At 70.9% G+C, this 53,853-nt stretch carries 56 protein-coding genes and 1 riboswitch (2 of these 57 running past the window's edge); of the genes, 21 read left to right on the top strand and 35 right to left on the bottom strand.

What is annotated here, in order from left to right:
• Positions 1–225, top strand: partial view of a DUF47 domain-containing protein gene (locus SLV14N_RS16660; protein ID WP_026170326.1) — the 3' end only. Its footprint begins 396 nt before the window's first position; only the last 225 of its 621 coding nucleotides appear in the window; the start codon falls outside the window, past its left edge; it ends in the stop codon at positions 223–225.
• A gap of 9 nt (positions 226–234) precedes the next feature.
• Complete coding sequence (locus SLV14N_RS16655; protein WP_208681650.1) at positions 235–1,233, top strand: inorganic phosphate transporter; 999 nt, start codon at positions 235–237, stop codon at positions 1,231–1,233.
• Between the two features lie 211 nt (positions 1,234–1,444).
• On the opposite strand, the gene pstB is transcribed toward SLV14N_RS16655, so the two are convergent.
• From pstB to pstS, 4 genes are all read right to left on the bottom strand, one after another.
• Positions 1,445–2,221, bottom strand: coding sequence for a phosphate ABC transporter ATP-binding protein PstB (pstB, locus tag SLV14N_RS16650; RefSeq protein ID WP_018093401.1), 777 nt, complete (start codon positions 2,219–2,221; stop codon positions 1,445–1,447).
• Positions 2,222–2,254: 33 nt separating this feature from the next.
• Positions 2,255–3,334, bottom strand: coding sequence for a phosphate ABC transporter permease PstA (pstA, locus tag SLV14N_RS16645; RefSeq protein ID WP_208681648.1), 1,080 nt, complete (start codon positions 3,332–3,334; stop codon positions 2,255–2,257).
• Positions 3,331–4,329, bottom strand: coding sequence for a phosphate ABC transporter permease subunit PstC (gene pstC, locus SLV14N_RS16640; RefSeq protein ID WP_263269894.1), 999 nt, complete (start codon positions 4,327–4,329; stop codon positions 3,331–3,333). The genes pstA and pstC overlap by 4 nt, the downstream gene beginning before the upstream one ends.
• Before the next feature lie 137 nt (positions 4,330–4,466).
• Positions 4,467–5,582, bottom strand: a complete 1,116-nt coding sequence (gene pstS / locus SLV14N_RS16635) for a phosphate ABC transporter substrate-binding protein PstS (RefSeq protein ID WP_263269892.1) — start codon at positions 5,580–5,582, stop codon at positions 4,467–4,469.
• Between the two features lie 415 nt (positions 5,583–5,997).
• Here pstS and SLV14N_RS16630 point away from each other — a divergent pair, with 415 nt between their 5' ends.
• The gene (locus SLV14N_RS16630; protein WP_263269890.1) at positions 5,998–7,107 is read left to right on the top strand and encodes a C40 family peptidase; all 1,110 of its coding nucleotides are present in this window, start codon (positions 5,998–6,000) and stop codon (positions 7,105–7,107) included.
• Between the two features lie 297 nt (positions 7,108–7,404).
• The gene (locus SLV14N_RS16625; protein ID WP_263269889.1) at positions 7,405–8,805 is read left to right on the top strand and encodes a PP2C family protein-serine/threonine phosphatase; all 1,401 of its coding nucleotides are present in this window, start codon (positions 7,405–7,407) and stop codon (positions 8,803–8,805) included.
• A gap of 42 nt (positions 8,806–8,847) precedes the next feature.
• On the opposite strand, the gene SLV14N_RS16620 is transcribed toward SLV14N_RS16625, so the two are convergent.
• From SLV14N_RS16620 to SLV14N_RS16595, 6 genes are all read right to left on the bottom strand, one after another.
• Positions 8,848–9,192 (bottom strand): DUF2516 family protein, encoded by a 345-nt coding sequence (locus SLV14N_RS16620; protein ID WP_018093407.1) that lies wholly within the window; start codon positions 9,190–9,192, stop codon positions 8,848–8,850.
• Positions 9,193–9,380: 188 nt separating this feature from the next.
• Positions 9,381–10,031 carry a hypothetical protein gene (locus tag SLV14N_RS16615; protein WP_208681641.1) on the bottom strand — a complete coding sequence of 217 codons (651 nt, stop codon included), beginning with the start codon at positions 10,029–10,031 and terminating at the stop codon, positions 9,381–9,383.
• Positions 10,032–10,064: 33 nt separating this feature from the next.
• Positions 10,065–10,511, bottom strand: a complete 447-nt coding sequence (locus tag SLV14N_RS16610) for a helix-turn-helix domain-containing protein (RefSeq protein ID WP_208681639.1) — start codon at positions 10,509–10,511, stop codon at positions 10,065–10,067.
• Between the two features lie 277 nt (positions 10,512–10,788).
• Positions 10,789–11,688, bottom strand: coding sequence for a GNAT family N-acetyltransferase (locus SLV14N_RS16605; protein ID WP_263269886.1), 900 nt, complete (start codon positions 11,686–11,688; stop codon positions 10,789–10,791).
• Positions 11,675–12,598: a maleylpyruvate isomerase N-terminal domain-containing protein gene (locus SLV14N_RS16600; protein WP_263269876.1), complete on the bottom strand. Its 924-nt coding sequence runs from the start codon at positions 12,596–12,598 to the stop codon at positions 11,675–11,677. Before SLV14N_RS16600 ends, SLV14N_RS16605 begins: the two co-directional genes overlap by 14 nt.
• Before the next feature lie 137 nt (positions 12,599–12,735).
• Positions 12,736–13,656, bottom strand: coding sequence for a putative protein N(5)-glutamine methyltransferase (locus SLV14N_RS16595; RefSeq protein ID WP_263269875.1), 921 nt, complete (start codon positions 13,654–13,656; stop codon positions 12,736–12,738).
• Between the two features lie 553 nt (positions 13,657–14,209).
• Between SLV14N_RS16595 and SLV14N_RS16590 the strand changes: the two genes are divergently transcribed.
• From SLV14N_RS16590 to SLV14N_RS16580, 3 genes are all read left to right on the top strand, one after another.
• Positions 14,210–14,629, top strand: coding sequence for a hypothetical protein (locus SLV14N_RS16590; RefSeq protein ID WP_263269873.1), 420 nt, complete (start codon positions 14,210–14,212; stop codon positions 14,627–14,629).
• Complete coding sequence (locus SLV14N_RS16585; RefSeq protein WP_018093415.1) at positions 14,626–14,952, top strand: transcriptional regulator; 327 nt, start codon at positions 14,626–14,628, stop codon at positions 14,950–14,952. The genes SLV14N_RS16590 and SLV14N_RS16585 overlap by 4 nt, the downstream gene beginning before the upstream one ends.
• Positions 14,953–15,276: 324 nt before the next feature.
• Positions 15,277–16,269 (top strand): aldo/keto reductase, encoded by a 993-nt coding sequence (locus tag SLV14N_RS16580; RefSeq protein ID WP_208681632.1) that lies wholly within the window; start codon positions 15,277–15,279, stop codon positions 16,267–16,269.
• 138 nt (positions 16,270–16,407) lie between these two features.
• Here the strand turns inward: SLV14N_RS16580 and SLV14N_RS16575 are convergent, their stop codons facing one another.
• Both SLV14N_RS16575 and SLV14N_RS16570 read right to left on the bottom strand, forming a co-directional pair.
• On the bottom strand, positions 16,408–16,782 hold the full coding sequence (locus SLV14N_RS16575) for a VOC family protein (protein ID WP_208681630.1): 375 nt from the start codon (positions 16,780–16,782) through the stop codon (positions 16,408–16,410).
• Complete coding sequence (locus tag SLV14N_RS16570; RefSeq protein WP_263273181.1) at positions 16,782–17,363, bottom strand: TetR/AcrR family transcriptional regulator; 582 nt, start codon at positions 17,361–17,363, stop codon at positions 16,782–16,784. Before SLV14N_RS16570 ends, SLV14N_RS16575 begins: the two co-directional genes overlap by 1 nt.
• A 204-nt stretch (positions 17,364–17,567) precedes the next feature.
• On the opposite strand from SLV14N_RS16570, the gene SLV14N_RS16565 reads away from it, so the two are divergent.
• Positions 17,568–17,978 carry a VOC family protein gene (locus tag SLV14N_RS16565; protein ID WP_208681628.1) on the top strand — a complete coding sequence of 137 codons (411 nt, stop codon included), beginning with the start codon at positions 17,568–17,570 and terminating at the stop codon, positions 17,976–17,978.
• A gap of 342 nt (positions 17,979–18,320) precedes the next feature.
• Here SLV14N_RS16565 and SLV14N_RS16560 read toward each other — a convergent pair whose 3' ends face one another.
• Complete coding sequence (locus SLV14N_RS16560; protein WP_208681626.1) at positions 18,321–18,680, bottom strand: helix-turn-helix domain-containing protein; 360 nt, start codon at positions 18,678–18,680, stop codon at positions 18,321–18,323.
• An 86-nt stretch (positions 18,681–18,766) separates the two neighbouring features.
• Positions 18,767–19,180, bottom strand: coding sequence for a VOC family protein (locus SLV14N_RS16555; RefSeq protein ID WP_208681624.1), 414 nt, complete (start codon positions 19,178–19,180; stop codon positions 18,767–18,769).
• Between the two features lie 203 nt (positions 19,181–19,383).
• Here SLV14N_RS16555 and SLV14N_RS16550 point away from each other — a divergent pair, with 203 nt between their 5' ends.
• Positions 19,384–19,968: a TetR/AcrR family transcriptional regulator gene (locus SLV14N_RS16550; RefSeq protein WP_208681623.1), complete on the top strand. Its 585-nt coding sequence runs from the start codon at positions 19,384–19,386 to the stop codon at positions 19,966–19,968.
• A gap of 16 nt (positions 19,969–19,984) precedes the next feature.
• On the opposite strand, the gene SLV14N_RS16545 is transcribed toward SLV14N_RS16550, so the two are convergent.
• From SLV14N_RS16545 to SLV14N_RS16530, 4 genes are all read right to left on the bottom strand, one after another.
• Entirely contained in the window at positions 19,985–20,551 is a 567-nt protein-coding gene (locus tag SLV14N_RS16545; protein WP_208681621.1) for an NADPH-dependent FMN reductase, read from the bottom strand.
• 166 nt (positions 20,552–20,717) lie between these two features.
• On the bottom strand, positions 20,718–21,149 hold the full coding sequence (locus SLV14N_RS16540; protein WP_208681618.1) for an ankyrin repeat domain-containing protein: 432 nt from the start codon (positions 21,147–21,149) through the stop codon (positions 20,718–20,720).
• A gap of 713 nt (positions 21,150–21,862) precedes the next feature.
• A complete protein-coding gene (locus tag SLV14N_RS16535) occupies positions 21,863–22,867 on the bottom strand; it encodes an asparaginase (RefSeq protein WP_263273180.1) in 1,005 nt (334 codons plus the stop codon).
• 93 nt (positions 22,868–22,960) lie between these two features.
• On the bottom strand, positions 22,961–23,701 hold the full coding sequence (locus tag SLV14N_RS16530; RefSeq protein WP_259670361.1) for an ABC transporter substrate-binding protein: 741 nt from the start codon (positions 23,699–23,701) through the stop codon (positions 22,961–22,963).
• Positions 23,702–23,876: 175 nt separating this feature from the next.
• On the opposite strand from SLV14N_RS16530, the gene dtd reads away from it, so the two are divergent.
• Positions 23,877–24,302: a D-aminoacyl-tRNA deacylase gene (gene dtd / locus SLV14N_RS16525; RefSeq protein WP_026169644.1), complete on the top strand. Its 426-nt coding sequence runs from the start codon at positions 23,877–23,879 to the stop codon at positions 24,300–24,302.
• A 34-nt stretch (positions 24,303–24,336) separates the two neighbouring features.
• On the opposite strand, the gene SLV14N_RS16520 is transcribed toward dtd, so the two are convergent.
• The 6 genes from SLV14N_RS16520 to SLV14N_RS16495 form a co-directional block, all read right to left on the bottom strand.
• Entirely contained in the window at positions 24,337–25,317 is a 981-nt protein-coding gene (locus SLV14N_RS16520; RefSeq protein WP_263269869.1) for a folate-binding protein YgfZ, read from the bottom strand.
• A gap of 31 nt (positions 25,318–25,348) precedes the next feature.
• Positions 25,349–25,786 (bottom strand): Fur family transcriptional regulator, encoded by a 438-nt coding sequence (locus SLV14N_RS16515; RefSeq protein ID WP_263269867.1) that lies wholly within the window; start codon positions 25,784–25,786, stop codon positions 25,349–25,351.
• A 47-nt stretch (positions 25,787–25,833) separates the two neighbouring features.
• Positions 25,834–26,865: an ABC transporter substrate-binding protein gene (locus SLV14N_RS16510; protein ID WP_263269865.1), complete on the bottom strand. Its 1,032-nt coding sequence runs from the start codon at positions 26,863–26,865 to the stop codon at positions 25,834–25,836.
• A gap of 8 nt (positions 26,866–26,873) precedes the next feature.
• A complete protein-coding gene (locus SLV14N_RS16505) occupies positions 26,874–27,656 on the bottom strand; it encodes an ABC transporter ATP-binding protein (RefSeq protein ID WP_208681611.1) in 783 nt (260 codons plus the stop codon).
• Positions 27,656–28,750, bottom strand: a complete 1,095-nt coding sequence (locus tag SLV14N_RS16500) for an iron ABC transporter permease (protein ID WP_263269863.1) — start codon at positions 28,748–28,750, stop codon at positions 27,656–27,658. Before SLV14N_RS16500 ends, SLV14N_RS16505 begins: the two co-directional genes overlap by 1 nt.
• A gap of 124 nt (positions 28,751–28,874) precedes the next feature.
• Positions 28,875–28,948: riboswitch (cobalamin riboswitch) on the bottom strand.
• 43 nt (positions 28,949–28,991) lie between these two features.
• A complete protein-coding gene (locus tag SLV14N_RS16495; protein ID WP_018089708.1) occupies positions 28,992–29,579 on the bottom strand; it encodes an FABP family protein in 588 nt (195 codons plus the stop codon).
• A 285-nt stretch (positions 29,580–29,864) separates the two neighbouring features.
• On the opposite strand from SLV14N_RS16495, the gene SLV14N_RS16490 reads away from it, so the two are divergent.
• A complete protein-coding gene (locus tag SLV14N_RS16490) occupies positions 29,865–30,230 on the top strand; it encodes a DsrE family protein (protein WP_006603935.1) in 366 nt (121 codons plus the stop codon).
• Positions 30,231–30,304: 74 nt separating this feature from the next.
• Here SLV14N_RS16490 and SLV14N_RS16485 read toward each other — a convergent pair whose 3' ends face one another.
• The 7 genes from SLV14N_RS16485 to SLV14N_RS16460 form a co-directional block, all read right to left on the bottom strand.
• Positions 30,305–30,592: a DUF3099 domain-containing protein gene (locus tag SLV14N_RS16485; protein WP_078518611.1), complete on the bottom strand. Its 288-nt coding sequence runs from the start codon at positions 30,590–30,592 to the stop codon at positions 30,305–30,307.
• A gap of 190 nt (positions 30,593–30,782) precedes the next feature.
• Entirely contained in the window at positions 30,783–31,070 is a 288-nt protein-coding gene (locus tag SLV14N_RS16480; protein WP_006603933.1) for a DUF1416 domain-containing protein, read from the bottom strand.
• Positions 31,071–31,112: 42 nt separating this feature from the next.
• Complete coding sequence (locus tag SLV14N_RS16475) at positions 31,113–31,958, bottom strand: sulfurtransferase (protein WP_042146970.1); 846 nt, start codon at positions 31,956–31,958, stop codon at positions 31,113–31,115.
• Positions 31,959–32,155: 197 nt separating this feature from the next.
• Entirely contained in the window at positions 32,156–32,263 is a 108-nt protein-coding gene (locus SLV14N_RS38985) for a putative leader peptide (RefSeq protein WP_350252853.1), read from the bottom strand.
• Between the two features lie 226 nt (positions 32,264–32,489).
• Complete coding sequence (locus SLV14N_RS16470; protein ID WP_208681607.1) at positions 32,490–33,191, bottom strand: DUF2993 domain-containing protein; 702 nt, start codon at positions 33,189–33,191, stop codon at positions 32,490–32,492.
• A 186-nt stretch (positions 33,192–33,377) separates the two neighbouring features.
• A complete protein-coding gene (locus SLV14N_RS16465) occupies positions 33,378–34,607 on the bottom strand; it encodes a hypothetical protein (protein ID WP_263269859.1) in 1,230 nt (409 codons plus the stop codon).
• A gap of 10 nt (positions 34,608–34,617) precedes the next feature.
• Positions 34,618–34,863 carry a MoaD/ThiS family protein gene (locus SLV14N_RS16460; protein ID WP_018089808.1) on the bottom strand — a complete coding sequence of 82 codons (246 nt, stop codon included), beginning with the start codon at positions 34,861–34,863 and terminating at the stop codon, positions 34,618–34,620.
• Positions 34,864–35,070: 207 nt separating this feature from the next.
• Here SLV14N_RS16460 and SLV14N_RS16455 point away from each other — a divergent pair, with 207 nt between their 5' ends.
• The 7 genes from SLV14N_RS16455 to SLV14N_RS16425 all read left to right on the top strand — a co-directional run bounded on the left by SLV14N_RS16455 (position 35,071) and on the right by SLV14N_RS16425 (position 45,444).
• On the top strand, positions 35,071–36,804 hold the full coding sequence (locus SLV14N_RS16455; RefSeq protein ID WP_263269856.1) for an ABC transporter ATP-binding protein: 1,734 nt from the start codon (positions 35,071–35,073) through the stop codon (positions 36,802–36,804).
• 113 nt (positions 36,805–36,917) lie between these two features.
• Positions 36,918–38,810 (top strand): ABC transporter ATP-binding protein, encoded by a 1,893-nt coding sequence (locus SLV14N_RS16450; protein WP_263273179.1) that lies wholly within the window; start codon positions 36,918–36,920, stop codon positions 38,808–38,810.
• Between the two features lie 1,179 nt (positions 38,811–39,989).
• Positions 39,990–40,817, top strand: a complete 828-nt coding sequence (locus SLV14N_RS16445) for a response regulator transcription factor (protein WP_208681604.1) — start codon at positions 39,990–39,992, stop codon at positions 40,815–40,817.
• A 24-nt stretch (positions 40,818–40,841) separates the two neighbouring features.
• Complete coding sequence (locus tag SLV14N_RS16440; RefSeq protein WP_026169660.1) at positions 40,842–41,867, top strand: LacI family DNA-binding transcriptional regulator; 1,026 nt, start codon at positions 40,842–40,844, stop codon at positions 41,865–41,867.
• Between the two features lie 117 nt (positions 41,868–41,984).
• Positions 41,985–43,091, top strand: a complete 1,107-nt coding sequence (locus tag SLV14N_RS16435; RefSeq protein WP_263269852.1) for a S1C family serine protease — start codon at positions 41,985–41,987, stop codon at positions 43,089–43,091.
• A gap of 137 nt (positions 43,092–43,228) precedes the next feature.
• Complete coding sequence (locus SLV14N_RS16430) at positions 43,229–43,966, top strand: response regulator transcription factor (protein ID WP_208681602.1); 738 nt, start codon at positions 43,229–43,231, stop codon at positions 43,964–43,966.
• Positions 43,963–45,444 (top strand): HAMP domain-containing sensor histidine kinase, encoded by a 1,482-nt coding sequence (locus SLV14N_RS16425; protein ID WP_259670351.1) that lies wholly within the window; start codon positions 43,963–43,965, stop codon positions 45,442–45,444. The genes SLV14N_RS16430 and SLV14N_RS16425 overlap by 4 nt, the downstream gene beginning before the upstream one ends.
• A gap of 49 nt (positions 45,445–45,493) precedes the next feature.
• Here SLV14N_RS16425 and SLV14N_RS16420 read toward each other — a convergent pair whose 3' ends face one another.
• The gene (locus tag SLV14N_RS16420) at positions 45,494–46,888 is read right to left on the bottom strand and encodes a DUF2993 domain-containing protein (protein WP_208681601.1); all 1,395 of its coding nucleotides are present in this window, start codon (positions 46,886–46,888) and stop codon (positions 45,494–45,496) included.
• 300 nt (positions 46,889–47,188) lie between these two features.
• On the opposite strand from SLV14N_RS16420, the gene SLV14N_RS16415 reads away from it, so the two are divergent.
• Together SLV14N_RS16415 and SLV14N_RS16410 are read left to right on the top strand one after the other, a co-directional pair.
• Positions 47,189–48,046: an SDR family oxidoreductase gene (locus SLV14N_RS16415; protein WP_263269851.1), complete on the top strand. Its 858-nt coding sequence runs from the start codon at positions 47,189–47,191 to the stop codon at positions 48,044–48,046.
• A gap of 171 nt (positions 48,047–48,217) precedes the next feature.
• Positions 48,218–49,144: a phosphotransferase gene (locus tag SLV14N_RS16410; RefSeq protein ID WP_263269850.1), complete on the top strand. Its 927-nt coding sequence runs from the start codon at positions 48,218–48,220 to the stop codon at positions 49,142–49,144.
• A 222-nt stretch (positions 49,145–49,366) separates the two neighbouring features.
• Here SLV14N_RS16410 and SLV14N_RS16405 read toward each other — a convergent pair whose 3' ends face one another.
• Positions 49,367–51,175, bottom strand: coding sequence for a bifunctional UDP-sugar hydrolase/5'-nucleotidase (locus SLV14N_RS16405; RefSeq protein ID WP_208681596.1), 1,809 nt, complete (start codon positions 51,173–51,175; stop codon positions 49,367–49,369).
• Positions 51,176–51,329: 154 nt separating this feature from the next.
• On the opposite strand from SLV14N_RS16405, the gene mshD reads away from it, so the two are divergent.
• On the top strand, positions 51,330–52,268 hold the full coding sequence (mshD, locus tag SLV14N_RS16400; protein ID WP_208681594.1) for a mycothiol synthase: 939 nt from the start codon (positions 51,330–51,332) through the stop codon (positions 52,266–52,268).
• Between the two features lie 256 nt (positions 52,269–52,524).
• On the opposite strand, the gene SLV14N_RS16395 is transcribed toward mshD, so the two are convergent.
• Positions 52,525–53,775: a nickel/cobalt transporter gene (locus SLV14N_RS16395; protein ID WP_259670348.1), complete on the bottom strand. Its 1,251-nt coding sequence runs from the start codon at positions 53,773–53,775 to the stop codon at positions 52,525–52,527.
• A 13-nt stretch (positions 53,776–53,788) separates the two neighbouring features.
• On the bottom strand, positions 53,789–53,853 hold the final stretch of the coding sequence (locus SLV14N_RS16390) for a PQQ-binding-like beta-propeller repeat protein (protein ID WP_263269847.1). 3,307 nt of this gene lie beyond the right edge of the window; 65 of the gene's 3,372 nt are visible here — the last part of the coding sequence; its start codon lies off the right edge, out of view; the stop codon is at positions 53,789–53,791.

The following is a 53,853-nucleotide window of genomic DNA, read 5'->3' as shown; positions in this document are numbered from 1 at the left end:
CTGCGGACCATGACCAACCTCACCGAGTACTGGATCGAGGTCAACCGCCTGGAGAACCAGGCCGACCAGATCCACCGCAAGCTGCTGGCGCACCTCTTCAACGGCAAGTACGACGCCATCGAGGTCCTCAAGCTCAAGCAGATCGTGGACATCCTGGAAGAGGCGGCGGACGCCTTCGAGCATGTCGCCAACACCGTCGAGACCATCGCGGTCAAGGAGTCCTGAGCGCCTCTCATGGACACCTTCGCGCTCGTCGTGACCATTGCGGTCGCGCTCGGTTTCACCTACACCAACGGCTTCCACGACTCCGCGAACGCCATCGCGACCTCGGTGTCGACGCGGGCGCTGACCCCGCGGGCGGCGCTGGCGATGGCCGCGGTGATGAACCTCGCCGGTGCCTTCCTGGGCAGCGGGGTCGCCAAGACGGTCAGCGAGGGGCTGATCTCCACTCCCCACGGCAGCAAGGGGATGGGCATCCTCTTCGCCGCGCTGCTCGGCGCGGTGGTCTGGAACCTCGTCACCTGGTACTTCGGCCTGCCGTCGTCGTCCTCGCACGCCCTCTTCGGCGGCATGGTCGGTGCGGCCCTCGCCGGCGGCACCACCGTGATCTGGTCCGGGGTGGTCGAGAAGGTCGTCCTGCCGATGTTCATCTCGCCCGTCATCGGCCTGGTGCTCGGCTACCTGGTGATGGTCCTCATCCTCTGGATGTTCCGTAAGTCCAACCCGCACAAGGCCAAGCGCGGCTTCCGCATAGCCCAGACGGTGTCCGCCGCGGGCATGGCGCTCGGCCACGGTCTGCAGGACGCCCAGAAGACGATGGGCATCGTGGTGATGGCCCTGGTCATCGCCGATGTCGAGGATCAGAACGCGGCCATCCCGCTCTGGGTCAAGCTGGCCTGTGCGATCACCCTGTCGCTCGGTACGTACGCGGGCGGCTGGCGCATCATGCGCACCCTGGGCCGCCGGATCATCGAGCTGGACCCGCCGCAGGGCTTCGCCGCGGAGACCACGGCCGCCTCGGTCATGTACACCGCGTCGTTCATGTTCCACGCGCCGATCTCCACCACCCATGTCATCACCTCCGCGATCATGGGCGTGGGCTCGACCAAGGGCACCCGCGCGGTGCGCTGGGGCGTCGCCAAGAACATCGTGATGGGCTGGTTCATCACGATGCCGGCCGCGGCGCTGTTCGCGGCGCTCTCGTACTGGGTCGTGGAGCTGGTGTTCGGCTGACGGACGGCTGCCGGCCGCGGCCACCGGCCGGGCCACGGAGCACCGGCCCGCCGGCCTGAGGACGGCCGGCACTGCACCTCCGAGCACAGCAAATGGGCCCGCCCCCCGGGAAGTGGGGGCGGGCCCTTCGTCTTGCGGTGGCACCGCCATGCAGCACCGCAGGACGTGGGTGGGGGCGGCCCGGCCGAAGCGGCCGGGCCGCGCTCGCCGCTCAGCCGAAGCGGCCGGAGATGTAGTCCTCCGTGGCCTGGACCGACGGGTTGGAGAAGATCCGCTCGGTCTCGTCGATCTCGATCAGCTTGCCGGGCTGGCCGACGGCGGCGAGGTTGAAGAACGCCGTACGGTCCGACACACGGGCGGCCTGCTGCATGTTGTGCGTCACGATGACGATCGTGAAGCGCTCCTTGAGGTCGCCGATCAGGTCCTCGATGGCGAGGGTGGAGATCGGGTCGAGCGCCGAGCAGGGCTCGTCCATCAGCAGGACCTGCGGTTCGACCGCGATGGCGCGGGCGATGCACAGCCGCTGCTGCTGGCCGCCGGACAGGCCGGAGCCGGGCTTGTTCAGCCGGTCCTTGACCTCGTTCCAGAGGTTGGCGCCCTTGAGGGACCTCTCGACGACGTCCTTGAGCTCGCTCTTCTTGTACGAGCCGTTCAGCCGCAGACCGGCCGCGACATTGTCGAAGATCGACATCGTGGGGAACGGGTTGGGGCGCTGGAAGACCATGCCGACGGTGCGGCGGACGGCGACCGGGTCGACCCCGGAGCCGTAGAGGTTCTCGTCGTCCAGCATCACCTTGCCCTCGACGCGGCCGCCGGGGGTGACCTCGTGCATACGGTTCAGGGTGCGCAGGAACGTCGACTTGCCGCAGCCGGACGGGCCGATGAAGGCCGTGACGGAGCGCGGCTCGACGGTCATCGAGATGTCGTCGATGGCCTTGTGGCTGCCGTAGTACGCGGAGAGGCCGCTGACGTCGATTCGCTTGGCCATGGAAATCACTGCTTCTTTCTGTTGGCGGCTTGGTCAGCGGCCGGACTTGGGGGCCTTCCAGCGGGCGATGCCGCGGGCCACCAGGTTGAGGATCATGACGAAGGCGATGAGGACAAGTGCCGCGGCCCAGGCGCGGTCGTACGAGGCCTCGGAACCCTGCTGCCACTGTTGGAAAACGTAGAGCGGAAGTGACTGCTGGGCATCTTCGAAGGGGTTGTTGTTGATCGTCTTCGCGCCCCACACCAGGAGGAGCACGGGGGCGGTCTCCCCGGTGATGCGTGCGATGGAGAGCATCACACCGGTGGTGATGCCGCCGATCGACGTGGGCAGGACGACCTTGAGGATGGTGCGCCACTTGGGCACGCCGAGGGCCAGCGAGGCCTCGCGCAGCTCGTTCGGGACGAGCTTGAGCATCTCCTCGGTGGAGCGGACGACGACCGGCATCATCAGGATCGCCAGTGCCATCGCGCCGGCGAAGCCGGACGGGCCGAAGCCGAGGATCAGGATCCACACGGAGAGGATGAACAGGCCGGCCACGATCGACGGGATACCGGTCATCACGTCGACGAAGAAGGTGACGGCCCGGGCGAGCCGGCCGCGTCCGTATTCGACGAGGTAGATCGCGGTGAGCAGACCGATCGGCGCGGCGATCAGGGTGGCCAGGCCGACCTGCTCCAGGGTGCCGATGATCGCGTGGTAGATACCGCCGCCGGGCAGCGCGTCCGGGGTGGTGCCCATCGAGTGCTGCAGGAAGTAGACGTCCAGGACCTTGGTACCGCGGCTGACGGTCTCCCACAGGAGGGAGGCCAGCGGGATGACGGCGATCAGGAAGGCCGTCCAGACGAGGCTGGTGGCCAGCCGGTCCTTGGCCTGCCGGGCGCCCTCGACGGCCGCGGCCAGCGCGAAGGAGCCGAGGATGAACAGCAGGGCGGCGATCAGGCCCCACTGGACCGTGCTGTCCAGGCCGGCGCCCAGGCCGATGCCGCAGCCGGCGCCGGCCGCGGCCAGCGCGATGACCGGCGGGGACCAGCGCGGCAGCCGGGCCTGCTTGAGGGAGACCGGAAGCGGGCTGCCGCCGTTGGAGACCGCGGGGCGGTCGGTGGTGATGCTCATGCAGCGGCTCCCGAGTACTCCTTGCGACGGGCGATGATCAGGCGGGCCGCGCCGTTGACGAGCAGCGTGATCACGAAGAGGACGAGACCGGAGGCGATCAGGGCGTCCTGGCCGAACTGATCGGCCTCGCTGAACTTGCTGGCGATGTTCTGGGCGAACGTGCCGCCGCCCGGGTCGAGCAGGCTGGCGTTGATGAGGAAGCTGGGCGAGAGGACCGTGGCGACGGCCATCGTCTCGCCGAGCGCACGGCCCAGGCCCAGCATGGAGGCGCTGATGATTCCGGAGCGGCCGAAGGGGAGCACCGACATCCGGATGACTTCCCAGCGGGTGGCGCCGAGGGCCAGCGCGGCTTCCTCGTGCATCTTCGGGACCTGGAGGAACACCTCGCGGCTGACGCTGGTCACGATCGGCAGGATCATGATCGCGAGCAGGATGCCGACGGTGAACAGCGAACGGGCCGCCCCGCCGCCGTATTCGAAGATGCCGGTCCAGCCGAGGTAGTCGTCCAGCCAGGTGTAGAGGCCGGTCAGATGCGGGACGAGGAAGAGCGCGCCCCACAGGCCGTAGATGATGCTGGGCACCGCGGCGAGCAGGTCGATGACGTAGCCGAGCGTCGAGGACAGCCGGCGCGGGGCGTAGTGCGAGATGAACAGCGCGATGCCGACCGCGACCGGGACCGCGATGACCATCGCGACGATGGAGCTGACGACGGTGCCGAAGGCGAGGACCGCGATGCCGAACTTCGGCTCCAGACCGGTGGCGTTCCAGTCGAGCGTGGTGAAGAAGTTGGCCTTGTCGCCGGAGATGGCGAGCACGGAGCGGTAGGTGAGGAAGACCGCGATGGCGGCCATGATCACCAGCAGGGCGATTCCGGAGCCCCGGGAGAGCCCGAGGAAAATCCGGTCACCGGGACGGACCGCCTTGCCCGATATGGCGGAGGGGCCGTTGTGGTGTGGCGGAGGCGGGGTGTCGGTCGTGGAGGAGGGTGTATTCATGGGTTCTCCGGTCTGCGGAGCCGGGTGAGGGCTCCTGGCGCGGCGGTGCACCGGACGGGCGGCGGCCCGAAGGGGGCCCTGGTGAAGGGGCCCCCTTTGTGGACCGTACGGCGGTGTGTGGGCCGCCGCCCGGTAGGTCAGGAGATCTTGGCGACGGTCGCGCGGACCTTGTCGGCGATCTCGGTGGGCAGCGGGGCGTAGCCGAGCTCCTTGAGGGCGCTCTGGCCGTCCTTGCTGGCGATGTAGGTCAGGAAGGACTTGGTGGCGGGCAGCGTCTCGGCCTTGTTGCCCTTGTTGCAGGCGATCTCGTACGTCACCAGGGTGATCGGGTAGGCGCCCTCGGCCTTGGTGTTGTAGTTGAGCTTCAGGGCCAGGTCATCGCCCTTGCCGACCTGCGTGGCCTCGGAGATGGCCTTGGAGGCGTTGTCGACGGTGGCCTCGACCGGCTCCTTGGCGCCGGTGTCCAGCTTGGCCGTCGGGATCTTGCTCGCCGTGGCGTACGACAGCTCGAAGTAGGAGATCGCACCGCTGGTCTGCTTGACCTGCGAGGAGACGCCGGCCGAGCCGGAGGCCGCCTGGCCGCCCTCGCCCTCCCACTTCTTCGCCGGCTCGTGCTTCCAGCCACCGGCGGCCTTGAGGTACTTGGTGAAGTTGTCGGTGGTGCCCGAGTCGTCGGAGCGGTGGAACGGCTGGATCTTGAGGTCCGGGAGCTTCGCGTCCGGGTTCAGCTGCTTGATCGCCGGGTCGTTCCACTTCTTGATCTCCGAGTTGAAGATCTTCGACAGGGTCTTGGCGTCCAGCACCAGGTTGTCGACACCCGGCACGTTGTAGCCGACCGCGACCGGGCCGCCGACCATCGGCAGGTCGACGGCCTGGCCGCCCTTGCAGACCTTCTTCGACTTGGTGACCTCGTCGGGCTTGAGGGCCGAGTCGGAGCCGGCGAACGCGGTCTGGCCCTGCAGGAAGGTGGTGACGCCGGCGCCGGAGCCCGTGGGCTGGTAGTTGATCTCGGTGTCCTTGCAGGCACCCGAGTAGTTCTGCACCCAGACGTCCATGGCGTTCTTCTGCGCCGACGAGCCGGAGGCAAGCAGCTTGCCCTTGCCGTCGCACTTGATGTTCGACGGCTTGGCGGCGCCACCGCCACCGGCACCGGTGGTGTCGTCGGAGCCGCACGCGGACAGGGCCAGGGCACCGGTGACGGCGAGAGCGCCAACGGCGAGGGCGCGAACCCGGTTCTTGCGCTGAAGCTTCACTGTCGAGAGTTCCTTCCTGGGGCGCGCCGCTTCGTCGGCGTGCGAGGTGGTGAGCGGGGCATTGGCTGTCGCGGTCTGCGATGCCAGCTAGCCGTGTCGCGCTTGCTCTGAGGGCATGACGCGCACTCGGTACGGCTGAAATTAGGTAGATCAGGTGAAGCGGCCGATGGAGGAGAGTGAACGCAGGGTGAACCTCGGCCATCGGCTGGGTGCGGGGGGAGAACCGCTCGCAGACCCGTGCGAAACGGCCCGTCACCCTGTTGAATTACCCGTCGGTATGGCAGCATCCGCGCCTGGGAGACGCGAATCGGTGCGGAACGACCGGAGGTGGCTGGTGGGGAGCCAGGGGGCACGGCAGGACGTTCGGGACGTACGAGGCATGCGGGGGGTAAGGGGCGTAAGGGGCGGCCGCCTGGTGGCATGCACCGCCGTCGTCCTGTGCGCGATGGGGCTGCTCGGCAGTACGGCGACGGCCGCCTACGCCGACGACCCGAAGAACCCGGCCGCGGACGCACGGCGGGCCGGGGACTCCGCGGCCGCCGCGGACGCCGACGCCCGCCGCCTCGACGGTGTACGCAAGAAGATCGACGCCCTCTACCGCAAGGCCGAGCAGGCCACCGACGCCTACAACGCCGCCGAGGAACAGGTCGAGCTCCAGCAGAAGGAGATCGTCAGGCTGGCGCGCAGCATCGACAGCACCCAGCGCAAGCTGGCCGCCCTCAAGCGGCAGGCGGGCTCGCTGGCCAGCGCCCAGTACCGCGGCGGCGGGCTGCCCTCCGAGGCGAAGCTGATGCTCGACGCCGACCCGGAAGGCTTTCTCGACAATGCCACTCTGGCCCGTAAGGGAGAGTTCGCCGCCAAGCGTGTGATCCGTCAACTGGCCCGCCTCAAGGGTGACTTGGAGAGCTATTCGGACTCCGCGACGGACCGCTGGGAGCAGCTGGAGGCGAACCGCAAGAAGAAGGAAAGCGCCCAGCGGGACATCAAGAAAAAGATCGACGAGGCGAAGAAGCTGGAATCCCGGCTGGCCACCAAGGAAAAGGACCGGCTGAAGAAGCTGGAGGACGAGCAGGCCTTCAAGCGGCAGCAGAAGTGGCTCGACTCCGGTGTCCTGAATGACATCAGCAACAAAGCCTCGGCGGCCGGCAAGAAGGCGATTACCTTCGCCACCGCACAGCTCGGCAAGGATTACGTGTGGGGCGCCGAGGGGCCGGACACCTTCGACTGCTCCGGGCTGACCCTGCGGGCCTGGCAGGCCGGTGGCCGGACGATTCCGCGGACCTCGCAGGAGCAGTGGCGGCAGCTGCCCCGCGTCGGCCTCAGGGATATGCGGCCGGGCGATCTGATCATTTATTTCTCGGATGCCAGCCATGTCGGGATGTATCTCGGTGACGGCGCAATGGTGCATGCGCCGCGGCCCGGCCGGCAGGTGACGATCACCGGCGCCGGCTCCATGCCGATCCTCGGTGTCGTCCGCCCCGACGGTGCGGCCGGCGGTGATGGCGCGCATCACACGGACGAATAATGACCGGATTGTTTGCTATCTGAGGGTTGTCGTGGCGTAGCTGAATGCACTCATGCGGGGTGATGTTCGTCATTCCGCATTCCGCCCTCCCCAGGTCAAAAGGCTTATCGGGTGCGGCATATGACGATGGCCGATTGCCGCCGGGCATTCCAAACCTCTCCGTACTGACGCTATGGTCGCCTGTCAGTGCCCGGTGTGCGCCTCACTCAACTGACCGACGAGCGGTGTGGAGCCGGGCACGGTGGTGCGCCGTCGGTGCCCATCGCACCCCTCGGGGGGAGGGAAGGAAGCAGACCAATGCCCGTACCCGTACCGCACCAGCGGACGGTCGTGCTGCCGCATCAGGCAGGACCGGCGGACGACGCCTGCGCGGACACCGCGCGGGTCGCCGACGCGCCGGGCGCGGGGGACGCCACGGCCCAGGGCACGAGCGCCCCGGCGCCGCAGGGCTTTCCGGAGCCCGGACAGCCCCAGGCGGCCGAACAGCGACTTTCGGCCGACCACGGACCGCTGCACCAGGGCCTGACCCTGCTCCTCATCGGCGAGGACCCCAACAGCCATGTCCCCGAGATGTGGGACTGGGCGGGCCGCAAGGTGCGCCTGCGCACCGCCCGCAACCTCACCGAGGCCGAGCGGCTGCTCACCGACGATGTGCACTGCATCCTGCTCGACCTGCCCCCGGCGGAGCGCACCACAGACCGTGACAGCGGCGACGCCGGCGCCCCCGGCGACGAGCTGGGCATGCTGCGTGACGTCCTGCGCATGGCGACCTCGCACGCCGTCCTCGTCCTCACCTACGAGACGGACGCCGAGCGCGCCGCCGACGCCGTCCGCGTCGGTGCCCAGGACTACCTCTTCCGCGACGAGCTGGACGGCGCGGTCCTCAGCCGCGCGGTCCGCTACGCCGTCGAGCGCAAACGCGCCGATCTCGCCCAGCGCCAGCTGACCGAGTCGCGGATGCTCGCCCAGGAGAACGCCCGCCTGGAGCGCGGTCTGCTGCCCACGCCCCTGCTGGACGGCTCCGACCTCCGGTTCGCCGCCTGCTACCGCCCCGGCCGCAGCCGCGCGCTGCTCGGCGGCGACTTCTACGACACCGTCCGCACCCCGGACGGCACCGTCCACGCGATGATCGGCGACGTCTGCGGCCACGGCCCCGACGAGGCCGCCCTCGGCGTCGAGCTGCGGATCGCCTGGCGCGCGCTGACCTTCGCCGGACTCTGCGGCGACGAGCTGCTCGCCACCCTCCAGAAGGTGCTGGAGCACGAGCGCGCGGACGACGAGATCTTCGCGACGCTGTGCACCGTCGACATCTCCGCGGACGGACGCCGCGCCGGTCTGTGCCTGGCCGGCCACCCCGCTCCGCTGCTGGCCCGGGCCGGCGAGGACCCGCAGCTGCTGCCGTACGAATTCGGCGGCCCGGCGCTCGGTCTGCTCCCGCACGCCCGCTGGCCGCGCCGGCAGGTCGAGCTGGGCGGCGCCTGGAGCCTGATGATGTACACCGACGGCCTGATCGAGGGCCGGATCGGCAAGGGCAACCAGCGCCTCGGCCAGGAAGGCATGACCGAACTGGTCAGCCGGCAGATGGCGGCCGGTCTCAGCGGTGAGGAGCTGCTGGACGCGTCGGTCAGGGAGGTCCGCGATCTGAACGGCGGCGAGCTGACGGACGACGTGGCCGTACTGCTGCTGGACCGGCGCTGACGGAGCCGCGGGTCCAGCGGGGGCCCGCAGGCCTGGTGCGGCTCAGCGCCCGCCGTTGTAGGGCCCGTACGGCCCGTCCGAGCTGGAGCCCCCACGGCGCGGGCCGCGGCCACCGCCGGAGACCTCCCGGAGCGCGGGCCGGACGTCGACCGTGTAGACGATCACTGCGATCACGCCGATGACCGGCAGGAACGACATGATCGGGAGAATGAACAGCAGCGCCGTGGCCAGGGCGAGGAAGATCAGCCACATGCCCTTGGTCTGCTTGCTCGCGGCGCGGTAGGCGTCCTCACGGCGCACGGCCGCATCGATCAGCATCACCGCGGCATAGACGCCCAGGGCGAGCTGCACCCAGCTCAGAATGCTCTGGAACCCGTAAATCAGCACGCCCTACACCGCCCGTTCGCCAGTCGTGTCGTCTCGGTCCACTGCTGCGGCCGTCGGCCGCCCATGCGGCCCCACCGTACCCGCACAACGGGCCGGGCACCTGAAGTGTGCCCGGCCCATGCGGTGAATCGGCGCCCCCGGCGCCGGGTGAGCGAGCTCACAGCCCCCTCACCTCGTGCGCTCCGCAGTCACTTGGCGGACGGCGGGGTGCTCTTCTTCGTCGGCGCCGCCGGTGCCGGCTTGCGCTGCGCGACGGGCTTCTTCGGCGCGGCCGGCTTGGGCTGCGTCGAGGGGGTGGCCTTGGTCTCGGCCTTGATCCCGTTGGCGGCCTGGGGCTTCGTGCCGCTCTTGTTCGCCGGCTTCTGCGCGGGCTTCTGCGAAGGCTTGTGCGCCGGCTCCGGCTCGATCGCCACCGCGAGGTCCTCGACCTGCTCGGCGGCCTCGCCGCGCCAGGTCGCCACGGCGCCCCGGCCGCGCTCGGCGAGCTCCTCGTAGCCCTCGCGGGTCCGGACGACGGCCTCGGCGGCCCGGCCCACGCCCTGCAGCGCCAGCTCCTGCGCCTGGTCCCGGACCTTCTTGATGTCGCCGTCGAGCGAGCCCAGCAGCTCGGTCAGCTTCTCCTTGGCGTCCTTGGCCTGCTTGCTCACCAGGGCCTGGACGTCCTTGGGGTCGGTGCTGCGTACGGACTCGAAGCGCTTGGGCGCCTCGACCCGGATCTTCTCGACGAACTGCGGGACCTCGCCGAGCTTCTCGGCAGCCAGGTCGACGGTGCCGGCCAGGGCGTACAGCGGGGTCGCGTCGGTCAGGGCCTTGCGGAGGTCATCGGTGTTGATGGCCATGACGTTGTTCCTCCTGGAAACGAAATCGGTTGCTCAGGTGGCGTGCGGGCCGCCGTCGGCCTCTGTCTCGAGGGAGTCCGTGCCGCGCCCGTCCTCATGTCCGCTCGCAGCGGCGTCCTTGCCGCCGTTCCCGAGCCCGTTCTCCTTGCGGAAGGACTCGTAGATCTGCAGCAGGACCTGCTTCTGCCGCTCGTTCAGCGCCGGGTCGGTGAGTATCGCGGTCTGCACCTCGACCCCGTCCAGACCGCGCCGCTCGTCCAGGATCCCGGCCTGGACGTACAGGGTCTCCGCGGATATCCGCAGCGCCTTGGCGAGCTGCTGCAGAATCTCCGCGCTCGGCTTGCGCAATCCGCGCTCGATCTGGCTGAGGTACGGGTTGGACACCCCGGCGGCATCTGCGAGCTGCCGCAGACTCAGCTGCGCGGTGCGCCGCTGCTCCCGCAGGAACTCGCCGAGGTTGCCGACGTTGAGTGATGCCATACCCCGATGGTGCCTCGCCGTGCTAACTATTGCAAGCAAGCGCTAGCAATAGTGCTCTGGTCGGGTGGGGAGGCCATGGGGAGGGCGAGTTTCAGCCGCCGGGCGGGCGCCGTACCCCCTGCCCATCGGCTGCCCGGTGCGGGCATCGTCACGCCCGCCGCGCGCACGTCCGTGCTCCCGGGGCGGACGTAGGCCCGTAGTCCCGGGGCAGCGGGCAGGCCTTTGGTCCCGGGGCGGACGTACGCCCGTGGCCCCGGGGCAGACGTAGGTGTGCAGGTCAGGCGTAGGTGTGCGTCCGCGTGTACGGGGTGAAGCCCAGGGACTCGTAGAGCCGTTTGGGAACGGGGTACTCGGCGTCGCCCCGGCATTGGACGACGGCGCGCCGGCCGCCGGCCTCGGCGAACGCCTGCAGCACCGCGAGGCAGACGGCGCGCGCCAGACCGCGCCGGCGGTGCTCGGGGTGGGTGCCGACCGGCTCGAACACGCCGGTGCCGAGGGCCGCGTCGTACCAGCCCTGGCAGTAGGCGGCGACCTCGCCGGCAGGAGACACCGCGACGAGGTCGAACTCGGCCCGGTACGGCCAGATTTCCCTCATCCGGGCATGGCGCTCGGTGGTCACCCGCGTCGAGCCGAACGCGGCGCGGTGGGCCGCCGCCCGGCCGGCCACCTCCGCACGGCTCTGCTGCGCGCGAATCCGGTAGCCGTCCGGCAGCGGTGGCGCGTCCGGCAGATCCGTGAGCGACCGGCCGAGACCGAGCATGAACGGCCCGCCGTCCGTACGGGTGAGGCCATGCCGCTCCAGCGCGGCCCGCAGATGCGGCTCGGTCTCCGCGACCTCCACGCTCAGCGCGCCGCCCACGGTGCGCCCGGCCGCCCAGGCGAGCACCTCGTCGGCCAGCTCCGGGTGCGCCGGGTCGACCTGGAACTGCAGAGTGCCCGGCAACTCCAGCCACGCCCAGGCCAGGGGCCGGTGGGCGGTGGGGGACCCGGCAGCGGGCGCGCCCACGTCCCCGTCCGTCCAGACGGCCGTCGGGTTCTCGTCGTCCCGGCCGAGGGCGAGACACCAGGCCCAGGCGAGGTCCCCGATGTGCCGGTAGCCGGTGTCCGGAAAGAGGCGCCCGGCCAGACTCTGCATGGCGCACAGCGCCACGGGACCGGTGTACTCATGGCGCTGCATGGGGAGTTGGCCTCACTTGGGTTGACGATGCGTGGGTCGATCGACGATGTCGCTTGCTCCGGGCCATGTGGCCACGGCCCTCACTCCTTGAGCCAGAAGCTGACGCCGTCGAGCCAGGCATCGAGCAGCGGCACGTCTCCGACGATCTCGATGCCGTTGCTGCGGTCGTTGCCGTTACTGCTGCTGCCGCTGGGGCGCGTACGGCGACGGTGGCCCGGGCGTGGGTGCGACTCCAGGTGAGGGTGTCGCCGTCGAGGCCGACCAGCCATTCCGCGGCCGTCTCCGGGGCGGTGTCGGTGGCGTGGAAGTGGAGGGTGCGGCCCTCGGACATCAGATCGCGCAGCTCCGGCTTGGCCTCGAAGACCAGCGGCAGCGAGGCGAAGCCCATCCACTCCTCGAGGGCGTCGATGGCGACCTCTTGGGCGAGGGTGAAGGCCGGAGCGCCGGCGGCGGGGGCGGTGGTACGCGGAGCGGGGGAGGCCGCGGCGATCGTGAAGGTCGCGTCGGCGCGGTGGACGACCGTCTCGTGCACCATACGGCGGGCCCAGAACTCCGGGGTCCCACCGGGAGCCACGGTCCACACCTGGGCTTGGGGGCCCGCCGCCCGCAGTGTGGCCGCCAGTTGCCCGGCGCCCTCGGCGAGCCAGGCGTCGACCGCGGCGGGGTCCTTGCCCGTGGCGCCGGAGACATCGTTGACCAGCTCGTCGGAGACGGGCTCCGCCGCCCGGGTCCGGACGATCGTCTCCGCCCAGCGATGTGCCCCGCCCAGATGCCACAGCAGCTGGCCGAGGTTCCAATCGGGGCAGGTGGGTACGGGCGTCGCCAGGTCGGCGCCCTCGATGCGGGACCTCAACAGGTCGGTCTGAGCGACGATTTCGGCACAGTAGCGGGCATAGCTCATCGACGGCATGCCGTCACGGTAGAGCGCCGTCAGGCCGGATCCCAGCGCTTTTTCCCGGGCGGCGGGTGGCGGGTGGCGGGCGGCGGGTCGTGGCAGGCGGTGCGACACTCGTGCGCCGCACCGCCGCACCGCCACCCTCCCGCTCGTCACGAGGCTCCCGCTACCTCCTGCTTGGCGCGACGGCCCGCTGTTATGTGCCCCTCCGCGGGCCGGGTCCCGATGATGACCGTGGCGTAGAGCTCCTCGGAGTCGGTCACCGTGGGGAGCAGTCCGTTGCGGGTGAAGGCCTCGACCGCCTGCCGGGCCTGCCGTTCGCTCGTCTCGACCAGCAGATGGCCTCCTGGCGCCAGCCACTGGGGCGCGGCCGCGGTCACCCGTCGCAGGACGTCGAGCCCGTCCGCGCCGCCGTCGAGCGCCACCAGCGGCTCGTACTCACGGGCCTCGGGCGGCAGCAGCCCGACCTCTTCTGTCGGTACGTAGGGAACGTTGGCCACCAGGACATCGATACGGCCGCGGAGCCCGGTGGGCAGCGCGTCGAAGAGGTCGCCCTCGTAGACCTCGCCCCCGGCGGGAACGACGTTGCGGCGGGCGCAGCGCACCGCTGCGGGCTCGATGTCCGCCGCGTACAGCTCTACCCGGCCCAGGGCATCGGCCAGTACGGCACCCACCGCGCCGGATCCGCAGCACAGGTCGACGACGACCGGGGGCCGCCCGGTGCGTTCGGCAGCCCGGAGACCGAGGCCGACGGCCTGGCCCACGAGGAATTCGGTGCGGCGGCGCGGGACGAAGACGCCGGGGTCGACGATGACCCGCAGCCCGTAGAACTCCGCCCAGCCGACGACATGTTCCAGGGGTAGGCCGATGACACGCCGCTCCACCATAGCGGCGAGTTCGTCCGGCGTGCGCGCGGTGGAGAGGAGCAGATCCGCCTCGTCCTCGGCGAAAACACAGCCGGCGGCGCGGAGTTCGGCGATGGCGGCGGAGCGGGAGTGCGGGGTGGAGCGAGAGGGCGGGGCGGAGAGGGAGGCCGCGAGCGGAGAAGGAAGAGCTGATGAGGGGGACGGCATCGGAGATGACGACATGTGAGCCTTTCGGGGCGCCGAGTGCGCTTCCCGGGTCACCTATGCCGGACGGCCACCTGCATCGGGTGGACCGCACGGGCGTGAGCCGGGAGTGCCTGCCTGGTCTGGCGGGGAATCGGTCTCACCTCCTCGGTCCGTTCACTGCTGGGAGCGCCACAGTACCTGACCTGGGCCTCGGCGCACAGACGGACATGGCGCGGCCGCACGCACGCACAGACAGACAGACAGACAGACATGGCATGGCATGGCGTGGCGCGGCCGCTGCGCCGCGACTGCTGTCCTCCTCCGCCTCCCGGGCTCAGCGGACCGCGGTCTCAGGGCGCAACTCTCCTTGACCAGAAAGTACTTGTCAGATTGGAAAGTACTTGTCACGCTGGATGCAGGACGTCGGGGGGCGGCTCGGAGCATCCGGGCTGCGACTCGGTGATCGAGCACGCGAGCCGGGGATTCGGAGTGACGACTCCGAGGCTCCAGACGGAAAAGCAAAGCGCCAGAAGGAAACCGCGGCAGCGGAAGAACAACACTCAGGGGGAATCGCATGGCTGAGTACGCCTCACGGGATGCGGCGGCCGCACTGGCCCGAGCGCAGGAGCTGGGCTCGACAGTGCGGAAAGGCACGAAGTGGTATGTCCGGTATCAAGTGATCTACGGTTGCGCGGCCGCTGTCATGGTGCTGTCCGTCGGGCTTTTGGCCCCGCCGTATGGGGTGGCGATCGGCACCGGCGTCTGGGTGGCGACCATCGTGGCACTGTCGGTCTACGCGGCCCGACAGCGTGTTGCCCGGCGTGGGTTCGGGCGACGGCATGCCGGCTTGATCACGGCGTGGGCGCTGCTCTTTCTCGCGGTACTGATCCCCGGAACCATCTGGCATCAGGGTGCCGCGTCGTGGTGGGTACCCGGCGCAGTGGTGGTGGCTCTTCCCGGGCTGATAGGCGGCTATATGGAGGCGCGACGGTGACCGAAACGCGTCACGGGGCACATCCACGTCACGAACTCGACGAGGTGATCCACGCCCCGGTCCGCTTCTCCATCGTGGCGACCCTGGCGGCCGCCGAGAAGGCCGAGTTCGCCTTCGTCCGCGACACCGTCGAGGTGAGTGACTCGGTCCTGTCGCGGCAGGTCGCCACCCTGGAGAAGGCCGGCTATGTCGCCGTCACCAAGGGGTACGTCGGCAAGCGCCCGCGGACCTGGCTCGCCCTGACGTCCGGCGGCCGCGCCGCCTTCGCCGCGCACTGCCAGGCGCTCCGGGCAATAGCGGGAGACGGAGCCGACGGAGGCTGACGGAGGACACAGGGGAGGAGAGATGGCAGGGCCGCTGACGGGTAGTGAGGATGCTGGGCAGGCAGGCAGGCAGGCAGGCTCGGCTCCGGGCGGGCGCAATCGGCGCCTGGACACAGTCCAGTTGACTTCGAGTGCACTCCAACTCATACCGTCCGGGACGGGATTCCGGGACAGGCCCGACACATGGGCCCCGGTCACAGGGCTCTGGTCTCAGGGCTCTGGTCTCAGGGTCTGGTCTCAGGGGTCAGGCCTCAGTGATCAGGGCTCTGGGACGGGTGCCGAGATCCCCGTCCGTCCGCCGTACGTCCAGGAGGAAGCAGCAGCATGACCACGACGAACATCCCGACGCGTCACCTCGGCGAGCTGGTGGTCTCCGCGCAGGGGCTCGGCTGCATGGGCATGAGCCACGGCTATGGGGAGTCGGACGACGCGCAGTCTGTCGCGACCATCCACCGCGCGCTCGACCTCGGCGTCAGCCTCCTGGACACCTCCGATTTCTACGGAGCGGGACACAACGAGGAGCTGATCGGCCGGGCCATCGCCGGCCGGCGGGACGAGGCGGTGCTGGCGACGAAGTTCGGATTCGCCAACCGGCTCGGTGAGCCGACCATGATCCGCGGCGACGCCGCCTACGTACGCGAGGCCTGTGACGCCTCGCTGCGCCGGCTCGGGGTCGACCACATCGACCTCTACTACCAGCACCGCGTCGACCCCGACGTGCCGATCGAGGAGACCGTCGGGGCGATGGCCGAGCTCGTCGCGGCCGGCAAGGTGCGTCACCTCGGGCTGTCCGAGGCGAGTGCGGCGACCCTCCGCCGGGCGCACGCGGTGCATCCGATTGCCGCGCTGCAGAGCGAGTGGTCGCTGTGGACCCGCGATCTGGAGGCCGAGATCGCACCGGTGTGCCGTGAACTCGGCATCGGTCTGGTGCCGTTCTCGCCGCTCGGGCGCGGATTCCTGACCGGGCGCTACACCTCGGTGAAGGGACTGCCGGAGTCCGATGTGCGCCGCAGCCAGCCGCGCTTCGCCGACGGCAACCTGGAGCAGAACCTGGCCATCGTGGAGAAGCTCGACGCACTCGCCGCCGAGAAGGGCGTCAGTGCCGGACAGCTCGCCCTGGCCTGGGTGCAGCACCGCGGGGCCGATGTCGTGCCGATCCCCGGCACCCGCCGCCAGAAGTACCTGGAGGAGAACCTCGGCGCCCTCACCATCGAGCTGACCGCCGAGGAACTCACCGCGATCGACGCCGCCGCCCCGGCAGGCCGAATAGCCGGAACCCGCTACGACGAGGTCAGCATGACGTTCGTCGACGGCTGACGGCTGACGGCTGACGGCTGACGGCTGACGGCTGACGGCTGACGGCTGACGGCTGACGGCTGACGGGCCTGAGGGCTGAGGGGAAGAAGGGGGAGGGGAGGGGAGGGGAGGGGGAGAACTGGCGCTCCGACGGTTCGGTCACTCCGGCGACATGACCTCGTAGAGGTTGTGGGAGTCGTCGCGGAAGAACAGGCCGCGGGCGCACAGGGGATGGTCGGTCCGGCCGTTGTCCGGTTCGGTGGGGTCGTTGCCGTAGGGGATACCGGCGGCCCGGAGGCGGGCGAGGATTCCGTCGAACGTCTCGGGGTCGACGTCGAAGGCGAGGTGATGGCCTTCGGTGTCCGGTGCGGTCATGAAGTCGAGGGTGAGCGTCTCGTTCACCCGGACCGGGAGGAAGTGTCCCCGTCGGCCGGCCGGCGGGAGTTCCGGCAGGCCCATGACCGAGGCGAAGAAGTGGGCGGCCGCGCGGTGATCGGCGGCCGGGACGATGGTGTGGTTGAGGGTCACGGCCATCAGGCGCTCCCGGGGTCGTTGAGGGTGCCGTGCAGCAGTACGGCGATGAGTTCCTCGGGGGTGAGCGGTGCGTCGGCGTCCGGCGCCGGTGTCTGCAGCCGGGTGAAGAGCAGGCCCAGAAAGGCGGCGGCAACCTTCTCGGGGCTCAGGCGGAAGGCGGTCCGGTCGGGTTCGATCAGCTCGATGACGGCGTTGCGCAGGGCGGTGACGGACTGCGCCCGGCTGTCCGGCGGCGGATCCTCACCGTCCCGGGTGCCGGCGCCGGGCCCGCGCCCCCGACGGTGTCCCGAGGCGTGGAGGGCGCCGACGACGGTGCCCATGCGTTCCATATGGGCGCGCAGCGCCTCGGCGGCCTCGGCCAGCCGGTCGGCGAGCGGCTCTTCCAGGGAGATCGAGGCGAGTTCGCGCAGCACATGGTCGGTGCCGACCGCCTCGGCGACACAGGCGTCCAGTACCTCGTCCTTGTCCTTGAAGGCCCGGAAGATCGTGGCCTCCCCGATGCCGGCGGCGCGGGCGATCTGGCTGGTGGTGACGGCCGCGCCGTACTCCGCCACGAGCGGCAGCGCGGCGGCCACGATCATGGCGCGACGCTCCTCGACGCTCATACCGGGGGCGCGTCGACGGGAGGGTGGTGGTGTCATGGCGCGACGGTAAGGAGTGAGTACTCACTCCGTCAATGGATGCGCGTAGGCGCGCCTCGCTCCTTAGACTGCTTGCAGCGCGAGAGGGCCGGTTCCGACGGCCGCAGTTCTTGGGCCGTCGCCCGTACGGAAGGACGGCGCGCCATGGACTGGAAGCTCGAACTGGTGCCGGTTCCGGTCACCGATGTGGAACGGGCGAAGCGCTTCTACAGCGAGCAGATGGGCTTTGCCGTCGATCACGACATGAGCCTCGGCGAAGAGGCACGCATCGTGCAGCTGACGCCACCTGGATCGGGCTGCTCGATCGTCATCGGCGCAGGCAGCGGCGTCACGGAGGTGCAGCCAGGATCGCTGCAGGGGCTGCAATTGGTGGTCCCCGATATCGCCGCGGCCCGTGCGCAACTGGTCGAACGGGGGGTGCCGGCCGGCCCCGTGCAGCATGTCGAGAACGGTGCGATGGTCGACGGCCCCGACGGGGCATGGAACTCGTTCGTCTACTTCAGCGACCCGGACGGCAACGGCTGGGCGCTGCAGGAGCGACCTCCCGAGGGTTGAGCGGGGTGGGGGTGGCGGGCGCGGGCGGAGGAGGCACTGCGGGTCTACGGGCTGTCCGAAGAGGGCTGGCGGCGGAGTCCGAGCGGGAATCTGCGGGAGTTGCTGACGGATCTCCTGCAGTGGTGCGACGCCACTCAGCACGGGTTCGAGCGGGCGCTGGCCGCCGCCCGTGCGCAACGCGAGGCGGAATCTCCCGGAGCTGACGGGGCTGACGGAGCCGCCGGAGGTGCAGCAGGCGCCGCGGGCACGGAGAGTGCCCGGAGGGCTGGGAGTGTTGGGAGTTCCGGGGCTGTGGGAAGTGCCTGAGCGTCACGGAGGCCCCGGCGGCATCGGATGCGGGGCTCAGGCCTCTGCCGGATGGCGTTGGGGGTGGGTGGCCTCCAGGTGGGCCATATGGGCGCGGCCCCAGGCGCCGAGGGGGGCCAGCGCCTCGTTCAGTGAGAGGCCGAAGTCGGTGAGTGAGTATTCGACCTTCGGCGGTACCTGGGGAAAGTTCTCGCGGTGCACGATGCCGTCGGCCTCCAGTTCGCGCAGCTGCTGGGTCAGCACCTTTTCGCTGATCTTCGGCAACTCCCGCCGCAGCTCACCGAACCGCTGTGGGCGCTGGGCCAGCGCCCACAGCAGCAGCACCTTCCATTTTCCGCCGATGACGTCCACCGCGGCGTCCAGTCCGCATTCGTACGGGCCCTTGCGTGCGCTCATGGCGTTCCCCCTGGTGTGGTCCTTGCCGGGCCAAGTATCGGACGCGTACCGGCCCGGCGGGCAAGGGAGGTCGGCGCGAGGGGCGCTCACAGGCCCTGGGCGGCCATCCACTCCGGGTCGGGGTCGATGTTCTGCAGTACCTCGATCAGGGTGCCCTCGGGGCCCCACACGTTGAAGCGGCGCTGCCCCCACGGCTCGTCCCGCAGGGGTTCCGCGATGGCGACGCCCTTGGCGCGCAGGGCGGCCTCCTCGGCTGCGGCGTCCGTCACGAGGAAGCCGAGGAGTACGCCGCCGGTCTCCTGGGCGCGGAAGCCGGCGGGCATGGCCTCATGGCCGCGCTGGACGAAGTCCAGGGTGTATTCGGGGTGTTGGGGGTGCTGGAGGCTGGCGTACCAGTCCAGCTCCGCCAGCGGCTGGAAGCCGAAGTGGTCGGCGTAGAAGCGGGTGCTGGCGGCGACGTCGTCGGTGAGCAGGGCGGTGCCGATCTTGGCGAAGCGCATGGTGGTCCTCTCCGTTGGCGGCGGCCGGTCCGCAGCGCAACAACTCCAGTTGTAGTACTTTGGCTGTAGTGGTTGCTAGTGGTTTTCGGAGAAGGGTTTTCCGGGAGTCCGGAGGGGGTCGGGTCGGAGGGGGCCGGGGAATCGGCGGAGGGCCGGGAAGCCGGAGAAGGAGGAGACGGGCGACATGGGGCGAGGTGGACGACATGGTGCGTAACCCCGAGCGGCGGGCTGCGCTGGTGGATGCCGCGATCGAGGTGCTGGCGCGGGATGGTGCGCGCGGGCTGACGTTCCGGGCCGTCGATGCGGCCGCGGGCGTGCCCCACGGCACCGCCTCCAACTACTTCGCCAGCAGGGACGATCTGCTGGCCCAGGTCACCGCGCAGATCCATCAGCGCATCGCGCCGGACCCGGACGAGGTCACCGCGGTGATGGCCGCGCCGCCGAGCCGGGCACTGGTCGTCGAGCTGATGGGGTGGATCAATCGCCGGGTGACCGAGAACCGCACCGGCTACCTGGCGATGCTGGAGCTGCGCCTGGAGGCGACCCGGCGGCCCGAACTGCGGGCGGAGCTGACCCGGGCCATCCGGGCGACGCTCGACGACGACATCCGCTTCCACCTGGAGAGCGGACTGCCGGGTGACCGTACCGCTGTGGTGTTGATCTACCTCGCCATGACAGGGCTGATGCTGGAGCAGCTCACGCTGCCCGGGGTGGTGCCGGACGACGAGACCGAGGGGCTGATCTCGGCGCTCGTCGACCGTGCGATCGGGCCGGAGGACGAGAAGTAGCGGGCGCGAGCGAGCCCTAGCCGGCGTACGGGCGGGTCGCGCGGGCCTCGCGGAGGGTCACCGCCCACCAGGTGAGCTGGTGGAGCAGGGTGTCGGCGGCCTGGGCGGCCGGGGCCGGGTCGTGCAGGTGGCCGGTGTCGTCGAAGAGGTTGCCGGCGAGCGGGAAACTCACCGTTTCGCGCACCGTGGTGGCGTGCAACTCGGCGAACACCAGGCGCAGTTGCTCGACGGCGCGGAGGCCGCCGGAGATCCCGCCGTACGACACGAAGCCGACCGGCTTGGCCTGCCACTGGGGGTGCAGCAGATCGATGGCGTGCTTGAGCGGGGCCGGGAAGGAGTGGTTGTACTCCGGGGTGATCACGACGAAGGCGTCCGCCTCGTCGACGCGCTTGGCGAAGGCCTCGTACTCCTCGCTGCCGTAACGGAGTTCGTACGGGCGGACGGCGTCCAGGTCGATGACGTCCACGTCGATGTGCGGGTGGCTTTCGGCGTGCCGGGTGAACCAGTTCGCGATGACGGGCGCGAACCGGCCCTCCCGGGTGCTGCCGATGATCACTGCGAGGCGGTACGGGTGCTCGGACATGCGGGGCCCTTCGTGGCGTGCGGCGTGAGTCGTGAGCGGCGGGGTGCCGTCGGGACTCGACGCTAGGACCTCAACCGAGCTTGAGGTCAAGCGAGGCGGGGTGGTGCGTCCGGGCCCCGCCGACTGAGCCGTCTGCCGGGTCCCGCCTACCGGGCCGCCGGCCGGGTCACTCCGCCCCGAACAGCTTGAGCAGCTCCGCCTTCTCGAACATCCGGGCCGTGTCGATCGCCGACGGGGTGCCTGCCGCCGGGTCCGCGCCGTGTGCCATCAGGACCTTGACGACTTCGTCCTCGGCCTTGAACACCGCGCCGGCGAGCGGGGTCTGGCCGCGGTCGTTGGGGCGGTCGGCGTCGGCGCCGCGCTGCAACAGGGCCTCCACGGTGGCGGGGTGGCCGTGGTACGCCGCCAGCATCACGAGCGAGTCGCCCTTGTCGTTCGTCAGGTTGGCGGGTACGCCCGCGTCCACGTATGCGGCGACCGTGTCGGTGTCGCCGTGCCGCGCCAGGTCGAACACCTTGGCCGCGAGCTGCAGCACCTCGGGGTCGTGCGCGTGCTCGATCGCCTCGGGCCCCTGCGGCTCGGAATTCGCGTCGCTCATGGTCGCCGGCCTCCTGCTGGTGGTGGGTGATACGTGCGTGCACTGTGTCATCGCCACTTTATGCAGGCCATGGCCGCTGCGGCAGCGGGCGCGGGGTTGCCGTGGGCTGGCGTCGGTGCGGGTTGCCGTGGGCTGGGGCCGGTTCGCCTACGGGTTGTGGGTGGGGGGCCGGAGGGGACGCCCGGTAATCCGTCCTCGGCGCGGGCGGCCCTGGTCCCGGAGGTTGGGAGCCCCGTTGTTCGCTCCGGTCCTGCGGGCGGCTCACCGGACATCCCCTCCGACCGCCGTACGTGCGCGGCTCTCCCGCCGTACCGATCACCGTCACGACCACGCGTGGCACCCCTTGGCAGGGACCTGGCCAGCCGCCCGCTCATTGGGCGCGGCCAGGGTCTGGGCTGTGACGGGCGGTGCCACCGGGCGGCAGTCGGCAACGCTGGATGGTTGGAGGGGATGTACCGGGGCCCGCCCGCAGGACCGGAGCGAACGCCGGGGCAATCAATCCCATGGACCCGCGTCGCCCGCGCCGAGGACGGGTCCCGGTGCGTCCCCTCCGACCCCCGCGGCAACCACAAGCGCCGCAACACCCCAGCCCCCACCAACCCGCACAGCCCCCGAAGCAAGTGACGGATCGGCCGCGCCACGAAGGGGCGCGGGGAACTGCGTGCCCAGCCACAACACACCCGCGGACAAACAACGGCCCCGTAAGACCCCGCTCAGAACGCCGCGCGGATCTCCCCCACCCGCGCCCCGCCGCCCAGGAGAGGCGCGTCCTCAAGGCGGGTGAGGACAGGGGTGTCGAGGCCCATGAGGCGGAGGGTACGGGCGAGGACGGGGCCGAGGGTGCGGGTGGCGCCGTCGTCGATCTTGAAGGCCAGGGCGCGGCCGTCGGGGAGGGCCAGGGCCTGGACGGCCTCGGCGCCCATTTTGGAGAGCGCGCCGGGGAGGCTCCGCATCAGCCACGTGTCGGGGCGGCGGGTGCCGGCGACGTACTCCGGGTGGGCGCGCATCGCATCGGCGACCCGTCGCTCCGGGGTGCCGGGATCGGCCATGACGAAGTGCCGGAAGGCGCGCGCCAGCCCGGTCAGCGACAGCGACAGCAGGGGCGCCCCGCAGCCGTCCGTGCCGACATGGGCGACGTCCTCGCCGCTTGCAGTGCGGACCCCCTCCGCCACCAGCTGCTGCAGCGGATGGGCCTCGTCGAGGTACGTGGCGAGCGGCCAGCCGTTGAGCGCGGCGGCGGCCAGCATCGCGGTGTGCTTGCCCGAGCAGTTCATGGTGAGGCGGTCGCGGACCTGGCCCGAGGCGAGGTAGGCCTCCGCCTCCTCGGGGTCCAGCGGCAGGTCCGCGGGCGTCTGGAGGTGGTCGGCGGTCAGACCGTGCTCGGCCAGCATGGTCCGTACGAGATCGAGGTGGAACGGCTCGCCGGAGTGGCTCGCGGCGGCCAGCGCCAGCCGCTCGCCGGAGAGGTCCAGGCCCGCCCGCAGCACCGCCGCGGCCTGCATCGGCTTGTTCGTGGAGCGGGGGAAGACGGGGGCGGTGACATCGCCCAGCGCCCACTCCACGCTGCCGTCGGCGGCCAGCACCACGAGGGAACCGCGGTGCCGGCCCTCGACGAAGCCGGAGCGGACGACCTCGGCGAGGACGGGGGAGACGGCGGAGGAAGCGGGGGAAGCGGAGGAAGCGGGGGAAAGCGCGGCCGCCGGGGAATCCGCGGACATGGATTCCGAGGTCGGCTCGGATATGGGGGTGGGCGAGGTCATCGTCGGCCTTCCGGGGAGTGGCCTGCGCCCCCCCTGAGGCTTGTGGCCCGGTCAGGACAGCAGGTCGTCTACTTGCGCTTCGCCTTCACGGTACCTGCGGGCAATTTCGGCGCTGCAATCGTCGGTGGTGCGCTGCAAGGACTGACGGCGCCGGGACACCTGCTGTTCGTAGCGGATCAGCCGGCCCATCGCGTCGTGCAGCTCCTGGTCCGTACGCGCGGTGAGGTCGGACAGCTCCACCTCGCCGAGCATGTCCTCGGCGAGCCTGCGGTACTCCTCGCTGTGCGGCGTACCGAGCGTCACATGACGGGCGGAGGAGCGGTGCCGCGACGGCAGGTCCGTCAGGATCTCCGGGAGCCGGTCCAGCAGCGGTGAGTGCTGGGCGGTCCGGCGGGCGATCTCGGCCCGCAGGATGTCGATCCGGCCCTGCAACAGCCGCCGCAGATAGCTGAGATCGGCCTCTTCCTGCTGGGAATCACGCCGGACGACCCGCAGCTCGGGCAGCCCCAGGCCGGACAGATCCGGAGTGGTGGCCGGCAGGCAGCGGTCGCGCTGCTGCGGAGGGCGGGGTTGCTGCGTCTGGCCTGCCTGGAGCATGGGGCCGTCCTCGGTGCCGGGGGGCTCGACGCGAGCCGTCGCTGTGGTCGTCGTCAGGGCGGTCGGGGGTGGTGGGGTGGCGGGCGCCGGATGGGCGGGGTCTGTGGTGGGGGCGGTCGATGTCGTCCGTCCGGTCGGTGTCGTACGGGCGGTTGGTACGGGACCGGGTGTCTGTCCGGCGCCGAGAGTGCTCATGAATCGTTCCGTCCCCTCGTCCGGTGCCGCGTCCTGGGCATGTTGTCCATGAAACGCACCACGTGCACGCATCGTGCCACTCTGGGCGGTCCTTCTGCAGGGCCATGGCACCCGAACGGCCCCAGTGGGGGCACGGCTGTCCGAAGGCGGTGGGCCGCCCGGCATGATGGCGGGTATGCGAGCTGTGGTGCAAAGGGTTGACGGTGCCCGCGTCGAGGTGGCGGGCGAGACGGTCGGGGAGATCGTCGGTGAGGGGCTGTGCGTGCTGGTGGGGGTCACGCACGAGGACACGAAGGAGAAGGCGGCGCAGCTCGCCCGCAAGCTGTGGTCGGTGCGGATTCTGCAGGGCGAGAAGTCCTGCTCGGACACCTCGGCACCGCTGCTGGTGATCAGCCAGTTCACTCTCTACGGTGACGCCCGCAAGGGCCGCCGCCCCACCTGGAACGCCGCCGCACCGGGGCCGGTCGCCGAGCCGCTGGTCGACGAGGTCGTCGCGCAGCTGCGGGCGCTGGGCGCCCATGTGGAGACCGGCCGCTTCGGTGCGTCCATGAAGGTGTCGCTGACGAATGACGGGCCGTTCACGGTGATGGTGGAGGTGTAGCCCGCGCCGGGCCGGTCCCCACCGGGGCCGGTCCCTACGGCTCGACGACGACCTCCTGGGCCGCGGCCGTGGTGCCCGCCATCAGGGGCGCGTCGACCGGCACGTTCCGCTTGACCAGGGCGAGCGCGATCGGGCCGAGCTCGTGGTGGCGGGCCGAGGTGGTGATGAAGCCGAGCTGCCGGCCCTCCTCGCCCTCCGCGGCGAGACGGACGGGGGTGCCGTGCGGGGGCAGATGGACCTCGCTGCCGTCCAGGTGCAGGAAGACCAGCCGGCGGGGCGGTTTGCCCAGGTTGTGGACGCGAGCGACGGTCTCCTGGCCGCGGTAGCAGCCCTTCTCCAGGTGGACGGCGCTGCCGATCCAGCCCAGCTCGTGCGGGATGGTGCGGTGGTCGGTCTCCAGACCCAGGCGGGGGCGGTGGGCCTCGACGCGCAGGGCCTCCAGCGCCAGGACGCCGGCCGCGGGGCCGTGGTCCGCGGCGAAGGACTCCAGATCGGCGCGCGGCAGGAACAGGTCGCGGCCGTGCGCGGTCTCGCGTACGACGGCGTTCCCGGGCACCTCGGCGATGGAGCCGGCCGGCAGATGGACGACGGCGATCTCGTCGGTGCGGTCGGTGACCTCGACCCGGTAGAAGAACTTCATGCTCTCCAGGTAGGCGATCAGCGCCTCCTGGTTGCCGGGTTCGGTGTGCATCCAGGTCGTCTCGCCGTCGTCGACGAGGGAGACCGCATGCTCGATATGGCCGTGCGCGGACAGGATCAGCGCCTCGGTGGCATGGCCGGGCGGGAGGTCGCTGACGTGCTGGGTGAGCAGCAGATGCAGCCAGCTCAGCCGTTCGGGGCCGGTGACGGTGACCACGCCACGGTGGGAGAGGTCGACGAAGCCCGAGCCGTCGGCGAGGGCGCGCTGCTCCCGGAAGAGGTCGCCGTAGTGCGCGGCGACGCCTTCGTCGGGGGCCTCGGCGGGGACGGCGCCGGGCAGCGACAGCAGGGGGCTGGCGGGTGAAGGTCGCGGCATGGGGCCAGCCTACGACTCGGGGGCGAGGGCCTCAGCCGTCGCCCTCGGCGGCCTTGGCGCGGCAGGCCGCACAGCGCCCGAAGATCGCGAAATGCTTCATGTCCGTCTCGAAGCCGAATTGTTCGCGCAGCATCGCCGTGAAGGGCTCGGCCACCGACAGATCCGCCTCGACGACCTCCGTGCAGTCCCGGCACACCAGGTGCATGTGGTGGTGGCGGTCGGCGAGGTGGTAGGTCGGGGCCCCGTGTCCGAGGTGGGCGTGGCTGACCAGGCCCAGCTCTTCGAGGAGTTCCAGGGTCCGGTAGACCGTGGAGATGTTCACCCCGCCCGCCGTCTTGCGCACCTCGGTGAGAATGTCGTCCGGGGTGGCATGCTCCAGTCTGTCCACAGCCTCCAGCACGAGCTGACGCTGCGGGGTCAGGCGGTATCCGCGCCTGCGGAGGTCGCTCTGCCAGTCGGTGGTCACCACACGGCCAGTGTAGAAGGGCGGGCCGCGGGTGTCCGTACGTCGCCCGGTCAGCCGCCCGCCCGTACCCCGCGCAGATAGCGGGCCAGGTCACTGACGGCGGCGGGGTTGCGGGGGCTCTCGACGAGGTCGGCGTAGTCCATGACGTAGATCCGGTGGTGCTTGATGGCCGAGACGCCGGCGAGCGGCCTGTAGGACATCAGGAACGCCTTCTTCTGTGCGGCGGAGGTGTCGCCGTAGTCGTTGATGACGATGACGTCGGGGTCGCGGTCGACGACGGTCTCCCAGCCGACGGTGGTCCAGGAGTCCTTGAGGTCCTTCATGACGTGGTCGCCGCCGGCCTTGGTGATGATGTCGTGCGGTCCGGCGTACTTGCCCGAGGTGAAGGGCTTGTCGCGGCCGTCGTCGTAGAGGAAGACGGAGGGCCGGTCGGCGGGTGCGGGGGCCTTGGCGGCGGCGTCGGCCACCTGCTTCTTGTACTTCTTCACCAGGGCGGCGGCGCGGTCCTCGACGTCGAAGATCTTCCCGAGCGTCGTCAGGTCGGTGTAGAGCGCCTCCAGGGGCGGCATCACCCCGCGGGCGCCGTCCCTGCCGTTGCGGCAGGACTCGGTCAGCACATGGCTGCCGATGCCGAGCTTCTTCAGGGCGGCGGGGGTGAGGCCGGTGTCCTCGCCGAAGCCGTAGTTCCAGCCCGCGAAGACCAGGTCGGCGCGGGCGTCGAGGGCGATCTCCTTGGTGAGCGTCTTCTTGCCGAGCCAGGGGACCTTGTCGTACGCGGCCTTCCAGGGGACGCCGTCGAGGTCGCCCTTGTCGTCGGGCATGACATAGCCGGCCATCCGGTGCTCCAGGCCGAGCGCGAACATGATCTCGGTGATGCCGACGTCGTTGGTGACCACACGGGCGGGCGGCTTGTCGTAGGTGGTGCGGAGGCCGCAGTTCTCCACGGTGACGGGGTAGTGGCCGGAGGCCTTGGCGGGCCGGTCGTGCGCGGCGTCGCTGTCGTCGTCGGAGACCTTCGCGCCGCAGCCGGTCAGGGCGAGCGCGAGGGCGAGGGCGGTGAGCGGGGCGGTGGGGCGGTGCATGGTGGTCCTCAGGAGTCGGCGGGGGCGGGGAGGCGGTCGAACAGCAGCTGGACGGCGCCCGATTCGGGATGCCGTACGCGGTGGGCGCGGACGCCGAAGACCTCGGCGAGCAGCTCCGGGGTGAGCACGTCGTAGGGCGGGCCCGCGGCGACGATCCGGCCGCGGTCGATGACATACAGCTCGTCGCAGTGCAGGGCGGCCAGATTGAGGTCGTGCAGCGCGGTCAGCACCGTCAGCCCGCTGTCCCGCACCAGTGCCAGCACCGCCAACTGCTGGGCGATGTCCAGGTGGTTGGTCGGCTCGTCGAGGACCAGCACCCGCGGGTCCTGGGCCAGCGCGCGGGCGATCAGCACCCGCTGTTTCTCGCCGCCGGACAGGCTGAGGAAGCCGCGCCCGGCCAGGTGGTCCGCGCCGACCCGGGCCAGCGCCCGCGTGCAGCGCTCGCGGTCCGCCGCGCTCGCCCGGCCCGAGCCGCGCTGATGCGGCAGCCGCCCCATCGCGACGACCTCGGCGACGGTGAAATCGAACTCCGTACTCGCCTCCTGGGGCAGCGCGGCCAGCAGCCGGGCGCCCGTGCGCGCGTCCATGGCGTGCAGATCCGCGTCGTCCAGCCGTACGGTCCCGGCGGCCGGGCGCAGCGCGCGGTAGACACAGCGCAACAGGGTCGATTTTCCGCTGCCGTTGGGGCCGACCAGGCCGACCACCCGGCCGCTGCCGGCCCGCAGCGTGATGTCGTGGACCAGCCGCTTCCCGGCCACCTCCACGGACAGGTCCGTGACGTCGATCCGCATCAGGCGCCGCCTCCGAAGGTGTAGCCGCGCCGCCGCATCAGCACCACGAAGCAGGGCACGCCGATGACGGCGGTGAGCACGCCGACCGGCAGTTCGACGGGCGCCAGCAGCACCCGGGAGAGCAGATCCACCCACACCAGCAGCACCGCGCCGAGCAGCGGGGCGACGGCCAGTACCCGGCGGTGGTCGGCGCCGACCAGCATCCGGGCCACATGCGGCACCATCAGCCCGACGAAGCCGATCCCACCGCTGACCGCGACCACCGCGCCGGTGCCGGCGGCCGCGACGACGAACAGCTCGCGGCGCAGCCGGTGCACCCGCACCCCGAGGGCGGTGGCGGTCTCGTCGCCCATGGCCAGCGCATTGAGCCGGCCCGCGGAGAGCAGCAGATGGGCCAGCGTGCCGGCCACCGCGGCCGCGGCGATCGGCACCGAGCCCCAGCCGGCCCCGCTCAGGCTCCCGAGCAGCCACATCATCGCCGAGCGGGCCGCCTCGCCGTGGTCGGCGGTGAACACCATGAGGGTGGTGAGGGCGGAGAAGCCGTAGTACATCGCGGTGCCGGTCAGCACCAGACGCAGCGGGGTGAGCCCGTGGGCGGTGCGTGCGGCGGCGTACACCAGGGCCATGGCGCCCAGCGCGGAGACGAAGGCCGCGGCCGACAGCGCCCAGACGCCGAGTGCGCCGAGCGCCCCGAAGAGCAGGACGGCGTTGGCGCCGACGGCGGCCCCGGAGGAGATACCGAGCACGAACGGGTCGGCGAGGGCGTTGCGGACCAGGGCCTGGACGGCCACACCGAGGGCGGCGAGTCCGGCGCCGACGACGGCCGCCAGCACGGCGCGCGGGAAGCGCAGCTCCCACACGATGGTGTAGGCGGCGACCTCGTCGGAGGAGATCGTGCCGCCGGTCAGCCCGGCGCCCAGATACCGCAGCACCTCGGCCCAGCTCAGACCGGCGGCGCCGAGCCCGACGCCGCACAGCAGGGAGCCGAGCAGGACGGCCGTGAGCACGGCGAGCAGGGGTGGTACGGGCAGCCGCCGGGAGGTCGGCGGTGCGCCGGTCCCGTCCGTCGTCGGATGCGCGCTGGTGGTCGCCACGTCGGTCGGCCGCCTCGGGGTCGGGCCGCGTCCCTACGTACCAAGGGGCGGCCCGGGGCCGCGAGGGCCGGGCGGCGTCCCCTCGCAGTCCACGGCGAGATGTACGGGAAGCTGCGCGCACCGCGGGCAATCGGGCTTGCGGAAGGAGAGCTTCCGCCTACCGTTGCGGGTCAGCGCCGGACTTCGACCGGCTTCCCCCGCGGGGCGCTGGCGGGGAGAGCGGGACTCTCCCCGGGGTGGCTCAGGGGTTGTAGGGCGTGCCGTCCGGCCGGAAGAAGGAGACGCCGTCCGGCATGTCGTCGGGCAGGCTCTCCGCCCACTCCTTGAGGTCGGCGACCTTCTTCAGATGCGCGGACATGTACGGCCGCAGCGGCACGTCCGGGGTGGACTTCTCGCCGACCCACATCAGGTCGCTGTTGACATAGCCGTAGAGCCGCTTGCCGCCGCTGTACGGGCCGGAGGCGGCGGTGCGCGCGATGGCGTCGGTGGCCAGGTCGATCTGCGGCTTCTGGTCGGCCAGCTCGCCGTACCAGACCTCCACCACGCCCTGGTCGCGGCACATCACGATCTCGACCTTGCGGTCCGCGTCGATGCGCCAGAAGCCGCTCTCGGACTCCAGCGGGCGGACCTTCTTGCCTTCGGCGTCGAGCACCCAGCTGTGCGAGGTGTACTCGAGGAAGTCACGGCCGTCGTGGCTGAAGGTGACCTCCTGCCCGAAGTTGCACTTCTCGGTGCCCGGGAATTCGGCGACGCCGGCGCCCTCCCAGTTGCCGAGGAGGAAGGCGAGCGGCACCAGGGCCGGGTTCAGGTCGGACGGGATCTCGATCATGAGAGCTCAGGCGATCTATAGAGAGGGGGATCGACAGGGGCGCGGGCGGCGCTCCTGCGACGGGTGGTGGGAGACGGGCTCAGCGCTGGCCCTGGTAAAGCTTCTTCCAGGTCAGACCGGCGAACGCGATGACGCCGATGCCGACCAGAACCAGCAGGGTGGTGAAGAATGCCTCAAGCACGAGCGCGCTCCTTGAACGGAGTGAGGGTGTAACGGACCGCCTGCGAGTCTAGTCGGCGGCGGTGACAGCGGCGCTGTGAGGTCCGCCGCGCCTACTCTTGCCTCATGGCGAAGAAGCTCGTGATCAAGGTGACGGCGGGTGCGGATGCGCCCGAGCGGTGCTCGCAGGCGTTCACGGTGGCGGCGGTGGCGGTGGCCAGCGGCGTCGAGGTGTCCCTGTGGCTGACCGGGGAGTCCGTGTGGTTCGCGCTGCCGGGGCGGGCGGCGGAGTTCGAGCTGCCACACGCGGCGCCGCTGCCGGAGCTGATCGACGGGATCCGCGCGGGCGGCGGGGCGCTCACGGTCTGCACCCAGTGCGCGGCCCGGCGGGACATCGAGCAGAAGGACCTGATCGAGGGGGCCGGGATCGCCGGTGCCCAGGTGTTCGTCAGCGAGATCATGCCGGACGACGTCCAGGCGCTGGTGTACTGAGCGCTCCCACGGGAGCCGCCCGTCCGCGGCTGCCCGTCCGGACCGCACGGCCGGGCCCGGGGACACGCCTGGGCCTACTGCGGGTGTTTGTCGTCGCCCCGGTCGTCCAGTTCGCGCCACCAGCGGTCGGACTCGGGGTCGCCGGACTCGTCCCACCAGCGCTCGCCGGGCTCGCGCCGGTTGCCGATGACGGCCGCGACCGGCGGGATGACCATGGCGACCACGCACATGCCCACCGCGACCGGGACCGACCACAGCCGCACCACACCCCAGGCCAGGACGAACAGCACCAGGCACACGCCCATCAGGACGAAGTACCTGCGGTGACGGCGCTCTACGGGCGACCGGCGGTGCGCGTCCATATCTCCACGGTAAGTCCGTGCCGGGCAGGACAGAAGCCGGGGAGAAGGCCCCGGGACCGGCCGCGCACGGCACGGAGGGCCGCACCCCCAGCCAAGGCGTCCAAACCCCTGGGGTGCGGCCCTCCGGCCGTACGGAGGGTGGCGGCGGAATCCCGGTCGCCCCGGGGAGCCGACGCCACTCCTGCTGCCGTCAGACGGCGATGGCAACCTCCGCCAGGCCGCCCTTCTGGGCGACGACGGTGCGGTCCGCGGTGCCGCCCGGGACGAGCGCACGCAGCGTCCAGGTGCCCTCGGCCGCGTAGAAGCGGAACTGTCCGGTCGCCGAGGTGGGGACCTCGGCGGTGAACTCGCCGGTGCTGTCCAGGAGTCGGACGTAACCGGTGACGGGCTCGCCGTCGCGGGTCACGCTGCCCTGGATCGTGGTCTCACCGGGCTTGATGGTCGAGGCGTCCGGGCCGCCTGCCTGTGCTCCACACATGGGGGTACTTCCTTGAGGGGTTCGGGGGAGAAGCGTGCTTGCTTACTTGGCGGCGCCGAGCTCGATCGGCACACCGACCAGCGAGCCGTACTCGGTCCAGGAGCCGTCGTAGTTCTTGACGTTGGTCTGGCCGAGAAGCTCGTGCAGGACGAACCAGGTCAGCGCGGAGCGCTCACCGATACGGCAGTAGGCGATGGTGTCCTTGGCGAGGTCGACGGACTCACCCTCGTAGAGGGCCTTGAGCTCGTCGTCCGACTTGAAGGTGCCGTCGTCGTTGGCGTTCTTCGACCACGGGATGTTGCGGGCGCTGGGCACGTGGCCGGGGCGCTGCGACTGCTCCTGCGGGAGGTGCGCCGGGGCGAGCAGCTTGCCGCTGAACTCGTCGGGGGAGCGCACATCGACCAGGTTGAGGTTGTCGATCGCGGCGACGACGTCGTCACGGAAGGCGCGGATGGCGGTGTTCTGGGCCTTGGCCTTGTAGTCGGTGGCCGGGCGCTGGGGAACCTCGGAGCCGTCGACCAGGTCGCGGGAGTCCAGCTCCCACTTCTTGCGGCCGCCGTCGAGCAGCTTGACGCTGTCGTGGCCGTAGAGCTTGAAGTACCAGTAGGCGTAGGAGGCGAACCAGTTGTTGTTGCCGCCGTAGAGGACGACGGTGTCGTCGTTGGCGATGCCCTTGGCCGAGAGCAGCTTCTCGAAGCCCGCCTGGTCGACGAAGTCACGGCGGACCGGGTCCTGGAGGTCCTGCTTCCAGTCGATCCGGACGGCGTTCTTGATGTGGTTCTTGTCGTAGGCCGAGGTGTCCTCGTCAACCTCGACGAGAACCACCTTCGGGTCCTCAAGGTGGGCCTCGACCCAGTCGGCGTCTACGAGGACGTCGCTACGGCTCATGATTCTTCTCCTCCGGGGCAGTTACGGGGGGCAGTGGCAGAGTTGCACGCGGGTATGCCGGGTGCGCGCCGTGCAATTCCGGACGGCCCGTGTCGTGGGTACGGGGCCGGCGTGGCGCTGTGCGGGGACATACGGAACGGCCGAGAGGCCGGCCGGGCCGGGGCACCCCCGGGCTCGGGGAGGGTGCGGAAGGCCCGTCAGACAGGGCGACAGAGCATGGCGGCGACGCGGCACAGGTCTACTGCCCGCCGCTTCGTCAGTACCGCCCGTCCCCGCGGACGGAGACCGCTCAATGAGCTCTGCATGGCCCCGATCGTAGGGACGCGGAGCGGCGTGTGTCACCGGCGTGTCGAATGGTGAGACGCGATTGTCCGCAATGCGGGATGGGAGGGCGCGCGGCGCGGTCCCGCGCGGGCTCCGGGGGTCCGTACGCCCGTGGGGGGTCTGGCGTACGGACCAGGGTGTCTCAGGAATTGGACGCTGTCCGGATCAGCCGGCGGACCGGTGGGGCGGTCCGCCGTGGGCGTCCGGTCAGCCGGGAAGCTTGACGTTCTTGCCGGAGGCGGAGATCGAGATGCCTTCGTGCATCGTCACGACCTTGTCCAGTTTCAGGTTGCCCGGCAGCTGCGCCAGCTTCCAGTCGTGGTCGGTCTGGGCGCGCACCTTCGCCTCACAGCCCGGGAGGGCCTTGCACATCGCGGGGAGCCCGTCGGCCCGCAGCCGGACGGTGGTGCCGTTCACGATGGTGAGGGACCCGGTCACGTTCAGCGAGACGGGGAGCGGGACATTCGGCGAGATCTTGACCTGGCTGCGGCCGTTCTTCTCCCCGCCGTAGCTGATCTTGACGCCGCCGCCCGCCGCCTTCGTCAGGTCGGCATAGGTGATCCGGGCGTTGCCGGTGGCCGTGGCGGCGCTCTCGATGGAGGTGTAGTCGCTGGTCAGCCCGACGTCGAAGAAGTGCGCCGACAGCCGGTCGATACGCAGCGAGCGCCCCTCGGCGCGGGTCTCGATGCCCCCGAGGTCGGCGTCCACCTCCTGGAGGCTGCGGCCCGCGACCTGGGTCAGGAACGGAAAGCCCTTGATGGCCACGGTCGGGGTCTTGTCGAGCCCCTGGCTGCCGCGGATCTTCTCCGCGGCCTTGTCCTCGGCGAGGCCCACCGCCACCCGGTCGGCCGCCACGAAAAGCCCTCCGAGTATGACCACGAGGACCAACAGCACACGTAGTGCACGCATCGAACCACTTCCCCACCCTGGGCCGGATCACGGCCGACTCGTCCATTGCAGGCCCCCTGCCTGCGCTCCGGGGGAGCCTATGCGACGTACTCCGGCAAACGGGAGCGGCGGCCGCCGGAGGGCACAAGGTGCGCCACCGGCGGCCGCCGCTCCGTTTCGCTGTCGCGCACGGTCCTTGGCGGGGCCTTACCCCAGTGCCCGCCCCAGGACATACACCGCGGGCGCGGCCAGGGCCAGCGGCAGGGCCACCCCGGCCGTCAGGTGGACGAAACGGGAGGGGTAGTCGTAGCTGGCCACCCGCAGCCCGATCAGGGCGCAGCCGCCGGCCGCCGGCCCCAGCAGCGCACCGGACGCCCCGAGGCCGGTCAGCTGGCCGGCCGCGATCCCGGCGCCCGCGGCGGCCACCAGCGAGATGCCGACGGAGGCGACGGGGGGCAGCGGCAGCGCACGGGCCAGGGTGGCCACCGCGACCGCGGCGGCGCCGACCACCACCGCGTGCGGGCTCGCCGCGAGCTGCCCGGCGGCCAGTACCGCGAGCGCGGTCGAGGTCAGGCCCGCGGTCAGCGCGTACATCCGCTCGTCGGCGCTGCTGCGGTTGCGCAGCTGGAGGACGAGGACGAGCAGACACCACACGCCGAGCGTGCCGATGCCGACCAGGGGCGCGCTCTCGCGGTCGGTGGCCAGCAGGGCGACATCGGTGGTCAGCCCGGCCAGGAAGGCCAGCGCGATGCCCTGGCGGGCCGGCCACATGCCGTTGAGCCGGAACCAGCCGGCGGCGGTGACGGCCTGCAGCAGCGCCACCGGCACGGCGAGCACCGGGCGGCCCAGCGGCGCGGTCAGCGCCAGCAGCAGAGCGAGCCCGGCGGTCAGCGCGGCCGGCTGGATACCGGGCGGGATGATCGGCGAGCGGCCCTCGGCGCGGGCGCGCTGGTTGGCCGCGAGCGGGGCGCTGGAGACCACCGCGGCGGCGGGCGCGGGCGCGGCGGGCGCCGGCCGGGCCTGCTGGGGGTGCCGCCGGGCGTACGGCTCCTCGGCCGGCGAGGCGGTCTGGTGCTGTGTGGGCAGCGGCGCGGGCTCCGCGTGCGGGGCGCGGTAGCCGTCCTGCGGCTGCTGCGGCTGCCGGGCGTGCCGGTGCGGCTGTCCGTGCTGGGGCTGCTGTCCGTACGCGTCGTACCCGTACTGGTCCTGCGCGTGCCGGCCGCGCCCGTAGGGGCCGGGCGCCGGCTGCTGCGCCGGGCCGGGTGCCTGCTGCTGCCGGTACGGGTCGTAGGCCTGCTGCCGGTGGTACGGCGCCTGGGGGTCGTACGGCGTCTGCGCCGCGGACGGCTGCGCCTGCTGGGCGTACGGATCTCCCTGCGGCGCATACGGGTCGTGCGGCTCGTAGGAGGGGCGGTGCTGCGGCTGGTGGTCGCTCATGGTCGTGTGTTCACCCTCCCGCGAACGGCGGCAGGACCTCGACGGTGCCGCCCTCGGCCAGCGGCACCGACGCGTGGTCGCGGGTGCCGACCGGATCGCCGTCCACCAGGAATGAGCAGCGCAGCAGGACGCGCGCGAACTCGGGGTTCGCGGTGTGCGCCGCGCGTGCCGCGTCGAGCGCCTCGGCGAGCGTCGCCGCCGCATACGGCTCCTCTGCCGTGCCGGCGGCGGCCTTGGCCGCGGCCCAGTAGCGCACGGTGCCAGTTGTTGTCACGGCGGCCTCTTCGTCGTGTCGGTCGGGGGGCTTCCGTGGTGGCGGATGCCCCGTCGTTGCCGCCTCCATGATGGCGTACGCGGCGGACGGTCAGGTTCCGGGCACGTTCCGGCAAAGGCTCAGGGACGGGACGCGGGCGGAACACGGAAATTCGATTGCCGAGGGCAAGTGTTCGCCTAGGCTCACCATGTGTTGGTCCGACTAGCGCGGGCGCATCTGCGGCCCCACAGGCGCTCGATATCCCTGATCGTCCTGCTCCAGCTCATCCAGACCCTGGCCACCCTCTACCTGCCCACCCTCAACGCCGACATCATTGACAACGGTGTCGTGAAGGGGGACACGGGCTACATCTTCCGTGTCGGCGGCTACATGGTCGCCGTCACCCTGCTGCAGATCGTCTGCGCGATCGGTGCCGTCTACTTCGGCGCCCGTACCGCCATGGCGCTCGGCCGGGACATCCGCGCCGCGGTCTTCGACCGGGTGCAGTCCTTCTCCGCCCGGGAGGTGGGCGCCTTCGGCGCGCCGTCGCTGATCACCCGGACCACCAATGACGTCCAACAGGTCCAGATGCTGGTGCTGATGACGTTCACGATGATGGTCTCGGCGCCGATCATGTGCGTCGGCGGCGTCATCATGGCGCTCAATCAGGATGTGCCGCTGTCCGGCCTGCTCCTGGTCATCGTCCCGGTCCTCGGGATACTCGTCTCACTGATCGTGCGCCGGATGCGTCCGCTGTTCCGCGGGATGCAGGAGCGCATCGACACCGTCAACCGCGTACTGCGCGAGCAGATCACCGGTATCCGCGTCATCCGCGCCTTCGTCCGCGACCGGCACGAGCGCGAGCGGTTCGCCGGGGCCAACACCGATCTGTACGACGCGTCGCTGCGCGCCGGCCGGCTGATGTCGATGATGTTCCCGCTGGTCATGCTGATCGTGAACCTCTCCAGCGTGGCCGTCGTCTGGTTCGGCGGACTGCGCATCGACAGCGGCTCCATGCAGATCGGTGCGCTGACCGCGTTCCTCAGCTACCTCATGTACATCCTGATGTCGATCATGATGGCGACGTTCATGGTGATGATGCTGCCGCGCGCCGAGGTCTGCGCCGAGCGCATCCAGGAGGTGCTGGCGACCGACTCCAGCGTCACCCCGCCCGAGAACCCCGTCACCGAGCTCCGCCGCCACGGCGAACTGGAGCTGCGCGGCGTCGAGTTCCGCTTCCCGGGCGCCGAGCAGCCCGTCCTCAGGGACATCTCGCTGACCGCCCTCCCCGGTGAGACCACCGCGGTCATCGGCTCGACCGGCAGCGGCAAGTCCACCCTCCTCGGGCTCGTCCCCCGCCTCTTCGACGCGACCGGCGGCACGGTCCTGGTGGACGGTGAGGACGTCCGTACCCTCGACCAGGAGACGCTGGCCAAGGCCATCGGCCTGGTCCCGCAGAAGCCCTATCTCTTCTCCGGCACCGTCGCCACCAACCTGCGCTACGGCAATCCGGACGCCACCGACGACGAGCTGTGGCACGCCCTGGAGACCGCACAGGCGCGGGACTTCGTCGAGCGGATGGAAGGCGGCCTGGACGCCCCCATCGCGCAGGGCGGCGGCAATGTCTCCGGCGGCCAGCGCCAGCGGCTGGCGATCGCCCGCGCCCTGGTGCGGCGCCCCGAGATCTACCTTTTCGACGACTCCTTCTCCGCCCTGGACTACGCGACGGACGCCGCGCTGCGCGCCGCCCTCGCCCGCGAGACCGACCGGGCCACGGTCGTGATCGTCGCCCAGCGGGTCTCCACGATCCGCGGCGCCGACCGGATCGTCGTCCTGGACGAGGGCCGGGTCGTCGGCACCGGCACCCACGCCGAGCTGATGGCCGGCAACGAGACCTACCGGGAGATCGTGCTCTCCCAGCTCACCGAGCAGGAGGCGGCGTGACCACCGCGGACAAGGGGGCGGCCCGCCGGGCCGAGGCCCCGGCAGCCACCGACGAGACACCGCAGCCCGCCACCCGACGAGGCCCGGCCCCGGCCGTCGGGCCCGCCCGGATGATGGGCGGCCAGCCCACCGAGAAGTCGATGGACTTCAAGGGCTCCGGCAAACGGCTGCTGGCCCAGATGCGGCCGGAGCGAGGCATCATGAGCCTCGCCCTGGCCCTGGGCGCACTGAGCGTGGCCCTGACGGTCGTCGGCCCCAAGGTCCTCGGCCACGCCACCGACCTGATCATGTCCGGCATCATCGGCCGGCAACTGCCCGACGGGCTCACCAGGGCCCAGGCCGCCGGCCAACTCCGTGCCCACGGCCAGGACGGGCTCGCCGACATGATCGGCACGATGCCGGTCGTCCCCGGCCACGGCATCGACTTCGGTGCCGTCGGCCAGGTGCTGCTCTGGGTCACCCTGATCTACGCGGCCGCCTCGCTGTTCGGCTTCGTCCAGGCCAGGATCGCCACCCGGGTGGTCCAGCGGGCCGTCTTCCGGATGCGCGAACAGGTCGAGGAGAAGCTGGCCCGGCTGCCGCTGAGCTACTTCGACAAGCAGCAGCGCGGCGAGGTCCTCTCCCGGGCCACCAACGACATCGACAACATCCAGCAGACGCTCCAGCAGACCCTCAGCCAGATCGTCGCCTCGCTGCTGACCATCGTCGGCGTGCTCGCCATGATGTTCTGGATCTCCCCGCTGCTGGCCCTGGTCGCCCTGATCACGGTCCCGGTCTCGGTCGTCGTCGCCACCAAGGTCGGCAAGCGCGCCCAGCCGCAGTTCGTCCAGCAGTGGAAGACCACCGGCAAGCTCAACGCGCACATCGAGGAGATGTACACCGGCCACAGCCTGGTGAAGGTCTTCGGCCGGCAGCGCGAGTCCGCCGAACTCTTCCGCGAACAGAACGAGGCCCTCTACGCCGCCGGGTTCAAGGCCCAGTTCATCTCCGGGATCATCCAGCCCGCGATGATGTTCATCGGCAACCTCAACTACGTCCTGGTGGCGGTGGTCGGCGGCCTCCGCGTCGCCTCCGGGGCCCTCTCCATCGGCGACGTCCAGGCCTTCATCCAGTACTCCCGGCAGTTCAGCCAGCCGCTCACCCAGGTCGCCTCGATGGCCAACCTCGTCCAGTCCGGCGTCGCCTCCGCCGAGCGGGTCTTCGAACTCCTCGACGCCACGGAGCAGGACCCCGACCCCGTACGGCCGGCCCGCCCCGAACGCATCGAGGGCCGGGTCGAGTTCGAGGACGTCTCCTTCCGCTACGCACCGGACAAGCCGCTCATCGAGGACCTCGCGCTGGCCGTCCACCCCGGCCAGACGGTGGCGATCGTCGGCCCGACCGGCGCCGGCAAGACCACGCTCGTCAACCTCCTGATGCGCTTCTACGAGGTGAGCGGCGGCCGGATCACCCTCGACGGCGTCGACATCGCCGCCATGTCCCGCGAGGAACTGCGCGCGCACATCGGCATGGTCCTCCAGGACACCTGGCTCTTCGGCGGCACGATCGCCGAGAACATCGCCTACGGAGCCCCCGCGGGCACCCCGATGGACAAGATCGTGGCGGCGGCCAGGGCCACCCATGTCGACCGCTTCGTGCGGACCCTGCCGGACGGCTACGACACGGTGCTCGACGACGAGGGCAGCAATGTCTCCGTCGGCGAGAAACAGCTGATCACCATCGCCCGCGCCTTCCTCGCCGAACCGGCCATCCTCGTCCTGGACGAGGCCACCAGCTCGGTCGACACCCGCACCGAGGTGCTCATCCAGCACGCGATGGCCCAGCTCCGCACCGGCCGCACCAGCTTCGTCATCGCCCACCGCCTCTCCACGATCCGCGACGCGGACGTCATCCTCGTCATGGAAAACGGTGCGATCGTGGAACAGGGGCCCCACGATGCGCTGTTGGCCGCCAATGGCGCGTACGCGCGTTTGTACGCGGCCCAGTTCGCGGAGCCCGTGGCGTAGCGCTGCTTTTCCCACGTTTTTGGCTTTCCCGCCGTGGTTGTTGCTCGCCGTTGCGGGTCCGCTGCGCGGGGCGTGGGTTCGGGTGATGTTTGCGGGTTCCTCGCCGTTGCCGCTCCGCTGCGCGGTGCCTCAGCTGATGCTTGCGGGTGCCTCGCCGTTGCGCCTGCGGCGGGCGGGTGGTTGTCGGGTGCGGTGACGGGCCTCCGGGGCCTGGTGTGTGGACTGCTTCGCTTTACGTCCACACACCAGGCCCCTCCGGCCCGTCCCCTCCCGTGGGGGGAGTAGTGGCGGTGGGTGGGGGCGGGCGTCCGTAGGCGGTATTTCACTCCTGCTTCGCGAGGAACAGTGGACCACCGGCGGGTAGCCCCACCAACCGTTTTCCCATCCCCCCACGGGAGGGGACGGGCCGGAGCGGGTGGGGTGCCGGACGTAAAGCGAAGCAGTCCGGCACCCCACCCGCGGAGGTCCGTCACCGCACCCCGACAGCCCCGCGCAGCGGACCCGGCCCGCCGCAGGCGCCACGGTGGGACAGCCGAAAACGTGGGGCCGAAGGCAAAGCGCAGCGGACCGGCCCGCCGCCAGGCGCAACGGCGGGGGCACCGCGCAGCGGGCCACAAACGGCGAGCAACACCCACGGCGGGACAGCCGAAAACGTGGGAAGCCGTCCACATCGTGGGACACCGCCCGCGAAAAAATGAGCACCCGCCGCCGCGTCGGCGAACCCACTCGCGAGGCCTCGGCCGGCCCTCGGCCAAAGCGACCCCCGCCGCTTGAAATGGGGCCTCCCGGGGGTCCCGCGTACCCCCGGCCCGTCACCCGTCGGCGGTCAACGACCGCCCCCGTCGACCACACGAAGTGATCGGCAGAACACAAAAAGCTTCAGAAGCGGCCTCCGCTCCGGAAGCCAGGTGAGCTATTCTGCTGGGCAAGAAGGATCCGGGCAGCGTAGCCCCCGGGTCCTTTCGTGCTTTCAGCCACGTGCTCGCGCAGCCACATGCTTGCGCAGCCACGCGCGCGGCTGTGAGGACCGTACGAAGCAGTGCCGCAGACTCCCCCGGCCAGGGCCGGGAGCCCCGTCGCAGGGACCGAGGAGGAACCAGACGTCATGGGCGAGCGAAGCAGGCAGGACCGCACGCATCAGAGGACACAGCGCTCCGGGAACCGGGTAGGTGGTCGGAAGTGAGTTCGCTCCTGCTGCTGACCAACGCACTCCAGCCGTCGACGGAGGTGCTCCCGGCGCTCGGCCTGCTGCTGCACAGCGTGCGGGTGGCCCCCGCCGAGGGCCCGGCCCTGATCGACACGCCAGGGGCCGACGTCATACTGATCGACGGCCGTCGTGATCTGCCGCATGTGCGGTCCCTGTGCCAGCTGCTGCGGTCCACCGGCCCCGGCTGCCCGCTGGTGCTGGTGGTGACGGAGGGCGGGCTCGCCGCCGTCACCGCGGACTGGGGCGTCGACGACGTCCTGCTGGACACCGCGGGACCCGCCGAGGTCGAGGCGCGGCTGCGGCTGGCGATGGGCCGCCAGCAGATCACGACCGACGACAGCCCGATGGAGATCCGTAACGGTGATCTGTCGGTGGACGAGGCGACCTACAGCGCGAAACTCAAGGGGCGGGTCCTGGACCTGACCTTCAAGGAGTTCGAGCTGCTGAAGTATCTGGCGCAGCATCCCGGCCGGGTCTTCACCCGTGCCCAGCTCCTGCAGGAGGTGTGGGGCTATGACTACTTCGGCGGTACGCGGACGGTCGACGTCCACGTCCGGCGGCTGCGCGCCAAGCTCGGCCCCGAGCACGAGTCGCTGATCGGCACGGTCCGTAACGTCGGCTACCGCTTCGTGACGCCGGAGAAGGTGGAGCGGGCGGCGGAGGCCAAGGCCAAGGAGGACGCGGCGAAGGCGGCGAAGTCCGCCCCTGCCGCGGACCGTGCGTCCGGGGACGGTGACGGCTCCGGGAAGGCCGTCGCCGCGGGTGCGGACTCCCCGGCCCCACGACCTGCCCGCCGGTAGCACCACCCGCGTAGACTGCCGCGCGTGGCCAAGGTGACGCGGGATGATGTGGCAAGACTGGCGGGTACGTCCACCGCCGTTGTCAGCTACGTCATCAACAACGGACCAAGGCCGGTTGCCCCGGCCACGCGCGAGCGGGTGCTCGCCGCCATCAAGGAGCTCGGCTACCGGCCGGACCGCGTCGCGCAGGCGATGGCGTCCCGCCGTACCGATCTCATAGGCCTGATCGTGCCGGACACCCGGCAGCCGTTCTTCGCGGAGATGGCGCACGCCGTCGAACAGGCCGCCGCCGAGCGCGGAAAGATGGTGCTGGTCGGCAACGCCAACTACCTCGACGAGCGCGAGGTGCACTATCTGCGTGCCTTCCTCGGGATGCGGGTCTCCGGGCTGATTTTGATCAGTCAAGGGCCCAGTGAGCACGCCGCCGCCGAGATCGATGCGTGGGATGCGCGGGTGGTGCTGCTGCACCGGCGGCCCGATGCCATCGACGATGTCGCGGTGATGACGGACGACGTGTGGGGCGCGCAGCTGGCGACCCGGCATCTGCTGGAGCACGGCCATCCGTATGTCGCCTTCCTGGGCGGTACGGAGGAGACCCCGAAGTCCGGCGACCCGGTGACCGACCATGTCGAGGGCTGGCGGCGGGCCATGCTGGAGTCCGGGCGCTCGCCGGAGGGCTACTACTTCCAGTCCCCGTACAACCGCTATGACGCCTACCAGGTCGCACTGAAGCTGCTGGCCGGTCCGGAGCGGCCGCCGGCCATCATGTGCGCGACGGACGACCAGGCGATCGGTGTGCTGCGGGCCGCCCGCGAGCTGCGTATCGATGTGCCCGGTGAGTTGGCGGTCGCGGGCTTCGACGATGTGAAGGAAGCCGCGCTGACCGATCCGCCGCTGACCACGGTCGCCTCGGACCGCGAGGCGATGGCGCGGGCGGCGGTGGATCTGGTGCTGGACGACGGGCTGCGGGTGGTCGGCTCCCGGCGGGAGCGGCTGCGGCAGTTCCCGTCGCGGCTGGTGGTGCGGCGCTCCTGCGGCTGCGGCGGCTGAGAAAGCCGGCCGACGCGCCGCCGAGCCAGGCGGCTTTATGTCGGGCATACCCACTTCTGTCGGGTCTCTCAGGGCGTTCTCAGGCAGCTCTCATGGAGCGGTCGCAGAGTCATCTTCATGACCCAGAGCTACCGCCGAAGCGGCGATGAGATGCCACAGGACCGGCCGTACGCGTACGGCGACGACCACGGCCAGGGCTACGGCCAGGGCCAGGGCTACGACCACGGCCAGGGCCAGGGCCAGGGCCAGGGCCACGAGGCGTACGGGGCGGCCCCCGGCGCCGGCTTCAGTGAGCAGGCGGTCCCGCCGCCGCCCCCGTATGCGCCCGAGCGGCGGCGCCGGGCCCGGCGGCCGGTCGCGCTGATCGCGGCGGTCGCGCTCGCCTCCGGTCTCATCGGGGGCGGCAGCGCGGCGCTGATCGCCGGCGCCACCGGGCCGTCGGCGCAGAACAGCTCCTCCACCCCGCTCGTCAATGCGGGCAAGACCAGCGGCAGCGGGGTCTCGGGGGTGGCCAAGGCGGTCAGCCCGGCGATCGTGGAGATCAAGGCACAGAGCGCCAAGGGGGAGTCCACCGGCTCCGGTGTGGTCGTCACCAGCGACGGCGAGATCGTCACCAACAACCATGTGCTCGCCGGTGCGGACACCGTCACGGTCACCTTCAGCGACGGCAGCCGGAAGACGGCCGAGGTCGTCGGCACCGACCCCGGCAAGGACCTGGCGCTGGTCAAGGTGCGCGGCGCCAAGAACCTCACCGCGGCCTCGCTCGGCGACTCCAGCAAGATCACGGTCGGCGACCAGGTGGTGGCGATCGGCTCGCCCGAGGGCCTCACCGGGTCCGTGACCAGCGGAATCGTCTCCGCCCTCGACCGGGATGTCACCGTCCCCAAGGAGGAGGGACAGGGGCAGCAGGACGGTCCGGGCGACGGGGGCTGGCCGTTCGAGTTCGGCGGCAACCAGTACAACGGCGACACCGGTGCGTCGAAGACCTCGTACAAGGCCATACAGACCGACGCCTCGCTCAACCCCGGCAACTCCGGTGGCGCCCTGATCAATATGCAGGGGCAGATCATCGGCATCAACTCCGCGATGTACTCGCCGAGTTCGGCATCAGGCAGCAGTGCGGGCAGCAGCGCGGGCAGTGTCGGCCTCGGCTTCGCCATCCCGATCAACACCGTCAAGGACGATCTCGACGCGCTGCGCGGCGGCGGCAACAGCGGCGTCTGACCGCCCGCCGGCCGCCGCACGAGAGGCTTGGCGTCATCCCGCTCGAGCTTGGCGTCATCCCGCTCAGATTCCCCGTGTTCGTGCAAGGGTGAAGTGCAACCCTTCGCCGCCATCCGAGGTCCGAGGTAACCACGCACATGAGCCCCGCCGAGCACGGTGACCACCCCGCCCGCATCCTGATCGTCGACGATGAGCCCGCGGTCCGTGAGGCCCTGCAGCGCTCGCTGGTCTTCGAGGGGTATGTGACCGAGCAGGCGGTGGACGGTCTGGACGCGGTCGAGAAGGTCGCGGTCTACGACCCGGAACTGATCGTGCTCGATGTCCTGATGCCCCGTATGGACGGGCTGACCGCCGCCCGCAGGCTGCGGGCGAGCGGGGTGACCGTGCCGATCCTGATGCTGACCGCGCGGGACACGGTCGGCGACCGGGTCACGGGGCTGGACGCCGGCGCCGACGACTATCTCGTCAAGCCCTTCGAGCTGGACGAGCTGCTCGCCCGGATCCGCGCCCTGCTGCGCCGCAGCTCGTACGCGGCGGCGGCCGGTGCCCCGCCCGTGGAGGGCGAGGTGCTGAGCTTCGCCGATCTGCGGATGGACCTGGCGACCCGTGAGGTGACCCGGGGCGGCAGGCAGGTCGAGCTGACCCGTACCGAATTCACGCTGCTGGAGATGTTCCTCGCCCATCCGCGGCAGGTGCTCACCCGCGAGCAGATCCTGAAGGCCGTATGGGGCTTCGACTTCGAGCCCACCTCCAACTCCCTCGATGTGTATGTGATGTATCTGCGCCGCAAGACGGAAGCGGGCGGCGAACCGCGGCTGGTGCACACCGTGCGGGGGGTCGGCTATGTCCTGCGGACGGACGGCGGGGCGGAATGACCACGGCGACCACGGCGTCGGACGGGGCGGCGGGCGCCGCGCAGAGCCGGCTCGGCGGATGGATCGCGCGGCTGCCGCTGCGCTCACGGCTGACCCTGCTCACGGCGGCCGCGGTGGCGGTGGCGGTGGCGGTCTCCGCGCTGGCCTGCTGGCTGCTCACCCGGGCCCAGCTGCGCGACGAGGTGGACAGCTCGCTGCAGAACGTCAGCGTCCCCACGGACTATCTGCAGCTGACCTACGCCAACTGCCAGCCCACCGACCCGACCGAGAGCAAGAACGCCCCGCCCTCGTACTACAACGTCCAGATCGTCCAGGTCGACGGCTCGCGCTGCATCGGGCCCAACTCCCAGCCGGTGCAGGTGCAGCGCGCGGATGTCGCGGTGGCACAGGGCGTGGCGCGGGACAGCCTGCATGACGCCGTCACCCCCGACGGCGTGGACGTCCGGGTGCTGACCAAGCACATCGGCGTCCAGGGCGTGCAGTTCGCGGTGTCCCTCTCGCGCCCGCTGACGGAGGTCGACAGCGCGCTGAACCGCCTGGCGCTGCTGCTGGCGGCCGTCGCGGGGCTGGGCGTCGTCGGCGCGGGCACCGCCGGTCTGGTCATCGCGCGCTCCGGCCTCAAGCCGGTGGACCGGCTGACCGACGCGGTCGAACAGGTCGCCCGTACCGAGGACTTGACCATCCGCATCCCGGCCGAGGGCGAGGACGAGATCGCCCGGCTCTCCCGCTCCTTCAACGCCATGACCGCGGCGCTGGCCGCCTCCCGCGATCTGCAGCAGCAGCTGATCGCAGACGCGGGCCATGAGCTGCGTACACCGCTGACCTCGCTGCGTACCAATATCGATCTGCTGGTGCGCAGCGAGCGGTCCGGCCGGCCGATCCCGCCCGCCGACAAGGAGGCGCTGCTGGCCTCGGTGAAGGCGCAGATGGGGGAGCTGGCGGCGCTGATCGGCGATCTGCAGGAACTGTCGCGGCCGACGGAGCCGGGGCAGAGCGCCGTCGCGGTGGTGGCGCTGCACGAGATCGTCGGCGCGGCGCTGGAGCGGGCCCGGCTGCGCGGCCCGTCGCTGACCATCGCGGCGGCCCTCGACCCCTGGTTCGTACGGGCCGAGCCGGCCTCGCTGGAGCGGGCGGTGGTGAATCTGCTGGACAACGCGGTGAAGTTCAGTCCGGTCGGCGGGACCGTCGAGGTGCGGCTGACCGGCGGCGAGCTGACCGTACGGGATCACGGTCCGGGCATTCCGCAGGACGAACTGCCGCATGTCTTCGAGCGGTTCTGGCGCTCCCCGTCCGCCCGCAGTCTGCCGGGCAGCGGTCTGGGCCTGTCGATCGTGGCGCGTACGGCGGAGCAGGCGGGCGGCGGGGTACGGCTGCGCTCCGCGGACCTCGGCGGCACCGAGGCGGTGCTGACGCTGCCCGGCGCCGCGACACCCCCGCCCGGGATGCCGGATCCGCCGAGGCCCCAGGAGCCGCGGTAGCGGACGCGTCCCCAACGGCGTCCGCACCGCACCCCCTGCGGTGCGCCCGCTACTTCTTGGGCTCCTTCTTCGCTCCCCCGACCGGCAGCTCCGAGCCCGTGATGTCGGCGCGGATGCCGTCCTCCTCGACGGAGATGTTGCGCAGCCGGATGTTCCCGGGCGTCTTGGGAAGCTGGAAGGACAGCGAGAGCTGGTCCGCGAGCTGCGGCTTGGTGAGCCCGGTCAGCGCGCCGAGGATCTTCGGGTCGATGCCGACCTTCTCCAGCAGCCACGGATGGTCGGCCACCACATCGACCAGGTTGACCTTCATCAGCTTCTGGACGAAGCGCGGCGACCCGGTCAGCTCGTGGAGCTTCTGCTCGTTGCGCAGTGCCTCCTGGATGTACGGCTGGGGGATGCCGATCCGGTCGGCGATCGCCGGGATGCTCAGCATCGACTTGACCTTGGCGGCCTGCCGGCTGAGCTCGGCGGCGGTCTTGCGGGTCAGCCGCAGGCCCTCCTCCTTGCCGGTGCCGGGGCGGTAGACGGCGATATCGCCGATGTCCAGCTGCATCTGGCTGATGTCGGTGGAGATACCGCGGTCACCGGCCCGCTGAATGCGCGCCTCGGCCCGTACGCGCAGTTCATGGCCGGCAATCGGCAGCTGACCGACCGCGCGGACCGCGTTCGGTCCCCTTTCGCTGAACTTCACCTGCGAGGCACCCAGCTCGCGGTTCATATCGTCGAAGGCGAGCAGCACACTGCCGTTCATGGTGCCGATCGTGGCGCCCTTGATGGAGGTGGGCAGATCACCGTCGATGCGTACGTCGTTCGCGGTGGCTTCGAATTTCGCCAGCGAAACGCGGTCCGCGGCCAGGTCGGGAATCGTGACCTTCACCTGGTCAACGCGCTTGTCCATGACCTGGGTGAGGAACGGGAATCCCTTGATGTCGACCTCGGGAGTGGCGTTCAGATGCAGGGCATCCTTCACCTTTTTAGCGGCCGCGTTCTGTGCGTACAGCACCGCGAACCGGTCGAAGAGCGTCAGGAATGACGTGCCGACCAGTACCGCCACCAGCAGTTTCACGGTGATCGACATCGCGGCGAAGCGGCTGAGGCCACGCTTCTTGCGGCGGTTCTTACGACGGTGGTTCGGCGGCTTCCAGGCCTGGTCCGTCTCGTCGTCCGAGCGCAGCCCGAGGCCCAGCGGGTCGTCGCTGTCGTCGCGCTCGTTGAGGTAGGTGCGGCGCCGGGGGGTGCCGTCGGCGTCGAACGAGCCGAATTCCGGGCCGGGTTCCGGCTCCGGCTCGGGGTCGGCGAGGGCTGCCAGGTCGGCGTACGGGTTGACCGTGTCGAGCCTTCTGGTGTCGCCGGTGGGGTCGTCCGGGGCGCCCGGCGCAAGGGGATGGGGGTGCTGCGCGGCGGGCGTGGGCGACGGTGAAGATATGCGTGTGGGGGTTCGCATCCGCTCATCTCACCACGAGCGGGTCCCTTGAACGCAAGTCGTACCGGAAGTAAGTCGGATACATGAAGGTTGTCCCCGCGGTCTTGGCAAAAAAATTGCCGCACATCTGGGGCGACTTGAACTACCGTCACCTCTCTTGGTGACCCATGCAACAGTGCGCGATGTGTCCGCGTCCATTGATCCATACCTGGACTCTCCGCGCCATTGTCCGGCTTATTCGTTTCCTTCCTCGCATTCAGTGCATTCACCCAACAAACGGAAGACGGTCGTCATCCCATGAAACCGCAGGAAGCTGCTCCCATGATCGTTGTGACCGGCGCAACCGGCAATATCGGCCGCGCACTTGTCGGCCGGCTCCTCGCGGACGGCGCCGCGGTACGCGCGCTGACCCGCGACCCGGCACGCGCCGGGCTGCCCGCCGAGACCGAGACCCTCCGCGCCGACCTCGCGGGCGCGGACGACCTCACACCTCTGCTGACCGGTGCCGACGCCCTTTTCCTCAATCTCGCGGCCGGCGGCGACCGGGCAGCGGTGGCGCTGACCGGGGCCGCCGTCCGGGCCGGTGTCCGCCGGATCGTCCTCAACTCCTCGATGGCGGTGACCGATACCCCCGCCGACGACACCCACCACATCGCCCGGCTGCACGCCGGTCTGGAGCGCGCGGTGCGAGGCTCCGGCCTGGAGTGGACCTTCGTCCGCGGCGGCAACTACGCCACCAACGCACTGGCCTGGTCCTCGTCGATCCGCGCGAACGGTGTGGTCCGCGACGCGCACCCGGGCGCCCGGGGCGTCCCCGTCCATGAGGCCGACCTCGCGGACGTCGCGGCCGCCGCCCTGCTGGACCGCAGCGGTGCGCACCTCGGCCAGGCGTATCCCGTCACCGGCCCGGCGGAGCTGACCGTGGCAGAGCAGGTCGCCGAGATCGGGCGGGCGACCGGAAAGGAGACCTCGGTCGAGCAGATCTCCGAGGAGGCGGCGGCCGAGGCGATGGCCGGGCCGCACTTCCCCAAGGAGGCCGCGCTGGAGCTGGTCCGGATGTTCGGCCAGACGGTCGAGGCACCGGCCTTCCCCGTCTCGGACGCCGTCGAGCGGATCACCGGACGGCCGGCCCGGACGTTCGCCCAGTGGGCGCGGGATCACGCCGCCGACTTCTCCTGACCGGACGGGCCGCCGGCGCCCCCGGCGGCCCGCAGGTCCTTGCCTTGCAGCACGGCCGGCGGCAGCATCCAGGGCAATCCCGATGGAACTCCCCTAAGGGCAACCCCGATGGCTTCCGGCCCCGCCGAAAATCCTTTGCCGCCGTCTCGCCCGCCGCCATACCGTCCGCGCATGCTGCCTCGCGTGGACACGGACGACGAGTGGGACGCGATCGTCCCCGACGAAGCGGTGATGCGGCCGGGCGTCGCCGCGCTCTGCACCCGGCTCGGCATCCGCGCCGATCCCCTCACCCGCTATCCGGCGGGCTCCCAGCCCGTCTACGCCGTCGGGGAGCGCTATGTCCTCAAGCTCTTCCCCGCCGCCGCTGCCGACGACGGGGTGACCGAGGCCCATGTCCTCACCCATCTCCAGGGGCAACTGCCCCTCCCCACCCCGTACGTCCACGACGCCGGTGAGTACGAGAACGGCTGGCGCTACATCCTGATGTCCCGGCTGCGCGGCACCGACCTGGCCGTCACCTGGCCCCGCGTTCCCCGCGCCGACCAGGACCGGATCGCCACCGAGGCCGGTGAGACCCTGGCCGCCCTGCACGGCCTGGACCCGTCACCGCTGGCGGGGGTCCTCGGCCCCGGCGACTGGGGCGCCTTCCTCGACCGGCAGCGCACCACGGCGGTCGACCGGCAGCGCGACCACGGCCTCCCCGAACCCTGGCTGGAACAGATCCCCGCTTTCCTCGCCTCCGCGCCCCCTCCCGCCCCTGGGCCCGGCGTCCTCCTCCACACCGAGTTCATGCGGCAGCATCTGACCGTCGACGAGCACGACGACTGGCGGCTGACCGGGCTCCTCGACTTCGAACCCGCGATGATCGGGCAGCGCGCCTACGACTTCGTCGCCGTCGGCCTCTTTGTCTCCCGCGGCGACCCCCGCCTCCTCTCGCGCATCTTCCGCGCCTACGGCGAGACCTTCACCCCCACCGAACTCCTCGCCCACACCCTCCTGCACGTTTACAGCAACCTGCCCTGGTACCTCCGCGAACTCCCCGCCCCGCCCGAGCCGACCCTGGAGTCCCTCGCGGAGACGTGGTTCGGGACGGGGTGAGGGGGGGCTCAGCGTGCCTTGCGCAGCTGTTGGCAGGCTTCGGTGCTGCTCGGCCGGTCGGCCGGGTCACGGCTCATCATCGGATCGGCTCCACGCGGTGAACGACCCGCCGACGCAAACGTCCCCGCTCCGGTTGGTGTCCGGAGCGGGGACGGTGTTCGAGGGAGACGGGGTCCGGGTCGGCGCCCGCGGGATTTGCGGAGGCCGACCGACCCCCGAGCCCTACTTCACCACCGTGATCCGGTCAGCCTTCGGCGGGGTGAGGGGCTTGTCCGCCGAGGAGTGGGCGGTCAGGTAGGCGGTGAAGGCGTCCAGGTCGGAGGGGCCGACGTACTTGTTCTTGCCGTCCTTGAAGGCGGGGAAGCCGTCGCCGCCGCCGGCCAGGAACTCGTTCATCGCGACGCGGTACGTCTTGGCCGGGTCGAGGGCCGCGCCGTTCAGCTTCACCGAGTCCTTGACGATGCGGTCGGCGCCCGACTTGGTCATGTCCAGGGTGTAGGTCAGGCCCTTGGAGACCTGGAGGATCTTCGGGGAGGCCGCGTTGGGGCCGCTGACCTGCTGCTGGAGGGCGGTCAGCAGCTGGGCGCCGGTGAGGTCGACGACGTTCATCATGTTGGTGAACGGCTGGACGGTGAACGCCTCGCCGTAGGTGACCACACCGTCGCCCTCCGAGCCGGACGCCTTGAAGGCGAGGTCGGAGCGCACCCCGCCGGGGTTCATCAGCGCGAGCTGGGCGCCTCCCTTGCCGTCCGCCTTGGTGGCCTCCAGCTGGGCGTCGGAGATCACGTCGCCGAGCGGAGACTCGGGGGCGTTGGCGCCGCGGCCCGCGATATCGGCGGAGATATGGCCGATGGGGCGGCCGGCGACCGGCGCAGCCAGCTTGTTCCAGCGGGCGATCAGCGACGTCATGTCCGCGGCCTTGGGCTGGCTCCGGTCGACGACGTGGTTGGCCGCGCCGGGCGCCTTGACGGCGGTCCGCACGATGTCGTGGGTGCGGCGGTCGTAGGTGAGCGTGGTGTCGGTGTAGAGCTTGCCGTACGACGCGGCGGAGGTGACGGTGCGCGGCTTGCCGGACGGGTCCGGGATGGTGCAGGCGTAGGCCTGGTGGGTGTGGCCGGTGACCAGCGCGTCGACGCGGGGCGTGACGTGCTTGGCGATGTCGGTGATCGGTCCGGAGATGCCGTCGCCGGGGCCGGGGCTGTCGCAGTTGTAGTTGTACGAGGTGGAGGCGGGCAGTCCGCCCTCGTGGATGAGGGCCACGACCGACTTCACGCCCTGCCGGTTGAGGACCTTGGCGTACTTGTTGATCGTCTTGACCTCGTCATGGAACTTCAGGCCCTTGATGCCCTCGGCGTTGACGATGTCCGGGGTGCCCTCCAGCGTCACCCCGATGAAGCCGATCTTGACGCCCTTGTGCTTCCAGACGGTGTACGGCTTGAGCAGCGGCTTGCCGGTCTTGTCGTCGGTGACGTTCGCGGTGAGGTAGGGGAAGCCGGCGCCCCGGAACTTCTTGCCGTCCTCGTAGCAGCCGTCCTTCGGGTGACAGCCGCCCTTCTGAAGGCGCGTCAGTTCCTTCCGGCCCTCGTCGAATTCATGGTTGCCGACCGAGGTGACGTCCAGGTCCAGCTTGTTCATCGCCTCGACGGTCGGCTCGTCGTGGAACAGACCGGAGAGCAGGGGGCTGGCACCGACCAGGTCGCCGGCCGCGGCGGTCACCGAGTAGGGGTGTCCCTTACGGGCCGTCCGCAGCGACTGCGCGAGGTACTCGGCACCGCCCGCCGGCACGCTCTTCTTGCTGCCGTCCGGCTGGATCTCCTCGACCGTGCCGGAGGAGCCCTGCGGCGGTTCCAGATTGCCGTGGAAGTCATTGAAGGAGAGCAGCTGGACATCGACGGTGCGGCCGGTGCGGGCGGCGCGGCCGGTGTCGGCGCCGGCCGGCAGGGCACCGGCGGCAAGTCCTGCGGCGGCCAGTACGGCGGCGCCGATCGTCAATCTGCGTACGGTGCGGCGCCGTTGCGGTGTCGCTGGCATGGGGTCCCCTCCTGGATGTACCTGAGCGGACGGCAGCTTATGGTCCACGCGCGTAGCGCAACAGGGGTGTACGGGTGACGAGCTGGTTGCGGGGGAGGGGGCGGAGTGCGGGTGGTACCCCGCCGGGGGCCCGGGGGAGTCGTACGCTTCACACATGAATGACGCTGCACAGGAGATGGGCCGGGCCGGGCGCAGGATCCAGGTGGTCGACGAGCTGGCGCCGGAAGCGGGCGCGGCCGTCCTCGAACTGATCGAGCGGGCCGCACGCACGGACGGGCAGCCCGCCGTGTCCGAGCAGGGGCGGCTGCAGCTGCGCGGGGGCGAACGCGAGGGCGTGCGCCATGTGCTGGTGTACGCGCGCGGCGACGAGGGCGAGGAGCTGGTCGCGTACGGGCAGCTGGAGGACACCGATCCGGTGGAGGCGCCGGCCGCCGAACTGGTGGTCCACCCGGGTCACCGGGGCCGCGGCCACGGCCGGGTGCTGGGCGGCGAGCTGCTGGAGCAGTCCGGGCGCCGGCTGCGGGTCTGGGCGCACGGCGGGCATCCGGCCGCCCGGCACCTCGCCCAGACCCTGGGGCTGACGATGTTCCGGGAGCTGCGGCAGATGCGGCGCTCGCTGACGGATCTGGAGCTGCCGGAGCCGGTGCTCCCGGAGGGGGTGTCCGTACGGACCTTCCAGCCGGGCACCGATGACGCGGCCTGGCTGGAGGTGAATGCGGAGGCGTTCGCGCACCACCCGGAGCAGGGTTCGCTGATCCAGCGCGATCTGGACGACCGCAAGGCCGAGGCGTGGTTCGACCCGAAGGGCTTCTTCCTGGCGGAGAAGGAAGGGCGGCTGGTCGGCTTCCACTGGACCAAGGTGCACGCCGACGAGGGCCTCGGGGAGGTCTATGTGCTCGGGGTGCGGCCGGGCGCCCAGGGGGGCGGCCTGGGCAAGGCGCTGACCTCGCTCGGGCTGCGCCATCTGGCCGGGCAGGGGCTGCCGACGGCGATGCTGTACGTGGACGCGGACAACAAGGCGGCGGTGACCGTGTACGAGCGGATGGGGTTCGCGACGCACGAGACGGATCTGATGTACCGCTCGGAGACCTGAGACCGGGTGGAGATCTGAGGCCGGGCGGAGGCCTGAGGCCGGGTGGAGACCTGAGACCGGGCGGAGGTCTGGGACCGGCGGCGGTTGCACACACGGTGGGGCGGACCACGAGGGTCCGCCCCCTCGCCTTTGCTGCGGCGCCCGCTCGTGCGGTCGGGTCTTCTGCCGCGGCCGCGCCTTGGAGGCACTGACAGCATGCGCTGACGCGTCGGTGGGTGATGACGCAGCAGGCAAGCTGAGGAAGCAAACGCCGGGTCTACGGCGCGAGAAGCCGGGCCGCCGCCACCGCCGAGGCCACCGTCCCTCCGGCCACCACCGCCGAGGCGGCGAGCAGCGGAATCCTCAGGCTCCATGTACGCAGCGCCGGTGAGCGGGAGACCCGGTTCAGCAGCGCGTCCCGGCCGCGCAGCACGATCAGGCCGACGCCGGTGAGCGTCAGCGCCATGCCGAGACCGAAGGCGGCGACCATCGCCAGCGCGATGGCGACCTTGCCGGTCAGCAGGCCGGTGAGCAGGACGAGGAACGCCGACGGTGAGGGCAGCAAGCCGCCGGATGCGCCGAGAAGGACGAGACCACGCCACGTGAGCAGCGAAGGGGCGTCCGGGAGGTGATGGCTGTGCCCGTGCCGGTGCCCGTCCTCGTGGTCATGCGTGTGGTGGTGGTGCTTTCGATGGCGCAGATGCCGTCTGAGCAGGCTCACCCCCACCCCCGCCACCACCAGCGCCGCGATCAGCTGCAGCCACCCCGTGAGAGCCGCGATGTCCGGTGTGCTGTGCGCCGCCAGCCACCAGCCGGTCGCCAGGACCGCGACCGAGAACGTGTGCATCACGGCGACGATCCCGCCGAGCCACACCGCATCGCGCGCTCGGCCCCGGCCGCCCACCAGGTATCCGCCGGCGAGCGACTTACCGTGCCCGGGCGCACAGGCATGCAGTGCGCCCACCGTCATGGCCACGAGCAGCGCCACCGGGAGCGCGGCGCCGTGGTCCAGAAGCGAGGTCAGGTCCGTGGTCCAGGCCCGCGCCGAGGACGCAGCACCGGATCCGGTGTCCGCCGGGGTGAGGGCGAGCGTGCGCGTGGGCTCCTGCGCCGTGTGCAGCCCGCCCCTGCCCGCATCAGTCACCGACAGCGTGCGGTACGCCGGGTCGATGTCCGTCAGCGCGGTGACCGTCAGGTCGATCCGGTCCACCGGCCGGGGGCAGACGAAGTGCAGCTTCCGTCCCTCCGCCCGGTCGACGCGGCAGTGGTGGCCGTGCTGGCGTACGGCAATGTGCGCGCGCAGATAGCCCGTCTCGTCGCCGCCGGACTCCTGCTTCAGTACGGCGACGTCGTCCGGCTGCGCGGACCAGGTTGCGTCGACGGCGTTCGAGGGGGTGGCGCCCGCCGTCTCGATCTTGACGACGGGCGGGGTGCCGAAGGGGTGTGCCTGCGCCGTCCCCGCGCTGCCGAACAGCAGCGCGGGGACGGCGGACAGCAGGAACAGCACCCCGGTAGGGAGTGATCGCACGTGGTGCTTCCCCTCAGTCCCGGCGTGCGGACAGTGCGTGGACTGCGCCGTCGTCCGTGAGGGCGAAGACCCAGTCGC

Origin of the sequence: Streptomyces sp. Je 1-4 4N24 (genome assembly GCF_026239515.1) — a bacterium.
Taxonomy (GTDB): domain Bacteria; phylum Actinomycetota; class Actinomycetes; order Streptomycetales; family Streptomycetaceae; genus Streptomyces; species Streptomyces nigrescens.
The sequence above is the reverse complement of the archived record's forward strand: the minus strand, read 5'-3'. Positions and strand labels throughout refer to the sequence as shown.

What these genes read in the sequence shown, in the direction of transcription:
- SLV14N_RS16655 (WP_208681650.1), top strand. Translation starts at nt 235, where the DNA reads ATGGACACCTTCGCGCTCGTCGTGACCATTGCGGTCGCGCTCGGTTTC.
- pstB (WP_018093401.1), bottom strand. Translation starts at nt 2,221, where the DNA reads ATGGCCAAGCGAATCGACGTCAGCGGCCTCTCCGCGTACTACGGCAGC.
- pstA (WP_208681648.1), bottom strand. Translation starts at nt 3,334, where the DNA reads ATGAGCATCACCACCGACCGCCCCGCGGTCTCCAACGGCGGCAGCCCG.
- pstC (WP_263269894.1), bottom strand. Translation starts at nt 4,329, where the DNA reads ATGAATACACCCTCCTCCACGACCGACACCCCGCCTCCGCCACACCAC.
- SLV14N_RS16625 (WP_263269889.1), top strand. Translation starts at nt 7,405, where the DNA reads ATGCCCGTACCCGTACCGCACCAGCGGACGGTCGTGCTGCCGCATCAG.
- SLV14N_RS16615 (WP_208681641.1), bottom strand. Translation starts at nt 10,031, where the DNA reads ATGGCCATCAACACCGATGACCTCCGCAAGGCCCTGACCGACGCGACC.
- SLV14N_RS16610 (WP_208681639.1), bottom strand. Translation starts at nt 10,511, where the DNA reads ATGGCATCACTCAACGTCGGCAACCTCGGCGAGTTCCTGCGGGAGCAG.
- SLV14N_RS16605 (WP_263269886.1), bottom strand. Translation starts at nt 11,688, where the DNA reads ATGCAGCGCCATGAGTACACCGGTCCCGTGGCGCTGTGCGCCATGCAG.
- SLV14N_RS16600 (WP_263269876.1), bottom strand. Translation starts at nt 12,598, where the DNA reads ATGCCGTCGATGAGCTATGCCCGCTACTGTGCCGAAATCGTCGCTCAG.
- SLV14N_RS16595 (WP_263269875.1), bottom strand. Translation starts at nt 13,656, where the DNA reads ATGCCGTCCCCCTCATCAGCTCTTCCTTCTCCGCTCGCGGCCTCCCTC.
- SLV14N_RS16590 (WP_263269873.1), top strand. Translation starts at nt 14,210, where the DNA reads ATGGCTGAGTACGCCTCACGGGATGCGGCGGCCGCACTGGCCCGAGCG.
- SLV14N_RS16580 (WP_208681632.1), top strand. Translation starts at nt 15,277, where the DNA reads ATGACCACGACGAACATCCCGACGCGTCACCTCGGCGAGCTGGTGGTC.
- SLV14N_RS16575 (WP_208681630.1), bottom strand. Translation starts at nt 16,782, where the DNA reads ATGGCCGTGACCCTCAACCACACCATCGTCCCGGCCGCCGATCACCGC.
- SLV14N_RS16570 (WP_263273181.1), bottom strand. Translation starts at nt 17,363, where the DNA reads ATGATCGTGGCCGCCGCGCTGCCGCTCGTGGCGGAGTACGGCGCGGCC.
- SLV14N_RS16565 (WP_208681628.1), top strand. Translation starts at nt 17,568, where the DNA reads ATGGACTGGAAGCTCGAACTGGTGCCGGTTCCGGTCACCGATGTGGAA.
- SLV14N_RS16560 (WP_208681626.1), bottom strand. Translation starts at nt 18,680, where the DNA reads ATGAGCGCACGCAAGGGCCCGTACGAATGCGGACTGGACGCCGCGGTG.
- SLV14N_RS16555 (WP_208681624.1), bottom strand. Translation starts at nt 19,180, where the DNA reads ATGCGCTTCGCCAAGATCGGCACCGCCCTGCTCACCGACGACGTCGCC.
- SLV14N_RS16550 (WP_208681623.1), top strand. Translation starts at nt 19,384, where the DNA reads ATGGTGCGTAACCCCGAGCGGCGGGCTGCGCTGGTGGATGCCGCGATC.
- SLV14N_RS16545 (WP_208681621.1), bottom strand. Translation starts at nt 20,551, where the DNA reads ATGTCCGAGCACCCGTACCGCCTCGCAGTGATCATCGGCAGCACCCGG.
- SLV14N_RS16540 (WP_208681618.1), bottom strand. Translation starts at nt 21,149, where the DNA reads ATGAGCGACGCGAATTCCGAGCCGCAGGGGCCCGAGGCGATCGAGCAC.
- SLV14N_RS16535 (WP_263273180.1), bottom strand. Translation starts at nt 22,867, where the DNA reads ATGTCCGCGGATTCCCCGGCGGCCGCGCTTTCCCCCGCTTCCTCCGCT.
- SLV14N_RS16530 (WP_259670361.1), bottom strand. Translation starts at nt 23,701, where the DNA reads ATGAGCACTCTCGGCGCCGGACAGACACCCGGTCCCGTACCAACCGCC.
- dtd (WP_026169644.1), top strand. Translation starts at nt 23,877, where the DNA reads ATGCGAGCTGTGGTGCAAAGGGTTGACGGTGCCCGCGTCGAGGTGGCG.
- SLV14N_RS16520 (WP_263269869.1), bottom strand. Translation starts at nt 25,317, where the DNA reads ATGCCGCGACCTTCACCCGCCAGCCCCCTGCTGTCGCTGCCCGGCGCC.
- SLV14N_RS16510 (WP_263269865.1), bottom strand. Translation starts at nt 26,865, where the DNA reads ATGCACCGCCCCACCGCCCCGCTCACCGCCCTCGCCCTCGCGCTCGCC.
- SLV14N_RS16505 (WP_208681611.1), bottom strand. Translation starts at nt 27,656, where the DNA reads ATGCGGATCGACGTCACGGACCTGTCCGTGGAGGTGGCCGGGAAGCGG.
- SLV14N_RS16495 (WP_018089708.1), bottom strand. Translation starts at nt 29,579, where the DNA reads ATGATCGAGATCCCGTCCGACCTGAACCCGGCCCTGGTGCCGCTCGCC.
- SLV14N_RS16490 (WP_006603935.1), top strand. Translation starts at nt 29,865, where the DNA reads ATGGCGAAGAAGCTCGTGATCAAGGTGACGGCGGGTGCGGATGCGCCC.
- SLV14N_RS16485 (WP_078518611.1), bottom strand. Translation starts at nt 30,592, where the DNA reads ATGGACGCGCACCGCCGGTCGCCCGTAGAGCGCCGTCACCGCAGGTAC.
- SLV14N_RS16480 (WP_006603933.1), bottom strand. Translation starts at nt 31,070, where the DNA reads ATGTGTGGAGCACAGGCAGGCGGCCCGGACGCCTCGACCATCAAGCCC.
- SLV14N_RS16475 (WP_042146970.1), bottom strand. Translation starts at nt 31,958, where the DNA reads ATGAGCCGTAGCGACGTCCTCGTAGACGCCGACTGGGTCGAGGCCCAC.
- SLV14N_RS38985 (WP_350252853.1), bottom strand. Translation starts at nt 32,263, where the DNA reads ATGCAGAGCTCATTGAGCGGTCTCCGTCCGCGGGGACGGGCGGTACTG.
- SLV14N_RS16470 (WP_208681607.1), bottom strand. Translation starts at nt 33,191, where the DNA reads ATGCGTGCACTACGTGTGCTGTTGGTCCTCGTGGTCATACTCGGAGGG.
- SLV14N_RS16465 (WP_263269859.1), bottom strand. Translation starts at nt 34,607, where the DNA reads ATGAGCGACCACCAGCCGCAGCACCGCCCCTCCTACGAGCCGCACGAC.
- SLV14N_RS16450 (WP_263273179.1), top strand. Translation starts at nt 36,918, where the DNA reads ATGGGCGGCCAGCCCACCGAGAAGTCGATGGACTTCAAGGGCTCCGGC.
- SLV14N_RS16435 (WP_263269852.1), top strand. Translation starts at nt 41,985, where the DNA reads ATGACCCAGAGCTACCGCCGAAGCGGCGATGAGATGCCACAGGACCGG.
- SLV14N_RS16430 (WP_208681602.1), top strand. Translation starts at nt 43,229, where the DNA reads ATGAGCCCCGCCGAGCACGGTGACCACCCCGCCCGCATCCTGATCGTC.
- SLV14N_RS16425 (WP_259670351.1), top strand. Translation starts at nt 43,963, where the DNA reads ATGACCACGGCGACCACGGCGTCGGACGGGGCGGCGGGCGCCGCGCAG.
- SLV14N_RS16420 (WP_208681601.1), bottom strand. Translation starts at nt 46,888, where the DNA reads ATGCGAACCCCCACACGCATATCTTCACCGTCGCCCACGCCCGCCGCG.
- SLV14N_RS16415 (WP_263269851.1), top strand. Translation starts at nt 47,189, where the DNA reads ATGATCGTTGTGACCGGCGCAACCGGCAATATCGGCCGCGCACTTGTC.
- SLV14N_RS16410 (WP_263269850.1), top strand. Translation starts at nt 48,218, where the DNA reads ATGCTGCCTCGCGTGGACACGGACGACGAGTGGGACGCGATCGTCCCC.
- SLV14N_RS16405 (WP_208681596.1), bottom strand. Translation starts at nt 51,175, where the DNA reads ATGCCAGCGACACCGCAACGGCGCCGCACCGTACGCAGATTGACGATC.
- mshD (WP_208681594.1), top strand. Translation starts at nt 51,330, where the DNA reads ATGAATGACGCTGCACAGGAGATGGGCCGGGCCGGGCGCAGGATCCAG.